Here is a 57,671-nt window from a genome sequence, read left to right as displayed (position 1 = left end):
AAAGTCCAGACTATGCGCAGGAAGGCATAGCACGTTGCAGTCATTGTCGTTACGCGCGTCACGCACGGTGTCTTGGTTCCATCCCACGCATGCACGAATACCCTTAAAACGGTTTGCGGCTATAGCCATACCTTGACCACCGCTGGTAATAAGAACCCCTCGAACATCACTGGACGGGTCAGCGGCCATGGCGTTGACGGCGGCAGCTGCAAACTGGGGGAAATCGTCATCGGGGTGCTTCTCGGTGTCGCCAGCATCGACAACCTCATAACCACCCCTTTTTAGGTAGTCTAGCAGTGTTACTTTTAGGTCAAACCCGTTGTGGTCTGCGCCAACGAATATTTTCATAGCTGTTTGTTAATCCTTTCGAGTTCTCATATACAGTAGCACAACCGGTATCCAACCAACTAGACTATACATTGCTATAAGGTATATTGGGGCAATATAGAGGTACCGTCCTATGCCGGTTGCTTTATCAGCGCCCAAAGCTTGCGTTAACTTATACAGTATAAAAGCGACTGGTATGGCGGCCCTGACCCACACTCACTTTTTTGACACATAACAAAAACGACCCTACAGTTTTGGTTACAAAAGCTAAAACAGAAAGGTCGTTTTCTAATGACTACACTACAAAAGATGGCAACTGCTGTAAAGCGGCTGCGTGCGACATACATCCCAAAAGCTAAGGCTCGTCGCTTCTTCCTCGGAGTTGAACAGTTTTCCCTTCAGGAGTTCTGTTCGCTCAACGCTGCTGGTCGAAAGCTTGGGCTGAATCGCTGGACTGGAGAAAACCGCATTCGTCGGTTAGTTACTGACGAGGAACTGCCAGTGCGCTTGCAGCGATTGTTGGTTAGCGAAGCGTTAGCTTCGCATACTGGTCGGTGGTACTGCTCTCTGGACCACTCTCAATTCGGCCCGTTTTGTATCGCCATCTTGGCGGTGTCGCATCGCAAGGGTCGAGCTATACCCATTTGGTGTCAGGTGAACCTCAGCGAAGCAGCTCTCATTGCGCCACTTCTAGTGGCGCTGGAGGGACTGTTCCATTTCCTTCAAGTTAATGCACCAGATCTGCAACTGGTACTTGTCATGGATCGCTGGTTTGCTAGTGACAAACTGTTCACTTTGTTTGCCCTGTACGATGTGCACTTCATCGCTCGTACCAAGAGCGACAAGCTCGTTCAGCTTCCCTGGGATCCCAGCTGGTGGAAGGAACCCATCCATGACATTAGTCATGAGGAATTACCCATCACGTACCATACACATAAGCTCCGACTTATTCGTTCGGATTACAATCCGAACATGAAGGATCCGGAGCCCTGGTTTTTGTTGACCAACCTACCGAGCGAGGGAACAGAGGCCCTCACCAGAAGACAAGTCCTGAACCGTTACGCAGAAAGGTTCGAAATTGAAGAAGCCTTCAAGGATGTGAAGTGGTTGCAACGATTGGAGTGGCAACGAGTCAGAAAACCACAAGTCATCCGTAACTTGCTGCTGTTTGTCTTCCTCGGTTGGTGGTTACTGTGGCGCTATGCGGTCAAAGTACTACCAAAACAACAGCAGAAGATTCATCCCAAGAAACGACTGAGCTGGTTCAAGCAAGCCTGGGAGTATATGCAACGGCTACTACGTACGCCGCTGCTACCACCGATACCGGTGGCTCATGTACGGGGAGGAGGAAAAAAGTGAGTGTGGGTCAGATGGCGGCCAGCCATAGGGCTATGAGGCGGTATAGCTCTTTTGAGTCAAGCGTTTTCTCATTTATTTTGGCCTGAGAGACGTGCCACTTTTCAGCCTCTATGGCCGCAGCGTCAGCTTCTTCGGCTTTCTTTTTTTGCGCAATATGGCTAGCTATAGCCGCCTCGGGGTCAGGATTAGTTGGCGCAATCACTGGGGTTGCTACGGTCTTCGGGGCTGGTGCCTTTTTCTTTTGCTTCAGAAATTCTCCCAGCGCCGTAAGCTCTTTTTTACTTAGCGGTCCTTCATGCGTTTTCGATGTCGGTGCACTAGCAGTCTGAGTAGCCAACGCAACAGGGTTTTCTGCTTCGGGAGCGACCTTGACTTGTGCTGGGGTGGGCGGGGTGGGCACTGTTTCATTCGGCGGATTTTCTGGAGCGGGTGTTTTGGCTACGGTGGTCGCAGCAGGAACGGGTGTTTGTGGTATAGGCGAAGCGTTTTGAGGTGATGCAGGCGAAGAAATCGGGTGCCGACCTTCAACCTTACCGTCGGCATGAACGACAGCGCCTACCATAGAAACAACTGGGGGCGGGTACTTAATTTTGGCAAACGCAGCTTGCAAGTTGGCAGTTTTTGCGTCTTCTTCAGAACCCGTCTTCGAGGGCGAAGATAACGATTCGTTCGACTTCTTTCGACGCCATGCCATAGGCAGCTCTCCTAGTTTTGTGCGTGCAATAAACGACCAGCGTCAGCAACTACTTCGACAAGACGATTGCTGTAACCCCACTCGTTGTCATACCAGACCATAACTTTCACCAAGTCGCCACCTACAACTTTGGTAAGCAGTAAGTCTACAACACCACTATGGCTGTTGCCAATATAGTCAGAACTCACCAGTGGTTCTTCACTAACACCAAGGATACCTTGATAAAACGGCTCCTGGGCGGCTTTTTTAAAAGCTTCGTTTATTTCCTCTACTGTGACACTGCGCTTGAGCAGTGCCGTCACATCACTCAGGCTAACAACTGGGGTTGGTACGCGAATGCTCAAGCCGTCAAATTTGTCTTTGAGCTTTGGCAACGTGAGCGTGACGGCTATGGCCGCGCCAGTTGTAGTTGGCACAATGTTCTCGGCCGCGTTACGACCTTCACGAAGGTCTTTGGCGGGAGCGTCCTGCACGACTTGGCTGGCGGTATAGCTATGCACGGTTGTCAGCATGGATTTTTCAATCCCAAACTCGGTCTCGAGCACATTCATGACTGCGCCGAGCGAGTTCGTGGTACAGCTGGCGTTGCTAATAACCTCCGTAGAGCCCTGAAGGACGTCATCGTTGGCACCAAGCACTACTGTGTCAACACCGTTACTCTTGGTTGGACCACTAATAACAACTCGCCGAGCGCCAGCTTTGAGGTGCCCGCTGGCTCCTTCTAGGTCAGTAAAACGCCCCGTACTCTCTATGACAACATCAACACCCATGTCTTTCCAGGGCAGCAAGTTCGGGTCCTTTTCGGCGCAAACAAGTATAGGCTGGCCGTCGACTATGATGTTTTTGTCGTCGTATGTAACCTCTCGGTCGTAGGTGCCGTAGTTGGTATCGTGCTTTAGGAGGTAAGCGAGTGTTTTTGTATCGGTGAGGTCATTTACCGCCACCACATCTATGTCTTCGCGGGCATGAGCAATCTTAAAAGCATTGCGCCCAATCCGCCCGAACCCATTGATTGCCACTTTTGTCTTCATACAGCCTCCACCTTTTCTACAGAGTTATTCGCTTACGCTTCTATTGTAGTTAAACAAGTGGTACGTGGCAAGACTTAGGCGTTGTATGTGCGGCCCAAAAACTCCGGTAGGCGCTCTAGCTCTTCAATACTATCGATGTGTTTGAATAAGTCATCAGCCTCAATAAGATAGTCTTCGCCGTCCGCTGCCATACGCTTCACTTCGTCAAAGTCCATAAGGCGTTCGGTAATTTGCTCACCGGCGTCACGGTGCGGCTCGTCTTTCCCCGTTACGCCCCACGCAAGAACCGTATGTATAAACCATTCCATTTTTGCGACTGGCTGCGTCACGTTTAGTACTCGCCACTGCGAAAAACTGTAGCCCGTCTCTTCATGCACTTCGCGCTTTGCGGCATCTAGAATTGATTTGTCGGTAACGTCTACCCGGCCACCGGGAAAATTGCGCCGTGCGCCGCGGTGCGGCTGTACTTCGTCTAGCACGAGCAGCTTCCCCTCAACAATGCATATGACCACAACGGTGTCGAGGCGGCGGAGCATTTCAAATGTTTCGGTCGAGCCGTCAAAAAGAGTTTGCGGCCACTGGTAGACATCGAATATCTCACCCTTAAAAGCGAGTTTAGCGTTCTCCGGTATTAAGATTGCGTTGTCGGGTACAATTTTATTCATTCGTCAAACAATCCTTTACTTGGTCGGGTTTCGGGTATAGGCGATGCGACAGGAACAATCAACCCTTCTGCTGGCGCTGTTTGCACCTCGACAGCGCCAAATGCTATATCTAGTATGAATTGCTCTAGGCGCCGCATGCGAGTTGGGTAACTCGGACAAGCAGTTTCGGGACACCCCACATTTATCCTTTATAGCGGTTAATACACTCTTTGATTATTTTTTTTGCTTCTTCGGCGTCGCCCCAACCCATTACCTTAGTAGAGCCAGGCTTTTTCAGGTCTTTGTAGTGCATAAAGTGGTGCTCGATTTTCTGGCGCCAACGAGCATGTAAATCGTCTAGCGAAGTTATTGCATCGTCAGTGTTGCGGTCGTCGGCTGGTACGCAGATGATTTTGTCGTCCACTTCACCATCGTCTTCAAATTTCAGCACACCGATGACGGTGGCTTCCAGGAACACACCGGTTGGGATGGGCTCGTTGGTGAGTACCAGCGTGTCGAGTTCGTCGCCGTCCTCATCAAGGGTCTGCGGAATAAAGCCGTAGTTGACGGGCTTCGCGAAAATGCTTGGCTCGACCCGGTCCAGCTGAAACGCAGCTACTTTGCGGTTCCACTCTATCTTTAGGGTTGACCACTTCGGAATCTCCACCACTGTGTTGATGACACCGTTTTCCACATCACCTGGGGTAAGTACAACGTTAAAATCTGGCATATTTCCTCCTTTAGCTATAGTCGTTCGTGTGCGAAAATGAAAATTCTTCTCTATGTGTTCCAGAAGATTCGTCGGCTTCGCTCGGAATGACACAGTTTGATAGTATTATAGTAGCATGAAAATAATTGGGCACCGCGGCGCGAGAGGTTTGAGCCCCGAAAACACCCTCGCGAGCTTTGAAAAGGCCATAGAATACGGCGTCGACGCGGTTGAGCTAGATGTCCGCGTTACCCACGACGGTGTTGCGGTCGTTCATCATGACGCAGCCGTAGTAGACCCCGACGGCAGAGAAGTTATCATCGCCCGCACTACCTATGCAGAGCTACTCCGGCACAAACGAGACCTTGCAGCATTAGACCACACCATACGCACCGTCGCCCACCGCTGCAGGATTATGATAGAGATAAAACCGGGTGAGCCGACCAAACAAACTGTTCGCATTATTCGCGATAGGTTAAAACGTGGCTGGCGACTCAAAGAGTTTGCCGTAGCCTCATATGACTTCCGCATTTTACAAGACGTGCGAGAACAGTTGCCTGGCATAGAGCTGGTTGTCATAGAGAAATGGTCGGGCCTGCGGGCAACTCACCGCGCCCGCAAACTCCATACAAAGCGCATTAGCATGAATCAGCGTTGGCTTTGGAGCGGCTTCTTACGTGCCATGAAGCGCGGTGGTTTCCGACTTTCTCCCTATACCATAAACAACCCTCGTCAAGCAAAACGCTGGCGACCATACCTCTACGGCGTTATAACCGACCGACCTGACTTGTTTCGAAAACCATAAATTACTTCAATCTTACTTTGCTTTTTACCGCCCATTCACCCTGGCGGAAAACCGCTAATACCCTGCCGCATTTCGCTTGCTAAGCATCCTCATCTTAAGCTGTACGGCCGTACAGTTTATTTTAATTAATAAAGTGATAGTACGTTTTCTTATGCGCGTATGTATCATACAACATGGTGTTATGTCATTTTTAAATTGTATGGCCGTACGATTTATTTTGTATGAGGGGGTCTGGTAGACTGGTGAAATGGAAGTCAGTTTTTTGGGCAAGCGTGAGGTAGTGCCAAATGTATGGGAGTTTCGGTTTCAGCCTAAAACGGCTGTGGAATATGTGGCGGGGCAGTATGCCCGGTTTACCTTTCCGTTTGGCGTCACCGACCCGCGCGGCAAACAGCACCGCACGTTTACCCTAACATCTCACCCCTCTGAGTCTGAGCTACGGTTTATCACCCGGCTCGAAGAACCATGTAGCACCTATAAACACCACCTGCGCCTACTAAAGCCTGATGACACCATGCTGATAGACGAGCCGCACGGCGACGCCGTCCTTCCGCGTCTTGCTACTACCCCTCTCGTTTTCGTCGCCCAAGGCATTGCCCTCGCCAGCTACATTTCCATGCTTTTGGAGCGTGAAAGGTCGGAGCTTTCACGCTCAATAACGCTCCTGTGGGCTAGACGAAGTGAAGACGACAGATTGGAACACCTCATCCCAGGTGAAATACCAGATTTTGAGCGTTTTGACATACACTATCCCGCAAAACTAACTGCCGCGGAAATCCAAGCAAAAATAACACCCCAAAGTCTCACATACCTTTCGGGCAGCCAAAGCTTCGTCGAAAGCATCGGCGCCGAGCTAGAAGCCACCGGCACCCCTCGCGAACGCCTCATCTACGATTATTACGAGGGGTACAACAATCTATAACGCATATGCTTGCAACACATGGTTTGCTATCGTAACCTACCTATATGACTACAGTAGTACCGAGGGGCACGTACGAAGCACCTGCCAGAAGGCTTGATTTTCCTATCGCCGGTGACGGTGGAGTAATTGTGTTTGCAAACGCATCCCCGTTTTTAGGTCTCGGCAACGAGAACGGGATTCACGCCAGTCTAGGCTTATTCCCGCTCTATAGGGAGACGTGTGAAAGGGGTAGTGTATCTGGCCTAGTGACCCCAGAAAAGACAACGCACATTAACAAGCTCAGAGAAATCTTTGAAGTTTGGTCAACAAGTAAAATGAACTACCCTGAAAACGGCTGGACCAAAATAGACGATCAACATTTGTTTACTGACCTTGTGCCTCAACATAGATCAGGCAGTTTTTCAGGTCAAGACATTATTAACAGCCTGATAGAACGAGTCAATTCGCTGAAAACAGCTCAAACACAGAAAAAGGTGCGCGAGATAGCAAGCTTTGTAATACTACTCCATGAGTTGCCCATAGATGTACAGGTTGCACGTATGGTGATAACCGCACAGTTCCCCTCGACTACGGTGCTTGCGGCACTTCCAACCTTCGTCCAACCATATGATATACATGGACGCGACAAAGGTGTCAGCAGGTGGACTCTTACTCATAATCCTAAGTAAAAATCTCACTAGTACTTCTGGTATGAGCACCCTGTCTCTGACTACATTATAGGGATGATTCATACTTGAGACTGCGCGTCATGCTTAAAAACCATATTTTCTAGCGCAAGATACAGGAAAGCTCTCCAGACTATTAGCTTAATCCATGCCCAGTACGATGCATGGATTGTCATCTGACTCAATGGGGGCTGTATCTATAACGATAGTTTCTTCTTGGCCTGCCCCATGAATGGCAGCACCTCCTAAGCATCCTGTTTGAGGGCTTGCATCCTCGCCCGTAGCTTCTCGGTGGGCAAGACCTGCTAATTCCGGTGAGATGATTCCCCTCTGGGGTCCTTTTTCTGCTGTCATTACACTTCCTCCTGGATGTTTACGTGGCCCTCGAGGTATTCGCGGATTTTTAGGGCTGCGGTGGCGCCTTCACCGACGGCACTGGCGACTTGCATGGTCGCGCCACTGCGGATGTCACCCGCTACAAACACACCCTTCATGCTACTCATAAGGTTCTCGTCTGTCTTAATGAGACCAATTTCGTCAGTTTCGAGTTGGCCGGCCATAAACTCGCTGTTTGGCTTCAGGCCGACGAACACGAACACACCGTCGGTGTCTATCTTAACCTCGTTGCCGCTTTCTGTATCTGTTCCCTTCACCTGGACAACCTTACCCTCGGCATCGCCGATGATTTCGTCGGTGGTGGTAGTAAGGTGCACGGTGATTTTCCCCTGGTCAACGAATTTCTGAAGTTCTTTCTGCAAGACATCGCTAGCTCGTAGCTTGCTGCGAACCATAAGGTCTATGTGCGTCGCAAAACGCGTGAGGAACATTGCCTCTTGCACGGCAGAGTTGCCGCCGCCCACCACAACCAGCCGCTTATCGCGGTAAAATGCACCGTCACAGGTGGCGCAGTAGTGCACGCCGCGGGCGTAGTATTCCGCCTCACCGGGTATGCCGAGCTTTTTATAATCGCTACCAGTTGCCACCAGCACTACCCGAGCGTACAGGTCGCCCAATGTCGTTTCGAGTCGCTTCCAATCGCCTTCGTCGTGCAGGGCCGTAACCTCGCCAAAGTCTATCACCGCCCCAAACCGTTCTGCCTGCTTTTGCAGGTTGCCAGCAAGCTCTAGCCCTGCCAAGCCTTCTGGGAAGCCGGGGTAGTTATCGACCCAGTCGGTCACGGCAGCGAGACCACCAGGCACACCTTTTTCGATAAGCATGGTGTCTATGTCTTCGCGCGTGGTGTATATAGCCGCGCTCAAAGCTGCCGGCCCGGCGCCAACCATAATGACTGTATGTGAGTTTTCTTTCGTCCGTTCCGCCATAGTACCTCCGTTTTCTATTAGTAGTATACATAAAAACACACCTCCCCCACTAGGTTGCAGGGAAGGTGCATAAAAGAAATTGTGAAAAAACTTAGCTAATTGCTGGCGCTAGTTTGGCCAGATTGAAACCGACAACCACTTCTTGTGAATCATCTTGGCGAGTAACGACGGTGACTGGCACAGTTAGGGCGCCCGAAATTGCCAGGGCTTCCTGCTGACGGTGCGGCTCGTCGTCTAGGTTGACTTCGTCATAGGCGAGACCCTTAGCGGCTAAATACTTCTTGACCATCGGGCAGTAGGCGCACGTTTTTGTCGTAAAAATAGTAATATTTTTGACCATGAAATAACCCTCCACTGGTTATGTCGGTTTTTTATTGTAGCAGTTTTTTGTTTGAGAGACACTTCACAAAACTGTAGATACAAGTATATATGGTGCTTACGCTTTCGTCAAGACGCTATATATTGTGTTTTTGTATACAATCCGGCCCGCAAGCGTAGAAAGGGCTCAACAATGACTAACGGTCTACATGCCCTAAGAGAAATTCCAAGCTCCAAATGACAAGCTCCAAATAATTTCGAAATTCGAATTTTCTAAATCCTAAACAACTCCGAATGTTCAAAAAAACTCCAAAATAATACTTCAGTCTCTAAGCGGTGGTGCTGCCCATTTTGAATTTTGAATTTAGACATTAGGATTTATTTGTGATTTGGTGTTTGTTATTTGGAATTTACCCTTCTATAGACACCAGCTCAATATCAAACACAAGGTCAGCATTTGCCGGTATGCCAGAGCCATAGGGAGGGTTACTACCGTAGGCCATGGCGGCCGGAATAAGCAAACGGCGCGTGCCACCTACTTTCATACCAGGAACGCCCTGAGTCCAGCCGGCAATGACGCCGCTGAGCGGGAAGCTGATAGCGCGGCCAAAGTCGTGCGAGCTCTGAAATACTTCACCACTTTTTGCGATTGCACCAGTGTAATGGCACGTTACGGTTGCACCGGGCTGCACAGTGTCTCCGGTACCGAGTACTCGATCTATACTTTGAAGCTCTGCTACGTTTCCCTGAGGTGTAAAATCATCTAGCATTTTCACTCCAAAGCCTAGTTTGTCTTTATACGTTCAAGCTTTACAATAAATACCAAATCAGCATTAGCGGGAATTGCTCCCTGTCCACCTTCCCCATAGCCCATAGCCGCAGGAATAGCAAGTCGGCGAGTCCCGCCTACTTTCATCCCCTCTAAACCTTCATCCCAACCTTTTATTACCTGGCCCTGGCCAAGACTGAACTGTAGTGCCTGTGCTTTATTGTAGTTGCCATCAAACACTGTGCCGTCTGATGCAAGGTTGCCCTGATACTTCATAACCAAGCAGTCGCCTTTCTTTGCCATGGCCCCTTTGCCTTCTACGAGATCAGTCTTCTCAAGATCTTTGACAACACCCTGAGGCTTATAGACCTCTGGAGCGGCTTGTATGGAACTTTTTTCTGGTGTCTGTATGTCACATACTACAGGCTTTTTTTTCATCATATCGATAACTACCCCTATGGTAAATGCTGAAGCAGTTACCAAAAATAATAGCGCACCAAGCCCTGCAAAAATCCTATCACGCAGTCGCGTTGTCGACATAAAAACCCTCCATTACAATGTTCCTAGTTTGACATATTGTTTACCACGAAACAAGCATACTTATGCCTGAATTTCATACTGCTTAAGGCGTTTTGTATCCTGCTTCGTATGGCGCGCTTGCAGTGAAAGCAGCTGTGCGTATATTCCACCACTCTTTGCAAGTTTTTCGGGCGTTCCCTGTTCGTTGACGCGACCGTCCTGCATAGTGATGATTGTATCAACCGACTGGATAGTACTGAGACGGTGAGCGATAATGAGCGTCGTTCGCCCCTGCATCAGCCGTTCGAGCGCTTGGTGTACCAGGTGCTCACTTTTGCCGTCGAGACTACTGGTAGCTTCATCGAGGATAAGTATAGGCGCGTCCTTCAGGAGCGCCCTGGCGATAGCGATGCGCTGTTTTTGGCCGCCGCTGAGCTTCAGGCCGCGCTCTCCTATTTCGGTCTCATACTGTTGCTCAAATTTGGTTATGAACTCATGGGCATTGGCCGCCTTGGCGGCAGCTTCTACTTGACGCTTTGTAGCTCCCGGTTTGCCATAGGCAATGTTTTCATACACGGTGCCGCTAAACAGCGCCGGTTCCTGGAAAACAACTGCCGATGCTGCCCGCAAACTCGCCCGTGTCGACCCAGAAATGTCCTGACCGTCTATAGCAATACTGCCGCTTTGCGGCACATACAGCCCCAGCAGTAGGTTTGTGATGGTCGTTTTACCCTCACCGCTTTCGCCCACGAGTGCGGTTTTAGTGCCAGGTTGCAGCGTAAAACTGAGTCCGTCCAAAACCGGACGTTTCACCTCGTAGCCAAAAATAACATCGGTGAATTTCACCTCGCCAGCCGTAACCTTTAGCTGGACACCCTTGTCTGTAGCAGCTGACTCCGTGGCTTCATCCATGGCGGCAAAGTAATCACGAGTGTTTGCTACCGCTCGTTGTGACTGGTCCACGATAAAGCTAATGCTAAATATTGGCATGCGTATCAGCGCCGCGTACTGGAGCAGCAGCACCATAGTCCCAAGACTATAACGTCCATGAACCGCCTCAAGGCAAATGTAGGCATATACGGCCAGGAATATTATATTCAGCACCAGTCGACGTATAAAATCTTGGCCGTGCCAGAGTTTGCTCTGGGGCCAGGTCGTGTCAACGATACGCTGGTAGCGTGTTTTGAAATGGGTGAGCTCGCGAGCTTCTTGGCCGAAACTCTTGACAACCTTTATCTGACCGATAGCTTCAGCAAACCGGCCAGTGGCGACATCTGACTCACCATTTATAGCTGTCTGGTACTCCCGCCAGCGCCCGCTGGTACGTGTGGTGAGCCAGATGAATATGGGATACAACGCCCCGAGCATGAGAGCAACAGGCCAGGAATAGACGGCAATTATTGCCAGCGACAATACTGTGCTAAAAACGAACTGTAGAAAATTGTTACTGAAGGCCTGGGCAAACGTGGTGATTTGGTCGATACTGCGGTTAAGCTGGTTGAGCACCTTGCCACTTAGCTCTGTGTCGAAGTACCGCTGTGGGAGTTTGAGTAAATGGGCAAAGTACCGCTCGCTGAGCGTCTTACGCAGCCGAGCCTGCAGCTGGTCGCCAATCACTCCACCAATATTGCTAAATAAGTTTTGCCCAAGGTCGGCCAGAAATATACCAAGAACGGCCAGAATAATCACCGTTGTCTGGACATGTTGTTCGCCAACTAGCTTCGTGATTTCGTCCACGATAATCTTCGTAAGTAAAGGTTGTACCTGGGTAGTGGCGGCCACCAGCACAGAAAATAGTGCAACCCCGGCGTAGTATGGCCACAATTCCCGCGTAAAACGCACTATCCGCCACAGACTCTTCATCCGTTTAGTATACTCTAGACAGCTCAAGACTGCTGCTTAACAACACCACCGAGTAGGGAGACTACCAGCTAACCAGGTCGGCGTAGTATTGCCATGAAGCCTTTTCTTGGGTCGTAAGGCTCTTTGCCCACTTGACAGCCGCGCCTACAGCCTCTTTTTTCATTGAAACACGCTGTCCGATTTCTAGGTATGGCATACCTGCTTCTTCACTCAGTTTGGTTTCTGCCGCAACGCGTTCTACAGGAGTCAATTTGGCGTCTAGCTTCGCTACCGCCTGGCGCGCAAGTGCGGTATACGACTCACCAGTTCCGGCAACGTATTCGTACGCAGCGGTCGTTTCGTCCAAGCTCGTTGTTACGTTTTCTCCCTTGGCTACCTTAGCTTGAGCGTCTTGAGTTTTTTGTGCGAGCTGCTTTTCGCGGTCAGTAGCCGGGTCTGCTGTTTTTTTATTGGTCGTTGAGGCTGAGTCGGTCATTTTTGTATTTGTATCACTTCCGCCTAAGGAAGTAAGCCCCCATATGCCAAGCACCGCGACAACACCAGTGGCGGCGAGCGCTTTGATACGTTGTTTATCCATATCTCCCCATTTCTCCCACCAGCTATTTGACAGTTATTATCATACATGACGCTTATGGCAGTTGCCAAGCGTTAGAATTGACAATTTGTAAATTCCGCTACAGTTGTTCCTAGACCTTTTCGGCACCAACTTCTTTTGCAGCCGTTTCAGCTATGCTGTCTATGTAGCTCGCAACCTCCGTGTCTGTGAGTGTCCGCAGTGTGTTAGTGGCTCGTAGTCGCAAGGTTACCGTTTTGGTTTGCCCGGCTTCTGGCTGGTATATACCGAGCGGCGTGAGTTCGAGTAATTGAACCTCGGTGCGAAGCTGGTCTAACGCGGACTCTGCAGACGCCAGAACATCTGCATACGGGGTTGCGATAGAGACTCTTAGTGAGATGTCTTGTGTTACAGACGGAAAACGAGGCAATGGCACATACTGTTTTGGAGCGAGCTTGAGAAGGAACGACTGGAATAGCTCGAAACCGGCTGCACCCTCTGGGAGCTTGAAAGCTCGCCGCGTTGCCGCACTAAACTCGCCCACCACCCCTACAAATTGCTCCCCGTCAAAAACAACGGCTGCGCGTTTTGGTTCAAATGGTTTTGAAAGCTGCTCAAATATTGCATGCGCAGATGAGTCAAATTCACTCAGTGGCACATAGACCAAACTATCTGAAAGCATCTCGACATATTGGCGCGCAGCATAAAACGCTGCATGCGGATATTTTTTGGCTGCATATACAAACGCAAGTCGCTCGTACTCGCGAGGAAGCCCATCTTCGCCAAGGTCACCCTTACGGTGGGCCTTTCCAAACTCAAACAGGGCAAATTCATCATGACCGGCTTTAATATTTACATGTACTTTGTCGAGCAGACTAGGAATAAGGCTCAGTCGGTAGTACTGGAGGTCAGGACTAAGCGCGTTCCCTAAACGAAATGCTTGCGCTGGGTCTTGGCCGGCACCTTTCAGTACTTTTTCGTGTACAAAACTATACGTTAGCACCTCATTTGCACCGGCCCCAGAGAGAATATGGCGGATTTTTCGCTTCATTTCTAGTCGCACGTTTAACGGCGCGGGCTTCATGCTTCGCTGCGGCAACTCCCGCGGCAGTTTATCAAAGCCGTAGAGCCGTCCGACTTCCTCAACAATATCTTCCGGAAGTTCAACATCAGTACGCCAAAACGGCACATTGATGTGTAATTCTTCGTTGTTGTCTTGTTCGTCCTCGGGGTCCCAGCCACAATCTTCGCAAAGCGGAAACTCGACATTTCCAAGCAGCTGCACCATATCGTATTTTTTTATACCAAGGCCAAGTCGGTCACGAATAAATTGTGGCATGATACTCTGGGGCAATACGCCCTCATGTGCTTGTATGCGAGCAGCCAGTTCATCGCCGGACACAAGGTCAGCGACCGCCCCCGCCTGACTACCACCGGCAAGTTCCAGAACCATATTGAGTGCCTGAAATAGACATGCAGGATTTTGAAGTGGTGACTGACCTTTATTGAACCGCGTGACGGCATCGGTAAAAAGTCCGTGGCGCATACTTGTTTTGCGTATGGTGTACATGTCGAACGTGGCACATTCGAGCACAACATTTTTTGTATCAGCCGAAACTTCGCTATTGCCGCCACCCATAACACCACCCATACCGACTGGGCCTTCGGCGTCTACGATAATAATGTCATCTTCTGTAACGTCGTAATTTTTGCCGTTGAGTAGTGTAAGCTTTTCACCCGCCCTGCCCATGCGAGCACCCAGTGTGCATCCACGGAGCTTGTCATAATCATATGCGTGTAAGGGCTGTGCTGTGTGTAGCATGACGTAGTTGGTAATGTCGACAATATTATTTATGGGCTTGCTGCCAAGTCGCACTAATTCGCACTGGAGCCAAAACGGGCTTGGCTTAATCTCCACATTTTTTACCGCAACCGCCATGAAACGTGGCACCTTTTCTTCTGCTTCATTTAAAACAGTCAGTTGCAATCCATCTCCCGCAACGAATTCTGGGATACTCAAATACCACTCAGGGCTTGTAAACTTCTGGCCGTGGATACCAGCAATTTCACGTGCTACACCCAACTGACCGAAACAATCTGGTCGGTGGGTAAACATCTTGTTTTCTATGTCTATGATTGTGTCATTGAGTCCAAATACTTCCGCAAAGTCAATGCCCGGTCTTAAACTGCTGTCATTCCCGACTTGATTGGGAATCCAGGAAGTGTTTTTTAGGCTACTGGATCCCCGCCTTCGCGGGGATGACGCAGGAGGCAAGTCTGCAACGGTGATTTCCAAAATGCCGTCGTGATTATCGCCAATAGCAAGTTCGGCTGGACTGGCCAGCATGCCATTGCTTTTTACCCCGCGTATGGTGCGAGCATCCAGCACGAACGGGTCTTTGTCGTAGCTCGCCGGCACGGTGGCGCCGGGCGGCAGCCACGCAACGAACATATCGGCGTGGACGTTTGGCGCACCGCAGACGACTTGGACAAAATTTGAATCTGGAATCTTGAATTTGGCATATTCAGGGTTATTGCCCACTTCAATCTGGCAAATGTGGAGATGGTCGCTGTCGGGGTGCGGTTCGCACGTTACAATCTTGGCAACTACAATGCCTTTGTATTTTGCACCGAGGTCTATAACTTCCTCGACTCCGCCGAGCTGCTGGTTAATCCGCTCAACCAGCTCTGTCACCGGCGGTAGTTCAAAGTCAACATATTGGCGAATAGTGTTTAAACTTACTTTCATTTGAATTGCTCCAGGAAATCGAGTTTGGCGCTTTCGAAGTGGCGGATGTCTTCCACGCCGTATTTCATCATGACAAGACGCTCGACGCCGCTACCCCAGGCGAAGCCGGTGTACACAGCAGGGTCAACATCGGCCGCACGCAGTACATTTGGGTGTATCATGCCGCAACCCAAAAGTTCTATCCAGCCGGAATGACTGCAAATGTGACAACCAGCCTTTTCGCAAAACGGACAGCTCAGCGCAAACTCAAAACTTGGTTCGGTGAATGGGAAATAAAACGGGTTCACTCGAACTTCAAGTTGTTTGCCATAATATTCTTCGAGAAAGGTCTGTAACGTCGCAATCAGCATACCGGCGTGGACACCCTTGTTCACGTAAACGCCCTCAAACTGGTAGAACGTGTGCTCGTGCCGTGCGTCGAGGTCTTCGTTGCGGAACACACGGTCGGGTACGAGTACTGCAATCGGTTCACCCTTTTCAAGATTGACGGCATATTTTCTGAGGACACGGTTTTGCATAGTACTGGTGTGAGCAGGCGCGATGAACGGGTCACCTTCTTTGTCTGTTTCAACTGTCATGAAGGTGTCATAATCGTCGCGCGCGGGGTGGCCTTTGGGAAAGTTCAGCGTCTCGAACATGTGATACTGGTCGTCCAGTTCACGAGATTCTTCTACGACATAGCCCATGCGGTTGAATATATGTGCTATGCGTTCCATTTCCTGCATAAGAGGATGGACGCTACCCTGCTGGTTTGGCAAAAGGCTAGGTCTAGCTGTATTCACGTCCATGGGTGCAGTTACATCTATAGGCGGTAATTCTACGGCCGAGTCGGCTGCTGCGTCAACAGCCGCTTGCAACTCACTTTTCAGCTCATTTAGCTCGCGACCGAAGGAAGATTTCACTTCATTTGGGAGTGTCCGGATTTGGGCATACAGCGCGCCGAGCTCCGGTGCGCGCATAATTGCGACCTTGTCGTCGAGCGTTTGGAGTCGCGTTCGCAAAAGTTCGGCGGCGCGAGCAATGTCTTCGTGCTGGTAGCTCATTGGTATGTAGTATACAGAGTTCGGACTTAAGAGTTAAGGCTTAGAGTTAAGAAAAAAGAACCGCCAAAGGGCGGTTCTCCTAGGAACAACGTGTCAACTGCACTACAGCATAGCATCTATATCTTGGTCGAGCGCCGATGTATCGAGACTAGCGTCAAGCTCAGTATTTGTGTCACTTAAGGTGGTGTCGGCCTGTTTCAGTTCTGGCACCGCCTCAACTTTTTGCTGGGTAGATACCGTCTTGGCTTTATTATCCTGTGACTTCATTACGGTGTAGCCAGCAAAACCTACGACTGCCAGTACAGCCACGAGCAAAACGGCAACAATATGTCCGGCGCCGCGTTCAGAAAGTGAGTATTTCATTAGTTTGTACCCTCCGTTGTGTCTGAAGTAGAATCGATGCCAGAGTCGCTGGTAGTTTCATCACCATTTTCAGCATCGTCCTTTGACTGGGCTAGCGCGACGACTATGTCCTTGAGGGCTTTTCTATAGTCATGGAGTGCGGTGCGTGTTGCTTTTGCCGCCTCTCTAACCTCACTTAGTTTGACAACCGTCTCTGGGTCGCTACAATCCACCCCTACGGCTAGCTCTTTCAGCGCAGCCACGGCAGCGGTTGCTGCTTCTTGCTTTGCGGTTGCGGCGGCTACAAGATCGTCGTAATTAGCAGGTTGAAGATTCTCGGCGGCTTTATATGCCTGAATGCGTTTATATACATCGTCTAGTTTGGCAAGATGCTTATCTGCAGCTTGATTGAAGGCGGCGAGCTTGTTTTCTATGGCCTTCTGCTTGTTTTTGCACACAAGCTTTCGCTTTTCGTCTGCCATTTCTTTGCGGCCATCACGCTTTTTTTCTAAATCTTTTTTTGCATCTTCACGAAGCTGATTCACCCTGAGCTTAACTTCTTCACGCCGATTGCTATCATCGGCCAAACCTGACTGTGCCTCTGGCCCAGCAGTATCTTCTTGTTCGGTACTCTCTTGTGCAACGGTTGTATCGTCCTCACCCTGACGAGCACTAGCTGGCTGTGTGGCCGCGAGGGCAAATACACCCATAAAGCCAAACGCGGCAAGTGCAAACGAAAACCGCTTCATTAATATTGTTGTTTTTTGCATATTCATTATTCCCCTAAGTTATATTTAGTTAGGTAATTTGTAGTATAGCAAAAAGCTTGTGCTTGCAATAGTTTACCTGACCCACGCGCACTTTTTATTCCATTGTCATCCCGACCCCCGTATCAAGTACGGGGTAAACTCCGTGGAGAGATCTCGTTAGATGCAAATACGATGAGATCTTTCGACGGAGTTTACACTGAATTCATTTCAATGCTCAAGATGACACCCCAAAAGTGCGCGCGGGTCAGATAGTTTATGTTGCGGGACTAAGAGCGTATATGTCTGGCACATCGCGGAAGCGACCATCGTAGTCAAAACAGTGGCCCACCACAAACTCTGGGCCAATATCGAAGCCTACGTACATCTTTTCGCCCAGGTCAGACTCTGGAACGGCCAGTTTTGATGGCTTTCGCAGCAACACCACCACCGCAAGCGAGGCGGGCTTTTGCGCCAATAATTCGGCCACAAGGACGCTGAGTGTTTTCCCGGTGTCGACGATGTCTTCTACAATGAGCACGTGTTTGCCCGTGACCGGATGAGTCAAATCGCTAATTTTCTTCACTTCGCCGCTAGAGCCAGTGCCATGGTAACTTGCAAGGTGGATGGTGTCTGAGGTCATTTCAAAGCCAAGTTCTGGGTTTGCCTTAGAAATCGCAAATCGCAGTTGCGAAGCAAAGTGCAACGCACCATTCAGCACTGTCACCGTGTGCAGTCCACCGCGCGAAGCGTAATCTGCCGCGATTTCCTGAGCCAGTGACGCAACCCGCTCGGTAATTTGCGCCTCTTTGAACAACACGTTCGCCTGCATTTTGGTTTCTCCCACCATTACGCCATCATCAAATCCGCTCATACCGCCTCCTCTTAACACTTAACTCTTAACTCTTAACTCTTAACTCTTAACTCTTAACTCTTAACTCTTAACTCTTAACTCTTAACTCTTAACTCTTAACTCTTAACTCTTAAAGAAGTATAATACGATTCATGGGAAACTTCAGCTTCGACATCGTGAGTGAATCCGACAAAGCAGAAATGAATAACGTCTTTGACCAGGCGCTGCGCGAAATGGCCAGCCGCTATGACTTTAAAGGCACGCCAGCCGAGCTGGATTGGCTCGATGACAAAAAAGGCCTAAAAGTCACCGGTAACGGCGAGTGGCAAATTGAAGCCATTCTGGAAATAGTCCGCAAAAAACTGGCCGCCCGTGGCCAAAGCCAAAAAGTGCTCGACACCTCGCGCGAGTTAGTCGAATCCAACCTTAAAACAACCAAAGAGGTACCGTTCAAAGCCGGGCTCGACCAAGACAAAGCCAAAACACTTACCAAACTCATACGCGACGCGTTCCCCAAGGTAAAAACCCAAATCCAGGGCGAAGCCGTTCGCGTCATGAGCAGCAGCAAAGACGACCTCCAGGCCGTCATGACCTTGCTTCGCTCCCGCGAAGACCTCGACTTCCCTCTGAGTTTTACGAACTACAGATAATACTTTCAGTCTGATATTATTAGAACCATGAGCGAAAACGAGCAGGATACCATGCGTGCTGAAGATGTTCTGAGTGAAACGGAAATTGCTGATGTTGAGGAGCGAGCGGCGCTGCCACTCGACGAACAGGCAAAACAAATCCTGGGTGCAAACGACAGAGGTAATTACACCATCCCAGCCGAAAACCTCTACCCGCACCAGTGGCTATGGGATAGTTGTTTCGTAGCAATTGGCCTCAGGCACATAGATGTTGACCGCGCCCAAACCGAACTACTCAATCTTGTAAAAGGCCAGTGGAGCAACGGTATGTTGCCAAACATGATTTTTAGTAATGAGCCAGAGTATCGTCGTGATAGAGAGTTTTGGCGAAGCTGGATAAGCCCCTATTCACCTGACGGTATCGCCACCAGCGGCATCACCCAGCCACCCATGCTCGCAGAAGCTGTCTGGCAAGTCGGTCAAAAGCTGACACTGGCAGAGCGGCGCAGGTGGTACCGTCTGATGCTACCGCACATTGTTTCCTACCACGAATGGCTATACCGCGAGCGTGACCCCCACGGCGAGGGATTGGCTTTACTCCTCCACCCATGGGAATGCGGGCTGGATAACACGCCACCGTGGACTACCGAGCTCCGTGACCACCTCATGCCAGCTTGGATTCGGTTTATTCGCTGGGCACGGCTGGAAGGCATCATCGGCTTTTTCAGACGCGACCGACATTACATACCTCCCGGACAGCGGCTAAGCACTCTTGAAACACTCAGCTACTTCGATGCACAGCGTCGTCTGCGCCGGAAAGCCTACGACAGCCTCAAAATTCTCGACCACGGGCTGTTCAGTATAGAAGACCTTACCTTCAACTGCATATTCATACGCGCAAATGAGCGGCTTCGTGACATTGCCCGCACTCTTCACCATGAATTGCCCGATGAACTCCAGCAGCGTATGGAAAAAAGCGAACGGGCGCTTCACGAGCTCTACGACCCTTACAGTAAAATGTATTGGTCGCGCGACTTCATTACCCACCGCCTACTAAAACAACCGAGCATCGCAGCGCTCATGCCGCTGTACGCCGGCGTACTTACAAAAGAGCAGGCGGAACACATGGTAAAACAGCTTGAAAACGAGCATGTTTTCGGCCCAGGGTTCCCAGTGCCCTCTGTACCACTTGATAGCCCGCAGTTTAACCCAGACCTCTACTGGCAGGGACCGACGTGGATTAATACTAACTGGCTTATCGTTGATGGCCTGAGACGCGCAGGCTACAAAGACCACGCTGATGCGCTCACCGAAACAATGCTTGAAATGGTCCGCCGCAGCGGCTTTGCTGAGTATTTCGACCCGGTAACTGGCGAGCCGCTCGGAGCCCACAACTTTTCGTGGACCGCCGCGTTGGTGCTGGACTTACTTCAGGACAAAGCTGCTCGAGCAAAATAATATTTTGAGCGTTAATTGACAACATATTAAAATTTCGTATATGCTTACATTTGTTCGATATATAACAATTGAAAAAGGCTCGTTGAGGGCAGAAAAACAGTAAAGGAGGCTCTGATGGCTGATGTAGATGACACACAGGGTGGTGGAGGAACAGGAAGCATTATATGTTAGAAAACCTCGCGTTGTTTAACTTTTCCAGCTTCCTTCATAGGCCGCTCGTACTGGTAAAAGTACCACATAGTCGCTCGAGCGGCGTCGCCTTGTCAATGCCTTTGTGTGGGCGTACACAGTTGTAGTAATTCACAAACCTGGTAAGGGCTTTGGCTCGCTCCTCACGACTGTTAAATACCTCGGCGTTATGCCAGCTCTCCATTAGTGTTCGGATGGCTCGTTCGGCTTTGCCATTCGTCTGCGGACACTTCACTTTGGTGAACTTCTGGGTGATGCCAGCCTCGCCACAGGCTTTCATGAAAGCATGTTCACCGTAACGGCCTTTGTACTCGGTGCCATTGTCGGTTAAGATTCGTTCAATACCATAGGGGCATTGAGCCAGTACAGTACTGAGGAAATCCGCGCTACTGAACATGCTCTTGTCGGGGTAGATACCAACGTACAGCTCTCTTGAGTAGTCATCAATAGCCACAAACAGATATTCATGGCCGTCCAGCTTCGTTTCGCCCGTAAGTAGTGGTAGACGTTTAGTATCCATATGCAACATCTCGCCTGGATAGTCTTTCTCGTAACGTTTGGCAGTCCGGGCTAGTTTATCTTGGATTGATCGCTCAATTTTGCCCAGCCGCTTTAAGCCGTACTCCAGGCATTGGTAGCGTTTGTTAGTACTGACGTGCAGGCTGTAGTCATCCCGCCGAGCCCGAGTGAGGATCTTTTGTATAGTGGGGTAGGACACCCCATATTTGGCAATGAGATCTTTCTTACGTAAGTTGAGGACAAAATAATCCTCTGCCAATGCTTTACGTTGAAACGGCATGAGCCGTGTTCGTTTATGTACTACCATAGTGGTAGCCTCCTCTCGTTGGGTTAGTTAGTTGGTTGTACTCTAACTTTTACCATGGAGGAGGCTACTTTGGTTGTCTAGAAAGTTAAATAACGCTCGGGGATTTTACACATTATATTAAATCCGAATGTAGTTATTGCCAGTTCAGGATATTCTACTCAGAATCAGACGCAAAATGCATACAATCAGACCGCTCTTAATGACTTGACAACTATGCAATCTAACCAGGTGTCGTTAGCAGAGGCCACAGCGTCCCATGATGCGATCGGTGCAGCTGCAACGGCTACGTATCAAAGCGCACCTACACCGACTGGTGGTTCTGGTGGTTCTGGTGGTTCTGGTGGTTCTGGTGGTTCTGGTGGTACGTACACCATTCAGTCGGGAGACACGCTGAGTGCTATTGCGAAGCGGTATGGAACCACAGTGGATGTTCTGGCTGATTTAAATGGCATAACAGACCCAAACAGAATTTACGCCGGCAAAACCCTTAAGCTGCCTGGCGGCTCAACAACACCGGCCGAAACGCCTGCCGTCGCTGCTCCCGTGCCCGCCCAGGTTGTAACTGACCCTGCAGGAACAAACCCAATTGTAGTCGACGACCCTGTGGCATCCTCAGATGACGCAACCGGGGCAGCGCCAGTAAATACTGCTGGCGTGGAAACCAATACGGACAGCACAAACAGCACGGGTCAAACTGATACCGACCAAGACCCAGACGCCGGTACAGCTCCAGGTGCTGGCACTGCTGCGCCCGGCAGTCAAACCGGCGAAGATAATCGGGACGATGCAGCAAATGATGCGCTAGCCAATGGTGGTAATGAAGACCAAGAAAATAATGCCGGTGGAGCTGAAGGAGTTGATGACGGCCTGCCAGGCAGCAGTGTCGGTGAAGATCATCGAAGCGACCAAGCAAATGCTGCATTGGCCGATGCCGAGCTCAACCATCCTGCCATGCCAAACGACATCACCACGCCTGATGACCCAGTGGCGGGTAACGCCGCCGGAGGAGCCGAGCCAACCGCTGGTACAGGTATGCATATTGTTATGCCTGGTGACACCCTAAGCGACATTGCTCAGTACTACGGCACAGATGTAGATACGCTCGTTCGTCTAAACAATGTTGAAAACCGTAACCTCATTCATCCGGGTCAAGTACTACAACTCCCTGACGGCGCAGCCGCAGGATCGGTTGGTACGGGCACGGACGAAAGCGCCGGAACCTACACTGTTGTCGTAGGCGATACACTCAGTGCCATTGCAGAGAAGCATGGGTACGGCGGAGACTACATGTCTCTGGCAAAAGAGAACAACCTTGCTAACCCAGATCTAATACTCCCTGGCCAAAAGCTAGCCTTTGGAGGAGCAAGCGCTAACGGATTACCTGGCAATACGCTGCCAGAGCCTACCAGTATTGTTGGCTATACAGAGCAAAGCTGAACTACTCAGAAGCGCCATACCATGGTTCAATGCGCTTGTACTTATAAAACCTTTTCAGAAATACAATCTAACTCACTCCATACAAAAATCTGTTGCAAATAAGCAGCCGTCACAAGCTAACCTAGTACCGTTGAGCTTGCTCGATTGCTCACGTATCGATGTGACCAGAGTATCCATTTACTGTTTGGTAAAGGATACCATGCTAATCGGATTAGCTGCTTGCGCATTTTCTGACGTTCCAGCCGGGGACGCAGATGCCATCGACGCGCCAGTCGCGGATATCGATGGCTGGGTGTTCATTTTTTCTTGTGTTGTTGAACCGCCAGATGCAGCTGGATACGTGTAGGCCAAGGCTGAATTTGATTGCATATTATTGCTGAGGTTTGTGGCATCAGTTACGACGGCACTGTTTGAAGACGCCATATATTCTTCATGAAGTTTTGCTATAACACCGGCATCGTTTGACCGAAGTGCTCTCGCAGCATACTCATCTGCTTGAGACTGTCCTGCCAACCCATCATATGGCCTATAAAAACTTCCCGTAATTCGTTCACTCGCCAACCTTGATCGATATGCCTCAATTTCGCGGGCTTCATTCGGGGAATAGCCGTAGCTCCTTGACCCTCCTTCAGGTTGGCTCCCTGCGGTGTTATACGGATTCATAAATCTGTCGTCGAACATATAAGGTCGACGATTGTACATTCCAGACGGCATTTCTTGAGAAAACTCACCGATTCTCCCCCCTCGGTTCGCCAAATCTAAACTGTACTGCCTGCGGAGAGAATCTGCCACATAGTTCCGTTGCATTATCTCAGGCTGCTGTTCTAGCATATCTACCGTTTGAAAATGTCCGCCCTGCAATTTCCCTCCGGTATAGATAGCTTGCATTTCACTTTTTGCGGTCAGATACCGTTTTAGGAGATCGGCATCCATATTTGGGTTTTTGTAGTCAGTAATATCGCCTTTTTCGCCTAGCGTTGCGACAAACAATTTATCTGGATTAACCAACGCTGCCCGAGCCTCCACATTCTTCTCTCCTGGGCCGTAGGCAAATTGGTCAAGTGTGAGTGGATTTGTGCTGGTGTCGCTGACGCTGGAAATGTCCCGACCGCCATTCTCAAGAAATTTAGTGTAGTTGCCCTTTATTTCATCCCACTCGCCGTGGGTTGCCTTGAACTCCGCTACGGACTGCTCGCGTCTTGCGTCATCAGTAATATTCTGCCACTGACCCTCAAAAAATTCTTGGCCATTGGCAATATGGTAACCAGCAGGGTCGATTTGCGATTGCGCGTAGGTAGTCAAACGTTTATTAATGCCTTTGGCGAGAAATTCGGGATCCAGTTTATAGCTCGGATCCTCAAGTATCGGGGAGCCGTCGGAATTCTCGGCAAAGGCTTCGTGTATCATATCGCCTTCATAGTTTCGAACCTCCTTGCCGGCAAGGTCTGGACCGAAAGTGGGATCGTTGCTGTACGTGTGTGTTCGATAAGGAGCGTTAAAGATTGCAGCACGTTGAGCGGCAACACGATATTCTATGACGCTTTGCGCGAAGGGAGTGGAAACAACAGTCGGCTTTTCTTGAATCGCTTCACTCGAAGGGTTAAGCGTGTATGAAGTGAACCCTTTCTGACGTAATTCAGCATTCACCTCCAGCCAGTCATTCTTAATTGTTGAGATAGTTGGTATGCTACTCCCGCTGTAAAAGCCATTGCGTTCTACTTCAATCGAACCTCCTGCCATGTACGCCTTATGAAGAGCATTAAGCGTATCTACGTCGCCGGAGGCAATGGCTTGGGCGCGGATTACATCTGCAGGGCTCTGTTGGCTCATCTGGCCCGACCATCGCCCCTCTTGTCGCAATGACTGGTTACTGAATATACCATGTGGATAATCATTGATTCGAGCGGAAGATTGAGCAGAACCTGTGGCAAACCCGCCATAAACCTCGTCTCGTCTACTAGAATAAAGCTGTTGTCGACTAGCTGACTCAGTGCTGCCATCGGCAAACGCCGTTAGCTTATCCCTGAAACTTGCAATAATTCGCTCAGAAAAATGCCCGCCGCCATCAAGGGTTGAGGCCGTGTTTAACGTACTGGCTCGTGCATCATTTAACAATCTCTTAATCGCATCAGACTCTGTGCCGTTTTTGTCAGCGAGCATGCTATTTGCTTCTGGTGTCGTCACGGCGATTAATTGTGTCCGAGCCATTAAGAAACGGCGCACGAGATCACTATCATAGTTTGGGTTGGTTGGATCCGTTACCTCACCCTTTGCCCCGACGGCCTCTTGAAGGCGTTTCGTAGGATCATACGACGTCGTATTGAAGGCCGCCTCCACATTCTTCTCTCCTGGGCCGTAGGCAAATTGGTCAAGTGTGAGTGGATTTGTGCTGGTGTCGCTGACGCTGGAAATGTCCCGACCGCCATTCTCAAGAAATTTAGTGTAGTTGCCCTTTATTTCATCCCACTCGCCGTGGGTTGCCTTGAACTCCGCTATGGACTGCTCGCGTCTTGCGTCATCAGTAATATTCTGCCACTGACCCTCAAAAAATTCTTGGCCATTGGCAATATGGTAACCAGCAGGGTCGATTTGCGATTGCGCGTAGGTAGTCAAACGTTTATTAATGCCTTTGGCGAGAAATTCGGGATCCAGTTTATAGCTCGGATCCTCAAGTATCGGGGAGCCGTCGGAATTCTCGGCAAAGGCTTCGTGTATCATATCGCCTTCATAGTTTCGAACCTCCTTGCCGGCAAGGTCTGGACCGAAAGTGGGATCGTTGCTGTACGTGTGTGTTCGATAAGGAGCGTTAAAGATTGCAGCACGTTGAGCGGCAACACGATATTCTATGACGCTTTGCGCGAAGGGAGTGGAAATTTGGTCTGGTGCGTTGTGCCGGATACCGGTCGTAGCCCGAGCAAGCCCGGTATCGCTCAAGTCAAAGCTGAAAGACGTATACCCTTTACTTGAAAGTTCTTTATTTATCGCCTCCCAAGCAGATACTATCTCTTTTAGAGATGATGGCATGGGAGTGGACGCTAAAACGTTTGAGTGGCTGCTTGTCGCGCCCCCTCCCACTTGCATATTTCTAGCCTGCTGAAAAAAATCACTCATTCCATGTCCTCCATGCTATCTAAAATTAAGGAATATTAACCTTGCCTTATCCTAGCATTAGCATTATTAACAATCAATACATAACCTGTAAAATCCCCGAGCGTTATTTAACTTTCTAGACAACCAAAGTAGCCTCCTCCATGGTAAAAGTTAGAGTACAACCAACTAACTAACCCAACGAGAGGAGGCTACCACTATGGTAGTACATAAACGAACACGGCTCATGCCGTTTCAACGTAAAGCATTGGCAGAGGATTATTTTGTCCTCAACTTACGTAAGAAAGATCTCATTGCCAAATATGGGGTGTCCTACCCCACTATACAAAAGATCCTCACTCGGGCTCGGCGGGATGACTACAGCCTGCACGTCAGTACTAACAAACGCTACCAATGCCTGGAGTACGGCTTAAAGCGGCTGGGCAAAATTGAGCGATCAATCCAAGATAAACTAGCCCGGACTGCCAAACGTTACGAGAAAGACTATCCAGGCGAGATGTTGCATATGGATACTAAACGTCTACCACTACTTACGGGCGAAACGAAGCTGGACGGCCATGAATATCTGTTTGTGGCTATTGATGACTACTCAAGAGAGCTGTACGTTGGTATCTACCCCGACAAGAGCATGTTCAGTAGCGCGGATTTCCTCAGTACTGTACTGGCTCAATGCCCCTATGGTATTGAACGAATCTTAACCGACAATGGCACCGAGTACAAAGGCCGTTACGGTGAACATGCTTTCATGAAAGCCTGTGGCGAGGCTGGCATCACCCAGAAGTTCACCAAAGTGAAGTGTCCGCAGACGAATGGCAAAGCCGAACGAGCCATCCGAACACTAATGGAGAGCTGGCATAACGCCGAGGTATTTAACAGTCGTGAGGAGCGAGCCAAAGCCCTTACCAGGTTTGTGAATTACTACAACTGTGTACGCCCACACAAAGGCATTGACAAGGCGACGCCGCTCGAGCGACTATGTGGTACTTTTACCAGTACGAGCGGCCTATGAAGGAAGCTGGAAAAGTTAAACAACGCGAGGTTTTCTAACACATAACCCCCTGAAACTCAAAGTTATTATATATCTGGCTTGTCACTCCTCTGAAGGCGGGCTGACACACACTCACTTGTTGAATGTCATCTAGAGCGAAACCGAAAGATCCTGTCTGATGTACGCCTAACGAGATCCCTCCACGGAGTTTACCCCGTACTTGATACGGGGGTCGGGATGACACAGGAGTAAGAAGTGAGTGTGGGTCAGGAAGGCGGGCATTAGGAATAAACTTCCCACGGCCTGACGGCCGGGGTATTGTGGCCTGGAATATAATTAGTAAACCCAGTGCTGGCCGGTGTTATACTTGGAAGTATGATTGAATTTTTACAGGCGTTACTGCTGGGCGTTATCGAAGGCATAACAGAATTCTTACCTATTTCTAGCACCGGACATTTGATATTAACTCAGGAGCTCATAGGCTTCAAAGATACACACGAACTATTCACGGTGGTTATCCAGCTAGGTGCCATTGCTGCGGTGGTGTGGTACTACCGGCGCGATTTATGGCAGAAGTCAGTAGGGCTACTGCGACGTGAAAGTGCAGCACTCAACTTCTGGAAGATTCTAGCCCTCGGTACCATACCGGCTGGCGTTATTGGTTTGGCGTTTGACAAGATTTCGACAGCTATATCCATACCTGTGGTCATAGCATTTGCTCTCATTATCGGCGGCATCATTTTATGGCTGGTCGATAACAAGCCCGTGCACCGCACAGAAAAACTTGTTCCACTCGATACCATAACTCCAAAGCAAGCGCTCCTGGTTGGGCTCGGCCAATGCGTTGCCATGGTGCCCGGCGTGTCGCGAAGCGGCGCAACCATCGTCAGCGGACTCGCCGTGAAGCTGAACCGCCCAACGGCCACGGCATTTTCGTTTTACCTGAGCATACCGGTGCTAGTGCTGGCCAGTGCTTACAAGCTCGCAAAATACTCTGCAGATATTCCAAGTATATCTGGGGGCTGGGCAGGCATAGTTATTGGACTCGTAGCAGCATTTTTCACGGCGCTCCTGGCCGTCAGCTGGCTGCTACGTTACATCGCTCACCACAATTTCAAACCATTCGCTATTTACCGCATAGTACTTGGCATATTGCTGCTTCTGGCGGTGTCGGTCGGCTGGCTGTAATCCCAAGTAAAATGCCCCTCTGTTATTAGAACATCCCAGACGAATTAGACAATGGTATATGCCTTAAGCTGCTCGCGCATGGCCAGGGCTAGGCCGACCAAACGGGGCGGTATGGTGCGACCTTTTAGTGTTACTACGTGAAGACGACGCTGTATTTCAAACGGCTCTGCTTTGTAACCTAGTACAGAGAGCGTTCCAGCTTCTATCTTGTCTTTAACGAGCAGCCGAGGCAATACCGCCGCACCCTTGCCACGTCCTACCATTCCGAGCATTACATCTGGGCTGCTTGAGTACAGTACGGCTTGGGTTTCGATTCTCGAGCGCCGTAACTCAGTATCAATTATTTTGAACGTCGTAGAAGAGCGTACGTACGACAAAAATGGCAATGGTTCTCGATTATCAATCCGAGTCTGGAAAACTTCCTGCATTTCGGGAGAACAGACGAGCACAAGCTTATCGGCAGTAACAGCGGCAATTTCGAGTCGGTTATCGGCTTGGTCGTCGGCGACGATAATGGCGACATCGAGCTCACTTTGCAGCACACCCCGACGCAAAGAGGCCGAGTTTGCCACATACAGACCGAGTTCGGTTGTCGACTCTAGCAGCTTGAGTTGCTGCGGCAAGTTCGCCAGTAACACCGCCACGCTGTCGATAAGCCCCAGCCTGAGCGGCACTTTCTGACTTCCCAGTGAAATAAGTTCGAGCTTGAGATTTTGCGCTACCTTGCGGTGCTCTAACGCAGCCGCATAGACAAGTTTACCTGCTTCGGTAAGAACAACCCCATGTCGGCCATTACTCTCTAGAAGTTTTTCGCCAATGTTTTTTTCGAGCTTGGCGACTGCCACACTCAGCGCAGGTTGGGAAATATGGAGCAACTCAGCTGCCCGCGTGAACGTACCGGCCTCCACCACTGCCACAAACTTCCGTAGACTATCATCCATAAATATTTATTATACCTGATGTAATAACTATGTATTGGTTTTATATGTTCATGTACCAGTACAATGCAGTACCATAAGGAGCATTACTATGAAAAAAGAGGTTATCAAAGTTGCTGTGGTGGGTGTTGGAAACTGTTTTTCTTCACTCTACCAAGGGCTTGAATATTACCGAGAGCACAAGGGCGAGAACATTCCGGGCGTCATGTTCGCCGACATTGGCGGCTACCGCACCAGTGACATAGACGTCGTAGCGACATTTGACGTTGACCCGCGCAAGGTGGGCAAAACCACCGGCGAAGCCATCTTTGCTCAGCCAAACTGCGCCCGAGTGTTTCAAGAAAAGGTTTCGGCCGGACCCGTCGTGCAAATGGGTCACCCACTCGACGGCGTCAGCGACTACATGCTCGAACAGCCAGAAGAATTCGGCTTCCGTGTTGCAAAGATTAAACCGGTAGATGTCGTAAAAGCACTCAAAGACGGTAAGGCAGATATACTCATAAACTACCTGCCGGTTGGTTCCCAGGAAGCGACAGAGTTCTACGCCCAGTGCGCTATAGATGCGGGTGTAGCGTTCCTAAACTGCATACCAGTTTTCATTGCCAGCGACCCCAAGTGGGAGCAAAAGTTTATCGATGCCGGCCTGCCGCTTATAGGCGACGACATGCGCTCGCAGATTGGTGCGAGTGTGGTCAGCCAGGTCCTGCAAGAGCTTGCCTTCGACCGCGGTGCAGAGGTGGAGTTTCACCAGCAGCTCAACATTGGCGGTAACACCGACTTCAACAACATGATGGTGCAGTCGCGGCTGGCCAGTAAAAAGAAAAGTAAAGAAAACGTCATTCGCGCCCAAAACGACATACGCGGCATACCGGTACCAGAACACAGCCTGTTCGCCGGGCCGAGCACCTTCCTCCCCTACCTAAAAGACAATAAAGTTGCCTACTTCAATATCCGCCTTAAAGGCTTTGGCGGTGCACCGATTACCATGGACCTCAAGCTTTCGGTGCAAGACAGCGAAAACAGCGCGGGGGTTGTGATAGATGCCATTCGCTACCTGAAAGTTGCCCGAGAGCTCGGTGTGGTCGGTGCCCTGCGCGGTCCCAGCGCCTGGACACAAAAAACCCCGCCAGAACAAATGATGTACACCGACGCAAAATCCGAATGCGCCGCCCTTGCCGCCCGCAAACTAACTGCAAGCGTCCGCAAACAAGTTAAGAAATAGGTCTCTCAGTATGGCATAGAAACCCGCGGGCATAATTCTGCCCATCATGGTTTGGTACAATAAATCCTAATGAATTTTACCTTGGATACTGCCCTAGCCCTTTCCTTCTTCGTGGTTATAGTTGGTGTGGACAGATATAAGGCATGGCGGCGTCGGGCTCGAATATCGGAGTTAGCATCGTTACCACGACGAAGCCCTATTGAAGATGAACAATTAGAAGCGCTGCGTTTTGCGATTAGTATGCGAGCCAATCGAAGCGAGGTCTACAAAGTTGTCTGCACCGCAGTCTTAATTGTTGTACCGATCTTTTTCTTTTTTATCTACGTAGTATTGAAATAAAGATTACGCTCTAATAGTGATAAGACCTAGTCGTTTAGTCGTTGGCTTGCGGTTTGTCGAGCAAGAGCGGTTCGACGCTGGCGGTCGTGTCGGCTATCTTCACAACATCGCGGTCCATACGGCCGAGGCTTTTGTGTGCGGCATTGAAGTGATTCACCGTAGTCCCAAGCGCATTGCCAAGTTTTTGCATAAAGCTGTCGTGCGCCGCAATGTGCTTGCCCAGCTCGCCCACCCGTTTTTGAATATCTTTGGCTTGCTCTTCTATTTGCAAACTTTTGAGCCCTTGCATAACCGTTTGCAGGTACGCTAGCAGCGTTGTGGGGCTGACGATGATGACTTTCTTATCTATAAAGGCGTATTCTATGAGGTCACGCGCATTGGTGCCAGTTGCCCCCACGTTATTAACCAGCAGGTCGTAGTAAATGGCCTCGCTGGGTATGAACATAAAGGCGTAGTCGAGCGTGTTTTCACTGGGGCGAATGTATTTACTGGTTTCGTCTATACGTAGTTTAAGGTCGGACTTGAATGTTTTTACTATGATTTCACGCTGTGTTTTGTCTTTTTCCTCAATGAGCCGGTTGTAGTTTTCTAAGCTAAACTTGCTATCTATCGGCAGTAGACGACCCTTGTCTAGTTTTATGACGGCATCCACAATCTCGCCGTCTTTGAACTTGTACTGCGTTTCGTACACATGCGGTGGCAGCACGTTCCCCAGCACCGTGTCGAGGTAGTATTCGCCCAACCCTCCGCGCTGCTTTGGGTTTTGCAGTACGTTTTGGAGTGTCTTGAGCTCATCGGCCACATCTACCACCCGCTTGTTCGATTCCTTTAGCTCGGTGAGGTTCCGGGTAATCTCGGTGATAATTTTGTTGCTCTCAGTCGATTGTTTTTGGAGCGCGCCAAACATAGCAGACTGAGATTTATCGAGCCGGTCGCTAATTTGCGTCTGCACGCCCTCTTTGAGCTTGGTGATGTCCTCGCTGAGATTGCGTAAATCTTCTTTTAGCAGCAGGGCGCTCTGGCCATTATCTGTGCTCGCGTGAGTCAATACATATACAAGCGCTCCGCCCAAAGCTGCCGCTAAAACCCCCAGGACAATAATTGCCACCATTTCCATATATTTCAGTATACAGGCAAGAGCCTGCCCTGAACATCATGACTTTATAGCTACATTACTCGTGAGCCGCATGCTCATGGTCAGCGTCGTGATGTGACTCGACCGCCGCATGTTCCGATGTGTGCTCGTGCTCGTGTCCAGCATCTATGTACTGGTGCGCGATTTGCACGGCCAATATCACCGTAACTATACCGAGTATGAGCATAAGCGGCTGCCAATCAACAAATTTGCGGCCTTTATCGTGTTTGTGTAGCTCAGGGATGATGTCGCTCATGGCTATGTACAGCAGAAACCCTGCGCTCAATCCAATGAGCACACCCATAGGGAGTTTTTCCGCACTTCCAACTGCAAACGTGAGGATTGCCATAATTGTTGTAGCCAATGCGCTGAGCGCATTTACGAGTAGTGCTTTTTTACGCGACAAGCCTTTGTGAAGCATGAGCCCAAAATCACCAATTTCTTGCGGGATTTCATGTGCTGCCACGGCAATAGTAGTGACGATGCCCGTGGGCACGCTAATAAGAAACGAAGCCGCTATAGCCACGCCGTCCAAGGCATTGTGAATTGTATCGCCTGCAATAATAAGCGGCAACGTACTATCATGGTGCTCTGAGACAAACTTCCCTTCATCTGCGCGATGATGGTGATGAAACCAGTGAATAAACCGTTCCATCAGATAGAACAGCACCACGCCAATGACTGTAGATAGCAACAGCGTTTTCGCATGAGCTTCTTCAAGCCCATCGAGCAGCAAATCCATAAATACTGCGGCAACAAGCGCTCCGGCCGCAAACGGCGTCGCGTACTTGGCCAGTGCAAGCGCCGTTTTTTCACGGCTGAGCAGCAACGCCCCGCCTATGAGCGAAAACAGTCCGCCTACCAACGAAAAAAATATTACGTGTCCATATGTAGCCATACTTGCTCTTACTCCCTGTATATTTACTTTGTATCATTTAATCGTTTCCGTCCGCTCTCTGCAAATCTGTCGCAAAACAGCTACTTCTTGCGACACGCCCGGCCCGCTTTGCAGTCGGCGCAGGTTTTTGCGTCATGTGAATCATTTTCGCGGTCGTGATTGTGCCCATCATCTTTCCCATGCGATGAAAATGCGTCGTCAAACATACTGCCAACTTCGTTCGCCAGCCCCTGCATGTGGTTGTGAGTACAGGCCATAGCCCCGAGCGTCATCGCCATCTGCATCGCCTGCTCAACGTAGCCACGGGCTTTAACCTCTACCAGCAATGAGCGTACGGCGGCAACTGCTTCTTCATCGGAAGGTCCTTCTGCAACACGCGCGGCCAAGTCGTCAAACGTTGCACCCAGTTGTGCCACGACCTCTCCTTCCGACAATGCAACTGCACCCGCAAAGAATGCGTCCCAATCATTGACCTGCTCTGCAATCGGTGCGTCCGGCAACGTGTCAGAAAAAGTGTCTGGTTGATACAGCTCAGTTTGCATAGCTTACATCGTCATTGCTGCTAAATTACGTGCAAAGTTCAGTCTGCCATGGGTCTCAGGGTTTGATATGGCAGCGGCGGCCGTCCAGGCGACATTGGCAGCCTCACCGGTTAGACCACTGCCAAGCATGTCGGAGGTGTGAGGCTGGTAATGGCCAGCTACTTCTAGCCCTACCTGACTGAGAGTAAATGCTCCTTGTCTTAGCGGGATGACTTGGTTGCGACCTACATGAATATCCTGCAACCCCTGCCGGGTAAGCTCGGCTCCAAATGTTTTGGGTGTGAAGTCATGTAGTGCCTGATGTGGGTTCCCGCGCAATGCCAGGGCAGATGCCCCCACTACAGCATGGCCCCCATAGCCTGCTCGCGGCTGACCGCCTGGGTGTTCAAGCACAGAGCGCCGATTGTTTAGGTAGAGGGTATCGAGTTGCGATTGCACTAACGGCGAGAACACCTCATGGCCCCCAAGGACGCCTATTCTTTCTTCATCCTCGAGAACTATGCCCGCTACTCTATTAGGCTGTTGATTACGCCTGGGGATAAGTACTATCGCCCTTAGGCCGGCAAATCCTGGCAATTTGGCGCGGGGTCTTATTTTTATATAGCCATCAGGCTCTATTGCCACCCTTTCACGAATCGCCCATAGCACTAACTCCTGAAATGACGGACGAGGTACCTCTGCTTGCACGAGGCCACCGTACGGCGATGCCGCATCGCTAAAGGCGCTAAATGCATCAGTGAGTTGGTTTGGTGATACCTGCTTCATACAAATTAGTACATCATAAACACATAATTTTTTGCAAAAATGTCGCAATTTATGATACCATTGCAACATGAGTAGTCAGGCAATATTTGAAAAATCGCTAAAGCAGGCCGGTGTCAGTCTGACGAAGCCACGTCAGGCGGTGTTCAAGGGGTTGCAGCACCACAAAAGTCTGACCATGGCCGAGCTAGTAGCAGCCTGCACGGGCGTTGACCGCGCTAGCGTATACCGCACGACTGAGTTGTTTGAAAGGCTAGGCATCATCATACGTATACCAAATGGGTGGAAATACCGTCTGGAACTCGGCGAAGCCTTTCACGAACACCACCACCACGCCACCTGCAGCTCATGCGGTGCCAGCATTGCACTCCCCGAAGACCCCGCACTCGAGAAGCGCCTGCAAGCACTGGCGAAACGCCGCAATTTCACCCTTACCACCCACCAAATAGAACTCACCGGCACCTGCGAGAGCTGCCAAGCGTAATCAGATTCCGTCTGTTTCGTATTTAAAAAGGCCGGTACTTTCGGCCTTTTTCGCGGAAAATCAATTTCCATGCATAACTGTAACCTAGCGGAACGCAAAAGTATGTGATGAAAGTTACTGACAGCATAGAAAAGCAGATTTTACATCGTTTGTATTCCACGATATGCTTGAGTGATGTTTGATTACCTCTGGCATGGCATTTTTGGCCGCCCCTACCGCCTGCATGTTGCTCGCAGCGGCGATGCATCCAAGCCGGTTATTGTGTTGTTACACGGCATCGCTGCCAGTGGCGACGATTGGCGCAAAGTCCTGCCTTACCTCGAGCCACACTACCACTGTATTACCATAGACTTACTCGGTTTTGGAGAATCTCCCAAGCCACAATGGCTGGGCTACACCATGGACGACCACATGCGCGCCCTCTACCGTACCATGAACAAACTTCACCTGGGAAGCTCATTTCTACTAATCGGCCATTCACTTGGTTCGCTACTGGCCGCTCGCTACGCCACCGAACACGAAGCGAATATTAGCCGGCTAATCCTACTAAGCCCACCTGTGTACCCACCCTTATCACACATAAAAAGCAAAGCTGCTCGAAAACTAACTGGCTTGCTTCTCAATATATACAAATTCCTGCGCGACGACCCGCGCATAAACCCCGAATCGTTTCGTAAGCTCATGTACCTCGCGCCATTGCCGCGCGGTGTTATAAAACAACCAGAAACATGGGTACCGTTTATGCGCACTCTGAAGGAATGTGTCGAAAAACAAACCATCATAAATGACGTCAGACGGCTCAGCTTACCCATAGATGTCTGTTATGGCAGCCTAGACCAAGTGGTAGTAAGCAGCAATGTAGAGCTACTAGCTCGCAACAAAAACGTCCGTCTCCACACCTTCCTGAACACCCATGACCTCACCACCCGCTACGGCAAGCTCGTCGCAAAAATCCTAAAGAAATAGACCCATCTAATATCAATCTTGGCGGCGAATTTCTTCGGCAATAACGGCGTTTATGACCCCAAGAAGCGCAAGACTAAACAAAAAACCAGGTAAAGCGGCGAACTCAACCCTGCTAAATTCAAAAAACTGCGTAAGCAAAAGGTTTATGAGCGTAGCACGACGAAACCACTCAAAGGCGTGAAGCCTTGAGCCATTCAGCCAAGCCAGCCCAAAAACCACACATACAGCGGAGACTGCCGTTGTGGCAGCTTGGCCAACTACAAGGCTGTGCCCGTAACTTGCCTTCCCTGCAAAAAATTCCTGAACATCGCTGACATTTGCATAAATCGCACCGACCACGGCAGCCACAAACACAAGGGTCTCTAGCACAAAAAACCATCGAATTAGTCCAGAAGAAGTGCGCTGCTGCCAAAGTTTTGTGTAACCGAACGCAAAACGACGGCGCATTCGCTGGTATAATCCCCGTTTTCGGCGGTCCGTAACAGGCAGGCTTTTCAAAAGCTGTAATAGTTTTTTCGTCAGCACCGACTGTTGGTTTGCGCGCAGGAGCAACTGCCTCGTGTTAGCTCGCTCGTGAATATCCATATCCTGATGCACCGCTTCTTCGAGCTGCCGCAGGGCATTTAGCTGGTATTCTTCACTGGTTAGTTTTTGCTCACGTGTTAAGAAGGAGATAGCAAGGTAAAGCGCAACAAAAATTGCGTATATTATGCCGACAGCAGGGCGGAAAAAGTAGTTGTTGTCGCGCGTAATGAGTTTGCCTATTTCATCTATGAATACACCAAACCCAACACCGCCCACAACCGCTACAACACGCTGGACCGCCTTACCTAGAAACGCAAAGTTGAGTACAAAAGCAATTAGCATAAGTACGCCACCCCACAACATATGCGCCACATGATACTTTGTGCCCCCAACGGAAGGATATCCCATGACGTGCAAATAAAATCGGAGCAGGAGTATACTGCTGACAGCCGAAACCAGAAACAATTCAAAGAGGCCGCGGGAATCGCTGTTCCGTATAAAAATTCTTGCCTGCGTCATACACGTAGTATACCGAACAATCTCAGTTGCGCGATGCATCAGCGTCATGACACAATATACATAATGGAATCATCGATATTTTTGCAACTTGCAGCCGTGCTCGCCGTGGCAGCTGGCGTTTCGATTGTGATGCGCTTGCTACGGCAGCCCCTTATTATTGGCTACATACTCTCGGGCATTGTTTGCGGGCCAGCCGCACTCGACCTCATTCAAAACCGCGAGGCATTTGATTCGTTTAGTCAAATTGGTATTGCCCTGCTGCTTTTCATTGTCGGTCTGGGCCTGAACGTTGGGGTCATAAAAAATACCGGCAAGCCTGTGTTTTTGGTTTTTCTACTAAACACACTGCTGGTTGGCGGCCTCACTTACGGCGTCGGTAATCTGCTCGATTTGCCACGGTCTGAGTCGGTGGTGTTGGCCGTTGCCATGCTGTTTAGTAGCACCATTGTGGTCGTAAAAAATCTGGTAGACAAACGGGAACAGCACCGTTTGTATGGACAAGTTGCCATAGGTATACTGCTCGTCGAAGACTTAGCCGCCACCATTGCACTCGTGTTTCTGGCAACCGCAAAAGACGGCGGTGGCACCGACCAGCTCTACGGGCTCGTGGGCAAAGGCTTGCTCCTCGGTGGCACACTCACATTCATAGGCTGGTTTGTCATGGATAAACTGGCAAAGTTTTTTGCAGCAAACCAAGAGTTCCTTTTTACCTTTGCGTTGGCCTGGGCATTTAGTGTTGCCGCGGTGTTTGATGTAAGTGGTTTCTCACTGGAAGTCGGTGCTTTGTTTGCGGGCGTGTCTCTGGCTTCACTGCCGTATGCACAAGAGATTAGTACCCGGCTAAAGCCGCTACGAGACTTCTTTTTGGTGCTCTTTTTCATAAGCCTGGGCAGCACCATGACGCCCGGCGGTATGTCTGATGCGTTTGTGCCCGCGCTGCTGCTTTCGGCCATAGCACTGTTTGTAAAGCCCTTTAGCGTGTCTACCGGTATGGGGCTGCTTGGGTTCACCAAACAAACCGGGTTTAAGACTGCGGCGCACCTTTCGCAAGTGAGCGAATTTTCCATCATTGTCCTTACGCTGGCTGTGAGCGAACAAATGGCAAGCGCTCGCATGCTCAATGCCCTCACTCTTACGGCGCTTATAACCATTGCCGCCTCGAGCTATCTTATGAAGTATAACGACCAACTTTACCGCATTTTTGCAAAATGGCTCACGCCATTTGAACGGCCAAACGCCTACGCCGACCACGGCAAAGCACCCGACTATAAGCTATTCCTTTTCGGCTACCGCAAAGGCGGGCACGAGTTCGTGAACACCTTTCGTGATATGAAGAAAAAGTACATTGTGGTGGACTACAACCCCGATGTTATAGAAACACTCGAACGGCAGCACATTCACCATGTGTACGGCGACGCAACCGATTACGAACTACTAGAAGAAATTGGTCTTGCCAAAGCAGAGATGGTAGTGAGCATACTACCAGGACACACTACCAACCGCGAGCTCCTAAAATACTACCTCAGCAAAAACGAAAACGGCATATTCATTTGCCATGCCACCAGCTATGACCGGGCGGCAGAGTTATACGAACATGGCGCTTCGTACGTCATGCTACCTCACTACATAGGTAGCGAGAAAATGAGTGCCTTCATCCGCCAGCACGGCAACGACAAAACTGCCTTCGACACCTACCGTAAAAAACACATCATCACCCTCGGCAAAGCCGCAATTACCTAGGAATTACTCCCAATAGTCCACAGCGTCTGTCATGATAATTGCGTTGCGTACAACGGCAAGTCTACCAGCCCATCTTTCAACAACAAAATGCCGCGCATCGCCTCCTTTTATTTCAGCGACTGCCTTAGGTACCACGACGTCGATAAATCCATTTGCAAGTGCGAGCGTACCGTCTGTCAGACGCACGCCTTTTGATAATGCATAGGCACGCATAAAGCCACCCGTTGCCCTATCAAATCTTACCCCGATATCATCACCGGGCGCATCTGCATCTACGGGATTCAAGCTTGCTATAACACTTTCCGCCAAATTATGAATTGACTGAGCTTGGCCATCATCGTCTGCTGGTACTGTCGCTTCTAAATCAAGAGCGTTATAATCATCCCAAGCCAAGTTCCAATCCCCCAAATCCATTCCGCCCCTGCTGGAGAGTGTCCGAGCAGTAAACTCCTCAAGTTGGCTAAGATGTGCTTCTACAGAATAAGGCATATTATCTCCTTGTGATTATTCTAGATTATTATACAATGTTTAATATATTTGTGAAGACTTTATTTATGGGTTATTTACAACTATACTTCCCCTAAATACGAAAGCTCGTGGGGCTAATTAACCGGCCGAGCGGGGATGTGGCACTCAGTATAGAACAATAATCCACTAGAAGGAGTTTTTGCTGCATGCCCAAAACGAAAAATTACCGGTACTACGACCTCGCAGTCGCCGCGAGCGTGGCAACACTCATTATTTCCAACCTCGGCGCTATGAAGCTGATTGCCGTAGGACCAATTATTGCCGACGGTGGCGCACTACTATTCCCACTCGCCTACATATTGGGTGATGTTATGACCGAAGTGTACGGCTACAAACACACCCGCCGCGCAATATGGGTTAGTTTTTTCTGGCTAGTCCTTATGATAGCCGTCTTAACGGCCGTACAAGCCCTACCCTCCGTTGCAGGCGCGCCAAATGTAGCCGAGTTCAACACGGTCTTTGGGTTTGTGCCCCGTATAGTGGCCGCCAGTCTGGTCGCGTACCTGGTGGGCGAATTTGTAAATTCATTCGTTTTAGCAAAAATGAAAGTTCGTAGTGGTGGCAAAAAACTCTGGCAACGCCTTGTGGCATCGACGCTACTGGGTGAAGCTATAGACACAACCATTTTCTGTATGGTGGCATTTTACGGACTTATTACCAGCAGCCAGATGGTCAACTACATTCTGGTGGGAATTGTGTTCAAGGTAACCGTAGAAACGCTAATGCTCCCCGTAACCTACCGTGTAATAGCCTGGCTAAAAAGCCGTGAACACGAAGACCACTACGACAAAAAGACTAACTTCACCCCCCTCAGCGTTAGCCTCGACGATTAGCGTTCGCAACAACCAACGTTCAACAACCGAGTTATCAACAAACTATCAATAATCAACACCCAACAAAAGCGGCCGCAGGCCTCTATAAAGTCGTCGCGTGAGCGACATAAATTGTACTGGCCATGCGGAAGGTCCTGGCTCAGGTGTTGTCGTGTTTGACAACTTCCGACAGGTGGCGCGACTTGTTTGAGGAAGTGTACTATTGCCGGTGGCAATAGTACACTGACGAGTTGTTGCGTCAGTTGTCAAAACGAGCAACAGCTGACCAAGAACGGGAGCTTTGGCCGAGGTTTCTCGCTTCCTCTTTTACGGCAAAAGAGGAAGTCGGCTGGCAGGCCGAGAACTGCCATGCATGAGTTAAGGTTTAGCGAGGCTATAAGTATAAGACATAGTGGACACAGAGGGTATTGAAAGTGCATGGATCCTGAAACGAGTTCAGGATGACGGAGGGTGTGGGTGGTAGTACCGGGCGAGCCAAGCGTCACGAAACTCGTAAAACGTGCCGCCCTCTATGCTGGCACGCATCTGGTCGACTAACCCAACAATAAAATATTCGTTGTGTATAGACATGAGTGTATTTGCCAGTAGTTCTTTGGCTCGAAACAGATGCTGCACATACGCCCGGGTGAAATTCTGGCAGGGGTAACAGAGGCAGCCCTCTAGCAACGGGGTGAAATCGCGCTGATATTTGGCGCCGCGAATGTTCTTGCGACCCTCTTGGGTATAAAACGCGCCGTTACGTCCAACGCGCGTGGGCGACACGCAGTCAAACGTGTCTATGCCGTGCTCCACCGCCGCAAACATATCGTCTGGTTCGCTTATGCCGAGCATGTGTTTTGGCCGGTCTTCGGGCAAAATTTCGTTGCACCACTGCACAATATCACCCAGACGCTGTTTTTCAATTGCGCCACCTATGCCATAGCCGTCAAACTCGCGCTCGGCCATCCACTGCGCCGTTTCACGCCGTAAATCTTCGTAGTTTGCCCCCTGCAACACACCAAATACTGCCTGATATGGACGGTCTGGGTGTAACTTTCGAAGGCGCTGCATTTCTTTCAAGCTCCGTGCTGCCCATGGTTGGGTACGTGTGCGCATAGATTCTTCCTGATACTCACGCGTGTCCATTAGTGACGTTAGTTCGTCAAACGCAAAGCACATATCCGCCCCTATGCCGTGCTGTATTTGCATAGAATGTTCGGGTGTAAAACGGTGCATAGAACCGTCGAGGTATGACTTAAAGTTCACGCCGTCATCATCTACCCACGCCTGTCGTTCTTTACGCGGCGCAATTACGTCATCGGCCGAAACACCCTCAACTTCCATGCTAAGGGTTTTTTTGAAACCACTACCAAGTGATAGTACTTGAAACCCGCCGCTATCGGTGAATGTGGGACCGTCCCAGTGCGTAAACTTTGCCAGCCCGCCGGCTTGCTCAATCAGCTCCGGGCCGGGTTGTAGGTACAAATGATAGGCGTTTGCTAGCATTGCTTGGGCGCCAGTACCGCGCACCTGTTCTGGCGTCATGGACTTTACACTGGCCTTGGTACCAACAACTACAAACGCTGGGGTCTTTATGTCTCCATGCGGCGTATGGATAATGCCGCTCCGAGCCAAAGTGCCATGAAGACGCTGCCTAACTTCGAAGTAGAATGGACGCTTCACACTCATGGGAGCTATCCGCGAACTCGTGCCGGTTTGTTGACCGCCTCACCCGTTTCTAGTTTTTTGCGTACCCGTATAGAAGCAGCTATGGAAGCACCTATAATGCCTATGCCGGCCAGCCCCGGTATGAGTTCCGGTATATGAAACAGCGCGCTAAAAAGCATAATAAGCGCCAGTACAAACACCGTATAGTGTGCGCCGTGCTCAAGATAAATAAAGTTCTTAAGCGTGCCGCGTCGTACCATAAACACCGTCATAGAACGTACCCATATAGCGCCTATGCCAAGTCCGGCCGCAATAAGCACCACATTGCTTGTAATGGCAAATGCTCCAATAACGCCATCAAAGCTAAAGCTCGCGTCGAGAATCTCAAGATATATAAAGCTCATAAACGCTGCAAGACCAACCTGTTTTGTGGCCGATTTTTTGGCATCAACGCCCTGATATTTTTCTATCCAGCGAATAGCACCATGTATAAGCAGGTATGTGAGCGTACCGAACCCACCAGCCATAAATGTCGTCTTGGCATGAGAGTTAATGGGTAGCGAGGCAACTGAAAATAGCATTATGGTTGTAACTACAGACGGCCACGCCCAGTGAGACAGTTTTTTAAGGTGCTTTTCGATATGCTTAATCCACATGGTGTGCCGCTCATCACTAAAGAAGAAATGAAACGCAAGCATAAGCAGGAACGCTCCACCAAAGGCCGATATAGTTGGGTGCGCCTCTTCAAGATGATGTGCATACTCTTTGGGGTTATTGAGGGCTAGGTCAAGCACTGTCTTCCAGCCAAGGTCTGCGGTAATGGACACAATGAGTATAGGGAACACTACGCGCATACCAAATATGGCAATAAATATACCGACGGTTAGGAAGATGAGCTGCCAGAAATTACTCATACGCTCAAGTACCTTGGCATTGATGATAGCGTTGTCGAAGCTGAAGGTAAGCTCAACTATCATAAGGATGATGGTGACAAACAACGCACTCCAGCCAAGGCCGATGGTTACGCCAATGAGTGTTGCCAGCGTAGCAAATATAGAAAATCCAAATATACGAAAAACAGACTGCGGGTGAAAAAGATGTTTCATGCTCGGTCTAGTATAGCAAACGACTTCCGCGTGCACTAGCCGAGAACTACAGCCATTTGTTTTTGCGAAATAGCAGCACGGCCAGTGCCGACAGGCCGAGCACTATCGCAAGCACAAACGCAAACGCATACTGGTTGTCGGCAAACGGCACTGCCACATTCATCCCCCACAGTCCACCTACTATAGTCGGAATGGTTAGAAATATGGCAATAGAGGTAAGTCGCTTAAACGTCGCGTTCAGGTTTGTCGTAGCAATCGCATCGTAGGCCTGGCGCATGTTCACGAGCGTGCGCAGTCTCCCCTGTACCTGACCAATCAGCTCGCCAGTGCTGCGTTCTATGTCTTCTATCATATCGCGGTCATCTTCGTACAGCCGCAGATACTTGCCCCCCAGCAGCGAATTGAATAGAAGCGACTGGGGCTGTAGGGCCGAAAGAAACTCGTTGAGGTCTTCTTCAAGCTCAATAATACGCACGAATTCCTTTGCGCTCAAACGCGACTGTCGAAGTTCGGCCCGTAGTTGCAACACCCGACGCGCCACTTTCGTAAGGTGCTTTTCATACGATTTGTTTATTTCGTCGAGCATCCAAAGCACGGTTTTTGTCTTTTGTGTCGTCACAAACTCTAGTTGGTCATGCACCAACCGGTCGAGCAGTGTCGTTTCTATACGTGAAACGGTGAAAATATAGTCATTGGTATAAACAATCAGCAGTGGCTCAGTTGCAATTTCTGCTCCCTCGGGGTGGCAATAGCGCGTAAAGAGGTAGACAGCCCCTTGGTATGTCTCAATACGCGGCGCTTCATATATATCTATGGCGTCCTCAAGCGTGTCCCGATCCAATCCGTACGTTTCACTCAGCATGTCGAGGTCTTTTTCTGACGGACTCGTCACAGCAATCCAAGACCCAGCACGAGGCGTGTCGAGTTTTTGCAGTGCTCTTTCGCGTGCGCGGCTGTAGTAAATCTGTACCATGCAGAACATTCCCTGAGCTTTTTCGCTCGTTTAGCGTCTATTACCGTAAGTGTAACACACTGGTTTCATAAATGAAACCATAATATTGCTTTTTTTGTGTTTTTTTGCTATAATATACTTTACTCGCGGATTGACCACGGGTAAAGGAGTTTTTGGGAGTGATTTTGAGAGGTAAAAAACGCGTTTCAGACGCGTCCTATATAGGTACGAAGCCAGCGTTCCAGAAACGCTACTCCGGTGTCGCCTACTTATTCTGCCTCTTTATGCTCGTATACGGCAACCTCTTCCGAGTGACCGGGCAGCTTTTTCCGAACGCTAGCGTAACGCCAATAGCCTACGCTACAAACGAATCCGCGCCCTCGACACCCCAGCCCCCTACATCCCCTCAAACCCTTAGCACCCAAGTGGCCGCTGGCGCACCCAACCAGCCAACGGTGGTTGCGACCATGGAAAAGCCAAAAAGCTGCACGAGTGCTGGCTACACCCTGCCGAATGCACTCAGCCTCACGTCGACCGCCACAGGCCTAACCAATGTCATTGACCCGCCCACGCACTATGAAGTATATGGTAGTAGCCTTTCCGCACTCCGCACCGCTGTGCTGAACTGCCCTGCGCGGCGTGCCGCCGGGTCGTATCACGCCCTCACCGCTTACCAGCTTAATTGGGCATACACGCCTGTGGCTACAAATGGCGTTTGCCGTCTAGAAAATGTCCGGGTCGGCCTACATGTTAATCAGTTTATGCCAATGTTTTCACCCGGGAGCACTACGCCACCATCGGTGACTTCCACTTGGGATGCGTATAGCCATGCACTCAAAACCCACGAAGACGGTCACACCGCTCTGGATATAGAGTACGCCACCAGGCTCGCTACAGCGCTCCAAAACACAGGCAACATGGACTGCGCCACACTAACACGCCAAACTCAAAGCATTATAGACAGCCACGTTACCATGCTCAACACGGCAAATGAACTCTACGACTCACAAACTAACCACGGCGCCACCCAGGGCGCGGTATTGTAAATGCGATTAACATCAATACGTGAGTCTTTACACATGTCAGCCGATGGAGAAAATCCATGGAATCAATACGGTGTAAGCGACTTTGGAGATAATGGCGGGCTGTTAGCCATAAACCCAGTTTACGAAGAACAGTTGTTAGGCAGTATTGATATATTGCTGGCAGACCCAAAGGAGACAGCGGATTCATCTTGTCGGGTCGGAAGCGGTTATGCCGGGGTGGTCAGCCGAATTAACCTAGATGGCTTTGAGATTGCGCAAAAAAGGGCTATTCGCGCTACCGACATGGATGGGCTCGTAGGAATTTCTGCGACGAGAGCACTGGTCTCACTTTCACACGGACTAAATGAATTGTGCAGGCAGGGTACGAATGCATTTACAACAGATGTTCCAAGAGAGAAAAAATACATTTTTCTACCCCCAAAACCCCTATTAGTATTCAAGCCTAGCCGCCCCGAATATGAGATATACATAAGAACCACTATGCTGAGTGCCTACATTGATAAACCAAGTCTTAAGGATGACCAGATGCCACCCCCTAATGAAACAGAAGCATTGATGGTTCGTGCGTTGCGTGCAAGTGGGCTTATCGATACAAGTGAAATCGAACCGGACATCTTCTACGTTGATAAGTTTTCGGGCAAAGTGAGATTACGTCCAGGCAATCTCCTAGTCAGCGAAGAAGATTCGTCTTCGATAGCCTTGGTTCCCATAGACCCGATTGCGATGGGACCACTAAATTTTGATAGATAATCAATATTTATTATTTCGTTTGCGTTTGTTGGGGTCGAGTTCGCGTTTGCGGAGACGCAAGTTCTCAGGGGTCACTTCCAGCAGCTCGTCATTTTCGATGAAGTCAAGGCACTGCTCTAGGCTATAGATAGTTGGTGGCGTTAGCTGTACTACGCCGTCACTGCTTTTACTGCGCATGTTGGTAAGGTGTTTGGCTTTGCAGATGTTTATTTCCATATCTTCGCGTTTGTTAGCAAGGCCGATGATTTGCCCGGCGTACACCTGAGCAGCCGGACCAACGAATAACGCGCCGCGCGCTTCGGCCGTCTCGAGGCTATACGGCATAGTCGTACCCGTTTCGAAGGCAATGAGCACGCCATTTCGCAGCTGTTCGAGTGCCTGACCAACCGGCGCATAGCCGGTGACTAGCGTGTTCATAACTATAGTGCCCTTGGTATTTGTGAGCAGAATGTTGCGCATACCGAGCAGCGCGCGAGTCGGCATTTCGTATATAAGCTTAGTAACGCCCTTGGGGCTCGCAAATTGTTCTTTTAGCGTCGCGCGGCGCTGGCCAAGCTCCATTTGCACAGTGCCGACATGCTCAGCTGGCACTTCGATGATAACTTCCTCCACCGGTTCAACTTCTACGCCGTTTTCGACGTGCGTTACAACCTGTGGACGTCCAACCTCAAACTCGTACCCTTCACGGCGCATGGTTTCTATAAGCACACCCAGGTGCAGTTCGCCGCGCCCAGCCACCGTAAAGCCAATTCCATCATCGCTCACCTGCAAACCAACGTTTGTTTCTAGTTCTTTTTGCAAGCGTTCGCTAATTTGGCGCGATGTGTTGAACTCGCCTTCTTTGCCCTTAAACGGACTGGTGTTCGGACCAAGGTATATACGGAGTGTCGGCGCCTCAACTTCTATGGTTGGCAGCGCTTCGGGCTGCAGTGCGTCGGCAATGGTCTCGCCTATTTGCGCACCGGCAATGCCGGTAAGCTGCACAATGTCTCCGGCCACACCCTCGGGCACTTCGTATTTGCTGATACCCTGGCTCATAAAAACCAGCTCAACTTTAGCTTTCGTAGTCGTGCCATCTTTTTTGCAGAGCGCCACTTGGTCACCAGCCTTCACTCTGCCGCGCGTAATCCGGCCTATGGCGTACTTTCCCTTAAAGTTGTCCCACGCCAGTGCCGTCACCAGCATTTGGAACGGCTTGTCGACTTCAACTGTTGGTGCCGGGATTTTCTCAATAACCGCGTCGAACAATGGGGTTAAATCGGCCTCTGTCGTCGCGTCATCCGGGACGGAAACCCAAGCTTTGCCCTCTCGGCCAATGGCGTAGTACACCGGGTAGTGAAGCTGGTCTTCATGAACGGCGAGCTCTAAAAACAAATCAGCTAGCTCATCCTCTACCTCAGCAATGCGCGAACCGGGTTTATCAATTTTGTTAATCACCACAATAGGCTTAAGTTCCGCCTCAAGTGCCCGTTCCAGAACAAATTTGGTCTGCGGCATAGGACCTTCCTGTGCATCGACAATCAGCAGGCAGCCATCGGCCATGTTCAGCGTGCGCTCCACCTCGCCCGAAAAGTCGGCGTGACCAGGCGTATCGACAATGTTTATACGGTAGTCACCGTGCTGCACCGCCGTCACTTTTGCCGTAATGGTAATGCCCCGCTCGCGCTCTTGATCCCCGCTGTCCATGATGAGCTCTTGGCTCATTTCGGCTTGGTTTTCACGAAAGGTATGGCTCTGTTTCAGCAGCCCATCAACTAACGTCGTTTTCCCATGGTCAACGTGCGCAATAATCGCGATATTCCTAATTTTTGATGGGTCCTGAGTGCTCATGTTGTGCTCCGAACGGGAAGAGCAGCCCGACAAAAAGTTACGTCTTTTTGACGGCGCGATGAGAAACCTGCCTGCAGGTGTCTCATACACTCAACGTGCGCAATGATAGCAATATTTCGGATTTTACTCGGGTCTTGTTTCATAAAATAAAGCGCCCCTGAGGACGCCTCCTTGTTGTCCACTATCATACCATAGTGTCGTTTATGAAGCTATAGTCTCGGGGTCTCGACTTCACTGAGTTCCCATATTTTGTTCATACGTTTTCCGAATTGTCGAGGCGTCATTTTCATTCCGCAGACAAGCTTTGGCTGGGTGATACCCAACCACTCTAAGAATCTGGGGCGCCTCTTGTAGGTTGGCCCTTGACACCCAAGCTTTCCCAGCTCGCCCAATGCCTTCAAAGCTCTATAACGTACACCTGCCATAGTGATTTGTTGATTGGATGTTCCAATGTTGCCGTTCAGTAATTCTATTGCGGCAGATTCGGCTGCGAGGAGATGATTAGCACCTGCATCTAATGGATCGGTGGCATCAGTATTGTTTAATACATATGTGAATGTATCTTCCTCTAAAGTCTCCATACCATTCCTGACTGCGTCCGCGTACCATTGCTTCGGGCAGGGAGATAACGGACAATCCGCACAACTGATAGTCAGATTAACCGGTGCCTGTTGCGCTGGTTGTATTTCTTTGCTATTGCTCATTCTTCGTTTGATTGTACGACTATGTTATTAATAATCCAATAGTATTGTCGGTACTATACTACTGCATGAAGGGTAGGTCAGCTATCTTCAATATTCAATAGGTATACATAGAGACTATCGAGGTACTCTACTAAAAACAAGTATAGTAGAAGATGGTGGTCCGCGTATACGTCAACTCCTGCCTTTGCTGCATCAGACCATGTCTGCTTCCACGAGATCCAATTCTCCCTAATGACCCAAGCTAAAATGTATGCTGCTTATTTCCTAGTTTCGTCGCGAATGGTGCCGATGAGCTCCTCTAGCACGTCTTCGAGCATGGCCGCTCCCGTTACAACCCCGTGGCCGTTGACCACCTGTGCTACGTGTGACCCAGACTGCTGCATACTAAGCAGCGCGCTGCGCAAGCTTGTGCCGGGGCGAATCATGCCGAGTGGCCGTATGTGGTTCGGAGCCAGCGGTTCATGGGCTTTTTCGTCTGCAAACTGCAGCACATCTTTTATGTGCAAATACCCGCGCAGTGAGCCCTTTTTGCCCGGAACCAGAAATCGTGAAAAACCGGTACTAGCGCAGAGATTTTCTATTTCTGCTGGAGTCGGATGCGCAGAAGTAACAATGAGCTGGTTGAGTGGTATGATAACCCGCTTCACGCTATGGTCTTCAAGATCAAGGGTGTTCGATAGCAGGGACTCTTCCTCACGGCTAAGCAGCCCTTCGCGGTGAGATTCTTTGACAAACCCAGCCACTTCGTCACGACTAAAGCTGCTCCGGATTTCATCACTTGGGTGGATGCCCATTGCGCGCACGATAGCATTTGCCAAGGCGTTTAGTGTCACCACCACCGGACGAGTCATCTTCACAAATAAGTGTAGGGGCGGAACCAAAATGAGTGCTGCTTTCGTGGATGTAGCAAGCGATATATTTTTCGGTATCATCTCGCCAATAACAACGTGTAAATACACCATTAGCGATAGCGCAACCGCAAATGCTATAGGGTGATTCCATGCCGCCGACACTCCCAAAGCATGGAGAGGCTCATCTAGCAGATGCGCAATAAGCGGTTCGCCGGCAGCACCGAGCACCAGGCTACAAACAGTTACGCCTAACTGAGCACCTGCAAGCATAAGCGACACACGCTCCATGGCGTGCAGCGTAACTTTTGCGGTACGCGAACCGGCCAACGCTGCAAGCTCAATATTGCTCCGACGGGCAGAAACAAGTGCAAACTCTGCTCCCACAAAAAAAGCATTGCCCAGTAACATCATGATGGTAATAAAAAGCCCCATTTCTACGCTCATACCGCCCCCTCACTTGTTTCACCAGGGGTACTGAGCAGTAACCGTATACGGTCTATCCGTCGCCCGTCCATACGTTCAACTGTGAGCAGCGCAATCATTTCGTTGCCTTCTCGGTCGACACAGCGCAGTTCCGCCCACTCGCCAACCGCGGGGATTTTCTCTAGATGATGCAGCATCAGCCCACCAATGGTCTCAACTTCTTCTTCCTCGGGCAGAAAAATCCCCAGCTCTTCTCCGACTTCGTCAGGACGCAGCAGCCCCGAAAGCAACCATGTTCCATCGCTCATAAGCCGGATATCGGAGCGTATGCGGTCATGTTCATCGTGCACCTCTCCCACAATTTCTTCGAGCAAATCTTCTATGGTCACAAGGCCGTCCATACCACCAAACTCATCTATAACAATCGCCATCTGGAATCCCCCTGCTCGCAGATTCTCGAGTAACGGCTCAAGCTCTATAGTGGATGGCACCAAAATGGGCGGCCGCATAATAGTACTGAGCGCGGTCTTACGGCGCTCTGCTCTCGCCACCGCCAACGCGTGCTTTATGTGTACAAAACCAACCACATCATCGAGGCTCTGCCCGTATACCGGAAATCGGGATAGCCCTGTGTGCTTGGCAAGCTCAAACACATCACTGACATATGCGTCTTTTGGCAGAGCCTTTACACGAACTCGTGGGGTCATCACATCAAGCGCCGTGAGGTCACCAAAGTTAAGCGAGCGCTCGAGCATAATGGCCGTTTCGCGGGGAATGGTTCCTTTTTCGGCCGAACGGCGTACAAGGGATATTAGTTCGTCGGCCGAGCGAGCAGACGCCAGTTCCTCCTGCGGCTCTATCCCGATTTTACGCAAAAACGCGTTAGCACTACCATTCAGCACACGAATTGGCCACTGCATAACAGAGGTAAAAAACAGCAGTGGCCCCTGCACTCGCTTAGCAGTTGCGACAGGCTTTGCGATAGCGAGATTTTTGGGTACCAGCTCACCAAATATCATGGTGAGTGCAGTGGCAAGCAGTAAACCAAGTAGCACCGCAAGTGTTGTGACCAGCTTTCCTGAAATACCCAGAGCTTCTAGCCATGGACGAATCAGCTCCGATATGGCAGGCTCTGCCAAAAACCCTATCAGGAGGTTTGTAATAGTTATACCCACCTGCGCGCTCGAAAGCTGTGTCGAAAGCGTGGTTAGTGCCCGAAGCACTCCCTTAGCCCTTCCGTCGCTTCTAGCGGCCAACCTTTCTACCGTTGTGCGGTTCACCGCTATAAGTGAAAACTCCGCTGCGACAAAGACACCGCACGCGAGTATTAGCAGCAGAGAGGTAAAAAGCAAAACAAATTCTATCATCTCTTGTGTAGCCACAGTATACCACAAACCGCTTTTGCTGTTTACTCTTTGTTTTCATGTTTCTTAGAAACCTTCAAAATATTTAAAAATATATTAGCTATTTGTGTTTATTCATGGTAATTTGTTGTGATAAATATCACACTGTGTTGTAAATAAAGTAACATGTTTTTGGCCTCTGGAAATATTGCATAATAACACTCGTTTTGCTTGACTCCAAAATGCTTATGAACTAGCCTTACTGCCACGTGCCCAAAACTTTTTGGTGGAGTTTTTGACGCGAGCGGTCCTCCCTGGCTCTCAATACTATTCGCCGGGATTGTACTTGGACTGCGCTTAAGGAGGGTATTTATGCGTAACACCGTACGAACAGCGGTCGCACTGGCGACCGTACTCTGTGGTATCACCATGCCACATGCATCAGCTCAAACGCTGGGCTTTCAACAAGATAAAGATTTTGTCAGCACAGTCATGCTGGCCAGGACTGACGACGCAAACGAAGTGAAGCAAACAGAGGAGAAAAAGGCAAATGAAGTGAAGCCTGCTCCCTCCGCCGAACCATCAGCTCCAGCGCCAGTCATGGTAACGGTACAGCCGGGTGATAGCCTCAGCAAGATTGCCGAAGCTCATGGCACCACCTGGACGCGCCTGTTTTTCGCCAACACGGCCATTGCAAATCCAAACGTCATTAATCCCGGCGACCAAGTTCGCGTGCCTAGGGCAGATGAAGTCCTAGCCGAGCGGCCATTGCCTCAACCCGTTGTGGTTGCCACGCCCGTAACAACAAGCTACCGCGCAGCAGCCCCCCGGTCGGCAGCACCAGCTACGAGCTACCCCATTAGCGCCAACGCTGCAAAAGCTTACATATACTCACGTGAAAGCGGCAACAACCCAAATGCTACCAACCCTACAGGCTGCTACGGCCTTGGTCAGGACTGCAACGGTGTGCTTAGAACTTCCTGCGGTGCCGACTATGCCTGTCAAGATGCATACTTCGACGGCTACGCGACACGCCGCTACGGCAGCTGGGAAGCCGCCTACGCATTCTGGCAAGCAAACCACTGGTGGTAAATGACAAAGGAGGGGCTCGCCCCTCCGCTTCATATCCGAAATAAATTCGAATATTCGCTCCACCCCCTAAAGCTCGCCTACCGGCTCGTTAGCTTCCGCTCACTGCTCTTTTCAACACTATTGTAAAAATATTCCCGGAATAAATCCGGGAATATTTTTGATATATCGGCATGCGGCCGGAACGGCCGAAGCAATCGTCGCGGAAGCGATACAACTAGAAATGGCCATGCGTAGCCTCCTGGCTCAGCTGTTGTCAGGTTCTACAACTTCCGACAGGCGGCACGAGTTGTTTGATGCCAGTCAAGCCCTTACGGCTTGACCAAGTAGCGATGTGTTATTCAAACACATCGCGTTCGGAAGACATGTATTGCCGGTGGCAATACATGTCTGACGAGTTCTCATGTCGGTTGTAGAACTGACAGCTGCTGACCGAGAGGTGAAGCCTGTGGCCGAGACTTTTTGCTTACTTTTTCTTCGGCAGAAAAAGTAGGTCGCCCTGTAGGGCGAAACCTGTGTGTTATTTTGACTGAGCAAAGTTGGTCGGTATGGCAGTCCAAGAGCCGCCTTGCGTGAGTTAAGATTTAGTGAGACTGTAGAGCAAGATAGACCCACGGACGTCAGGGAGACGTATGGATGCTGAAATGAATTCAGCATGACAAAATACCAAAAAACATGGATTACCGCCTGCGCGGGAATGACAGGAGCAGGGGGAATGATGGAGAGATTGGCTTAACACTGTGAACTAAGCGCTATGGCCACAGAAAAGAAGTATACTTATATATATGGATGCGAGGCCGTTGGCGGAGAGGATGAGACCGAGTAAGCTCGACGATGTCGTGGGGCAAACTCACTTAGTGGGCGCACAAAAAATCATCCGGCAGATTGTACAGAACAAAGAACCGACCAGCCTCATCCTGTGGGGACCGCCCGGCACGGGTAAAACCACACTCGCGCGGATTATTGCGACCGAAACGGGTGCCGAGTTTGTAGAAATTAGCGCGGTGACGAGTGGCAAGGCAGATGTGGTGAAAGTTATCGACCGCGCGGAGCAAAACCAGCGGCTTGGCATGCAAACAATCTTGTTTGTGGACGAAATACACCGGTTTAACAAAGCGCAACAAGACGCTTTTTTGCCGCACGTAGAGGCCGGAACTATTACGCTCATAGGCGCAACCACCGAAAACCCGAGCTTTGAAGTTATAAACCCCCTGCTTTCCCGTGCCCGCGTACTTGTACTAGAGCCACTGAAACGAAGTGAAATTATGGCCATTTTACAGAGAAGCGCGAAACAAATGAAGTTAAGCGCGAAAGTTTTGCCCAAGAAATCGCTGGAGTTACTAGCCGACTTGAGCGGCGGTGATGCCCGTGTGGCGCTCGGCAACCTAGAGCTTGCTCAGCGGCTTGCGCTCGGCAAAACCATTACGCCAGAACTGGTCGAAACGGCCGCCCAGACAAAATTACCTGGCTACGACAAAAAGGGCGAACAGCACTACAACATCATTAGTGCGTTCATAAAGAGTATGCGCGGCAGCGACCCAACAGCGGCGCTCTACTACATGGCGCGGATGCTTCAGGCAGGCGAAGACCCAAAGTTTATTGCCCGCCGGATGGTGGTCTTTGCCAGCGAAGATATTGGCTTAGCCGCACCTGCCGCGCTCAATTTAGCCGTCTCAACATTCCTAGCAGTTGAACGAATCGGCCTACCCGAAGCCGAAATTAACCTCAGCCACTGCGCCGTGGTACTGGCTAAGTCACCAAAAAGCCGTGAAAGCTACGACGCGTGGGGCAAAGCAAAAGCCGCCGCCACACAGTACCCCGACCTGCCCGTCCCGCTCGGCCTCCGTAACGCCCCAACCAGCCTCATGAAAGACCTCGGTTATGGCCGTAGCGCCAAATGGGAAGCTGGCTACCAGCACCCCGACGGCTTCCTCCCACCGGAGCTCGCCAGCACCGACTTTTTCAAATAGCACATTTTCCCAAATGAAAAAGGATATGCCTTTTATTACTTTTTGAAAAATTATAAAAAGTTCTTGTTAAAGATGTCTTTTAGTAGTGCTGTCGGAAGGCCAAGAATGGTGTCTTCGGAACCTTCGATATGGTCGAGCAGGTCACCAATGTGCTGAATGGCGTAGGCGCCAGCTTTGTCGGTGTAGTCACCGGTGGCAAGATACGCCTCCACGGCCGCTTCATTAAAGGGTTTTAAATACACCCATGCGTTGTCGTAGGTGACATGCTCAACGTTTTCGCTCTTACAAATAACCGCCAGTGACGAAGTAACCTTGTTTGGCGCGCTTGTGATGAGCCGCCACATTCGACGTGCGTCGTTGATGTCTGCAGCCTTGCCAAGTTGCGTTTCGCCCACGGTGACAATGGTATCGCTGCCAATGACGATTGCGTCTGGGAAGCGTTCTGCAACGGAGAGCGCTTTTCCCCGGCCAAGTTCCATAGCAATTTCTTCAACTAGCCGTGTTTCATCAAGGTATTCCTGAAACTCACTCGACACTACCGTAAAATCCCAGCCCATTGCGTTAAGCAATTCCTTCCTTCGTGGCGAGGTACTTGCCAAAATAATCTGTCGCATAGAACGTAGTATACTAAACATAATGAGCGATAGTATTGACATTCAGGAGTTGACCAAGCTATATCAAGGCACAACATCCCCAGCGCTCGATAACCTAACCTTACGGGTTAGTCCAGGTGAAGTGTACGGGTTTCTCGGGGCAAATGGCGCGGGCAAATCCACAACCATTCGGCTGCTGCTGAATTTTATCCAACCCACCAGTGGCACGGCGAGCATAATGGGCTTGGATATAGTGAAAGACACTGTGGCGGTTAAAAAACACGTTGGGTACCTGTCGGGTGAAATTGCGCTATGGCCGCGAGTAACCGGCAATGAGATGTTTTCGTATCTGGGAAAACTGCAATTCCCCGATCAAGCCGGGGACAGGCTCCGGTTAAAAACGGAGTATCTGGCCGAGCTTATTCAGCGGTTTGAAGCCGAGCCAGAAAAGCCAATTGGCGAACTCAGCAAAGGCAACCGCCAAAAAATAGGCATCATTCAAGCGCTTATGCACCAGCCCGACGTCCTCATACTCGACGAACCGACAAGCGGTCTCGACCCACTTATGCAAGAGGTGTTTTACGCGACCATTCGCGAAGCCAGCGCACGCGGAGCGGCCGTATTTGTCAGCAGCCACAACCTAGCTGAAGCCCAGCGGATGTGCGACCGCGTCGGCATAATCAAACATGGTCGGCTCATACATGAGCAATCAGTGAAAAACGATGAAAACCTGGCAACTACAACGTTTCGGGTTGTTCTGGCGCACCCCAAAGATGCCGATAAACTCCGCGCCAACCGGGCGCTCAAATTTATTTCGCACGAGGGTCACACGGTGGTAGTGCAGCCAAAGAAAACCATTGCCGAGGCACTCGCAGTGCTCAGCACCTGCAGCATCACAGCGCTGACGACCGAGCAGCTGAACCTAGAAGACGAATTTTTGGAATACTACGGAGACGGCGCATGAAAAAACGAGAGTTAAGATATAAGAGTTATGAGTTAAGAATGCGTCATGCTGAACTTGTTTCTGCAACAATGCGTCGAGTAAAGCTGCTACTTTCTGCATGGCATGGATCCCGAAACGAGTTCGGGATGACGGGAGCGATTACCGTATGAAAGATGTCATTGTTTGGGAGCTACGCAGGCGTCGAAAAGCTATACTCTGGTGGACTATTGGCAGCGTAGTAATGACTTTTGTCATTTTGGCGCTGTTTCCGTCTATCCGTGATAAGGCTGCGGATATGAATGCCGTGATAAACCAAATGCCAAAGGAGCTGCGTGGCCTGAAAACCGGCGGAGCTGCCCAGATAGACGTGGGCAACCCAGCCCAGTTTCTCAATTCCCAACTATTTTACATAACACTCCCTATGATATGGATTATTCTTGCCATTACTCGAGGCGCGGGTATTCTGGGGCGCGAAGAACAAGAACACACCCTAGAGCTTTTGCTGGCGCGGCCAATTGCCCGCGGCAAGTTACTACTTGGTAAGGCACTTGCACTATGTACCGAACTCGCCATTGTCACCTCAGTCACCTGGTTGGTACTTATTCTATTTGCACCAGTTTTTGAGCTGCACATCGGCATTTGGGCGCTTACGCTCGCCACGTTCTACAATGGAGTATTTTCGCTAAGCTACGGTTTTATAGCGTTTGCCTTGCAAGCCGCAAGCAAACTCACAAAGCGTGCAGCCACGACCATTGCCGTCACGCTTGGGTTTGGCGGCTACATTCTTGCCAGTCTCAGCAGCTTAACCGACTGGCTTAAATGGCCCGTTAAATTCTTGCCGTATCACTACTTTACACCGCTCGATATATTACACGGCAAAACACCACGAGGCTTAGTAATGTATTTATTATTGGTTTTTATGCTGGGCACTATTGTAGCTATGCTTGGTTTCCGCTACCGCGATATTGAATAAAAAGGTTGAAGCATAGAACGTCCTAAGGATATAATGAAGTGTATGGGAAAATCAGATTCAATACTTACAGAGTCATCAAAAAATAAAAAAGCGCCTTTTTCTTGGGTTAATCTGCAGCCAGGTACATGGGGTCTGGGTCGCGCCTTCGTCGGCTTCATTATCGCTATAGTTGGTGCAGTTGTGCCTGGATTTATACTGCAAGCATTTGCTGGCAATAATATGCAAAGTGCCGAGAGTCTCACAAAATTCGTAAACGACAACGCTTATATTGCCTTACCCATGCAATATCTATTTCTATTTGTACTCGGTATTACTGCTATGCGGCTTTGGAGTGGCAAAAAATATCAGCAAACCGAGCTTGGGCTGGTGCGACCAAAACATCGTACAGATTATTTATGGGCGATTGGCGGCGGTATATTGTTTGTATTGATAGCCCAACTCATCGCGCCCCTTTTCCCCGAGGTAAAAGCAGCCAGTCAAAAGGTTGCAGACCAACTTGTTATGGGCGATAACTTCTTGCGTGATTTTATGCTCATGTTTGCAATGGCAGTCGGTGCACCACTTGGCGAAGATATTGTGTACAGAGGTATTATTATGCGAGGGCTCTACGACAAATTTTCACGATTTCGTAGTCTAGCCGGCCGCGTCTTGATGATAGTCATGCCAATTGCCATCTCCGCGGTAGTATTTGCCATGTCTCATGGTGGCGAAGGCCAGAACAAACAAGTGGTTTTCTTAACCATCTTTGGCATAATTGCAAGCCTACTGTATTTTAAAACTGGCTCGTTCTATGTCCCTGTTCTCGCACATAGTGTCTGCAATATGATAAATATCTTTCTTGTTATTGCAGCCGGTTCGCGACCAGCTCCCATACTGTACGTCTTTGCAATCTTAACTCCGTTTATTTCACTCGCCTTACTTGACCTCACACGAAAACTAATTGAACCAAAACTCAAAATAATAGTCGACTCAAAATCATAGTTGAAGGTGTGCCTATCGTATACTGCTTGTAGAGGAATCTACCTGTCGCAAACAATAGTCTACTTACGCCACATTGTGATTTGTTCCCATGGCAAATCTGCTTTGCCAAAATGCCCGTAAGCGCTTGTGGTGCTATGGATCCCCACGGCGAAAGCCGTGGGGATCCATAGCGACCGGTTTGCCTTCTTCGTCGTAATGAATCGTTATTTGGGCTTTCCTACTCTTTATCAGGTGCGATTCGGTCAGCTGTGTCTCCGGCCGATTGGTACAAATGGCTGAGACTATTGAGCTGTGGCAAAACAAGACTATCAAACGCCCAGACGGGCAGATACGCAAATACACCGACAATAACAGCCGTTAGAATAAACCTCATAGCGTTTGATGGTATCACATCGTAGGTTCTAAGAAAATTGCTCATGCTCAATTACACTCCAACCTTGAGCCAAACCTAAAGATTTGCTATACTTTCCCCTGTTCGTTAGGAATTGGCCAAGTGTGAGAGTCGCCTGTGGCGAATCGCAAGGCCGGAAGCCCGGACGAACGAAAGTAAGCCGAGCTGAGGCGGGTGAGATGAGCCTGTGGCTCATTGCAAGGTCGCTCGACAGGTTACAACTCAGTTGTAGCATGTCGACGACGGGACCGCAGAATATGTGGTCACGATAATCCCTCAGCCGACGGATTATCGTGACAAGGCACTGCTCCAGTGCATGTATAAGACCGGAAATTCTGCACTCACGTATAGCCAATAATGTAATGGGGATTGGCCAAGTGGTAAGGCACTGGGTTCTGGTCCCAGGATCGGGGTGAAAGCCGCCTGTGGCGGGTTGCAAGGGAGTCCACTCTTGCAAACTGGTTTGCAAAGATGTGGCGACGGGGTCGCCGAAGGTGACTCGATTCAAACCCCCTCGTACGTTATAATAGTGAACGCCAATCATTGGGGATTGGCCAAGTGGTAAGGCACTGGGTTCTGGTCCCAGGATCGG

General features: G+C 50.0%; 58 protein-coding genes (1 of these 58 running past the window's edge). 22 read left to right on the top strand and 36 right to left on the bottom strand.

Features of this window, described 5'->3' with window-relative positions; translation table 11 throughout:
* Positions 1-348 carry the 5' portion of an RpiB/LacA/LacB family sugar-phosphate isomerase gene (locus tag IPP75_00290; protein QQS69578.1) on the bottom strand. Its footprint begins 102 nt before the window's first position, so 348 of the gene's 450 nt are visible here — the first part of the coding sequence; its start codon is at positions 346-348; its stop codon lies off the left edge, out of view.
* Between the two features lie 270 nt (positions 349-618).
* Between IPP75_00290 and IPP75_00285 the strand changes: the two genes are divergently transcribed.
* Positions 619-1,686: a transposase gene (locus tag IPP75_00285; GenBank protein ID QQS69577.1), complete on the top strand. Its 1,068-nt coding sequence runs from the start codon at positions 619-621 to the stop codon at positions 1,684-1,686.
* 7 nt (positions 1,687-1,693) lie between these two features.
* On the opposite strand, the gene IPP75_00280 is transcribed toward IPP75_00285, so the two are convergent.
* The 5 genes from IPP75_00280 to IPP75_00260 form a co-directional block, all read right to left on the bottom strand.
* The gene (locus IPP75_00280) at positions 1,694-2,380 is read right to left on the bottom strand and encodes a hypothetical protein (GenBank protein QQS69576.1); all 687 of its coding nucleotides are present in this window, start codon (positions 2,378-2,380) and stop codon (positions 1,694-1,696) included.
* Between the two features lie 11 nt (positions 2,381-2,391).
* Positions 2,392-3,411: a type I glyceraldehyde-3-phosphate dehydrogenase gene (gene gap, locus IPP75_00275; protein ID QQS69575.1), complete on the bottom strand. Its 1,020-nt coding sequence runs from the start codon at positions 3,409-3,411 to the stop codon at positions 2,392-2,394.
* Positions 3,412-3,485: 74 nt separating this feature from the next.
* Complete coding sequence (locus IPP75_00270) at positions 3,486-4,076, bottom strand: NUDIX domain-containing protein (GenBank protein ID QQS69574.1); 591 nt, start codon at positions 4,074-4,076, stop codon at positions 3,486-3,488.
* Entirely contained in the window at positions 4,073-4,255 is a 183-nt protein-coding gene (locus tag IPP75_00265; GenBank protein QQS69573.1) for a hypothetical protein, read from the bottom strand. Before IPP75_00265 ends, IPP75_00270 begins: the two co-directional genes overlap by 4 nt.
* Before the next feature lie 2 nt (positions 4,256-4,257).
* Positions 4,258-4,785 (bottom strand): inorganic diphosphatase, encoded by a 528-nt coding sequence (locus tag IPP75_00260; GenBank protein QQS69572.1) that lies wholly within the window; start codon positions 4,783-4,785, stop codon positions 4,258-4,260.
* A 115-nt stretch (positions 4,786-4,900) separates the two neighbouring features.
* On the opposite strand from IPP75_00260, the gene IPP75_00255 reads away from it, so the two are divergent.
* The 3 genes from IPP75_00255 to IPP75_00245 all read left to right on the top strand — a co-directional run bounded on the left by IPP75_00255 (position 4,901) and on the right by IPP75_00245 (position 7,159).
* Positions 4,901-5,569: a glycerophosphodiester phosphodiesterase gene (locus IPP75_00255; protein ID QQS69571.1), complete on the top strand. Its 669-nt coding sequence runs from the start codon at positions 4,901-4,903 to the stop codon at positions 5,567-5,569.
* A gap of 247 nt (positions 5,570-5,816) precedes the next feature.
* Positions 5,817-6,491 carry an FAD-dependent oxidoreductase gene (locus tag IPP75_00250; GenBank protein ID QQS69570.1) on the top strand — a complete coding sequence of 225 codons (675 nt, stop codon included), beginning with the start codon at positions 5,817-5,819 and terminating at the stop codon, positions 6,489-6,491.
* Between the two features lie 44 nt (positions 6,492-6,535).
* Complete coding sequence (locus IPP75_00245) at positions 6,536-7,159, top strand: hypothetical protein (protein ID QQS69569.1); 624 nt, start codon at positions 6,536-6,538, stop codon at positions 7,157-7,159.
* A 138-nt stretch (positions 7,160-7,297) separates the two neighbouring features.
* On the opposite strand, the gene IPP75_00240 is transcribed toward IPP75_00245, so the two are convergent.
* From IPP75_00240 to IPP75_00185, 12 genes are all read right to left on the bottom strand, one after another.
* Positions 7,298-7,510 carry a hypothetical protein gene (locus tag IPP75_00240; protein QQS69568.1) on the bottom strand — a complete coding sequence of 71 codons (213 nt, stop codon included), beginning with the start codon at positions 7,508-7,510 and terminating at the stop codon, positions 7,298-7,300.
* Positions 7,510-8,478 carry an FAD-dependent oxidoreductase gene (locus IPP75_00235; GenBank protein ID QQS69567.1) on the bottom strand — a complete coding sequence of 323 codons (969 nt, stop codon included), beginning with the start codon at positions 8,476-8,478 and terminating at the stop codon, positions 7,510-7,512. The genes IPP75_00240 and IPP75_00235 overlap by 1 nt, the downstream gene beginning before the upstream one ends.
* A gap of 91 nt (positions 8,479-8,569) precedes the next feature.
* Positions 8,570-8,818 (bottom strand): glutaredoxin family protein, encoded by a 249-nt coding sequence (locus IPP75_00230; GenBank protein QQS69566.1) that lies wholly within the window; start codon positions 8,816-8,818, stop codon positions 8,570-8,572.
* Between the two features lie 388 nt (positions 8,819-9,206).
* Positions 9,207-9,566 (bottom strand): FKBP-type peptidyl-prolyl cis-trans isomerase, encoded by a 360-nt coding sequence (locus tag IPP75_00225; GenBank protein ID QQS69565.1) that lies wholly within the window; start codon positions 9,564-9,566, stop codon positions 9,207-9,209.
* Between the two features lie 14 nt (positions 9,567-9,580).
* Entirely contained in the window at positions 9,581-10,003 is a 423-nt protein-coding gene (locus IPP75_00220; protein ID QQS70128.1) for an FKBP-type peptidyl-prolyl cis-trans isomerase, read from the bottom strand.
* A gap of 162 nt (positions 10,004-10,165) precedes the next feature.
* Positions 10,166-11,947: an ABC transporter ATP-binding protein gene (locus IPP75_00215; protein QQS69564.1), complete on the bottom strand. Its 1,782-nt coding sequence runs from the start codon at positions 11,945-11,947 to the stop codon at positions 10,166-10,168.
* 61 nt (positions 11,948-12,008) lie between these two features.
* Entirely contained in the window at positions 12,009-12,524 is a 516-nt protein-coding gene (locus IPP75_00210; protein QQS69563.1) for a hypothetical protein, read from the bottom strand.
* A 109-nt stretch (positions 12,525-12,633) separates the two neighbouring features.
* Complete coding sequence (gene pheT / locus IPP75_00205; protein ID QQS69562.1) at positions 12,634-15,249, bottom strand: phenylalanine--tRNA ligase subunit beta; 2,616 nt, start codon at positions 15,247-15,249, stop codon at positions 12,634-12,636.
* Positions 15,246-16,292 (bottom strand): phenylalanine--tRNA ligase subunit alpha, encoded by a 1,047-nt coding sequence (pheS, locus tag IPP75_00200; protein QQS69561.1) that lies wholly within the window; start codon positions 16,290-16,292, stop codon positions 15,246-15,248. Before pheS ends, pheT begins: the two co-directional genes overlap by 4 nt.
* 102 nt (positions 16,293-16,394) lie before the next feature.
* Positions 16,395-16,655, bottom strand: a complete 261-nt coding sequence (locus IPP75_00195) for a hypothetical protein (protein QQS69560.1) — start codon at positions 16,653-16,655, stop codon at positions 16,395-16,397.
* On the bottom strand, positions 16,655-17,404 hold the full coding sequence (locus IPP75_00190) for a hypothetical protein (protein QQS69559.1): 750 nt from the start codon (positions 17,402-17,404) through the stop codon (positions 16,655-16,657). Before IPP75_00190 ends, IPP75_00195 begins: the two co-directional genes overlap by 1 nt.
* Positions 17,405-17,657: 253 nt before the next feature.
* The gene (locus tag IPP75_00185) at positions 17,658-18,212 is read right to left on the bottom strand and encodes a hypoxanthine phosphoribosyltransferase (GenBank protein QQS70127.1); all 555 of its coding nucleotides are present in this window, start codon (positions 18,210-18,212) and stop codon (positions 17,658-17,660) included.
* 173 nt (positions 18,213-18,385) lie between these two features.
* Here IPP75_00185 and IPP75_00180 point away from each other — a divergent pair, with 173 nt between their 5' ends.
* Both IPP75_00180 and IPP75_00175 read left to right on the top strand, forming a co-directional pair.
* Positions 18,386-18,883 carry a YajQ family cyclic di-GMP-binding protein gene (locus tag IPP75_00180; GenBank protein QQS69558.1) on the top strand — a complete coding sequence of 166 codons (498 nt, stop codon included), beginning with the start codon at positions 18,386-18,388 and terminating at the stop codon, positions 18,881-18,883.
* A gap of 27 nt (positions 18,884-18,910) precedes the next feature.
* On the top strand, positions 18,911-20,320 hold the full coding sequence (locus tag IPP75_00175) for a glycoside hydrolase (GenBank protein ID QQS69557.1): 1,410 nt from the start codon (positions 18,911-18,913) through the stop codon (positions 20,318-20,320).
* A 205-nt stretch (positions 20,321-20,525) separates the two neighbouring features.
* On the opposite strand, the gene IPP75_00170 is transcribed toward IPP75_00175, so the two are convergent.
* Positions 20,526-21,335 (bottom strand): transposase family protein, encoded by an 810-nt coding sequence (locus IPP75_00170; GenBank protein QQS69556.1) that lies wholly within the window; start codon positions 21,333-21,335, stop codon positions 20,526-20,528.
* A gap of 213 nt (positions 21,336-21,548) precedes the next feature.
* Here IPP75_00170 and IPP75_00165 point away from each other — a divergent pair, with 213 nt between their 5' ends.
* On the top strand, positions 21,549-22,772 hold the full coding sequence (locus IPP75_00165) for a LysM peptidoglycan-binding domain-containing protein (GenBank protein ID QQS69555.1): 1,224 nt from the start codon (positions 21,549-21,551) through the stop codon (positions 22,770-22,772).
* 177 nt (positions 22,773-22,949) lie between these two features.
* Here the strand turns inward: IPP75_00165 and IPP75_00160 are convergent, their stop codons facing one another.
* The gene (locus tag IPP75_00160; GenBank protein QQS69554.1) at positions 22,950-25,883 is read right to left on the bottom strand and encodes a hypothetical protein; all 2,934 of its coding nucleotides are present in this window, start codon (positions 25,881-25,883) and stop codon (positions 22,950-22,952) included.
* Between the two features lie 196 nt (positions 25,884-26,079).
* Between IPP75_00160 and IPP75_00155 the strand changes: the two genes are divergently transcribed.
* Positions 26,080-26,889, top strand: a complete 810-nt coding sequence (locus IPP75_00155) for a transposase family protein (protein QQS69553.1) — start codon at positions 26,080-26,082, stop codon at positions 26,887-26,889.
* A gap of 354 nt (positions 26,890-27,243) precedes the next feature.
* Positions 27,244-28,056 (top strand): undecaprenyl-diphosphate phosphatase, encoded by an 813-nt coding sequence (locus IPP75_00150; GenBank protein QQS69552.1) that lies wholly within the window; start codon positions 27,244-27,246, stop codon positions 28,054-28,056.
* A gap of 44 nt (positions 28,057-28,100) precedes the next feature.
* On the opposite strand, the gene IPP75_00145 is transcribed toward IPP75_00150, so the two are convergent.
* Positions 28,101-28,997, bottom strand: coding sequence for a LysR family transcriptional regulator (locus IPP75_00145; GenBank protein QQS69551.1), 897 nt, complete (start codon positions 28,995-28,997; stop codon positions 28,101-28,103).
* 88 nt (positions 28,998-29,085) lie between these two features.
* On the opposite strand from IPP75_00145, the gene IPP75_00140 reads away from it, so the two are divergent.
* Positions 29,086-30,216: an inositol-3-phosphate synthase gene (locus IPP75_00140; GenBank protein ID QQS69550.1), complete on the top strand. Its 1,131-nt coding sequence runs from the start codon at positions 29,086-29,088 to the stop codon at positions 30,214-30,216.
* A 373-nt stretch (positions 30,217-30,589) separates the two neighbouring features.
* Here IPP75_00140 and IPP75_00135 read toward each other — a convergent pair whose 3' ends face one another.
* The 4 genes from IPP75_00135 to IPP75_00120 all read right to left on the bottom strand — a co-directional run bounded on the left by IPP75_00135 (position 30,590) and on the right by IPP75_00120 (position 33,895).
* Positions 30,590-31,672 (bottom strand): DNA recombination protein RmuC, encoded by a 1,083-nt coding sequence (locus IPP75_00135; protein QQS69549.1) that lies wholly within the window; start codon positions 31,670-31,672, stop codon positions 30,590-30,592.
* A gap of 55 nt (positions 31,673-31,727) precedes the next feature.
* Entirely contained in the window at positions 31,728-32,588 is an 861-nt protein-coding gene (locus IPP75_00130) for a ZIP family metal transporter (protein ID QQS69548.1), read from the bottom strand.
* An 80-nt stretch (positions 32,589-32,668) separates the two neighbouring features.
* Positions 32,669-33,130, bottom strand: coding sequence for a hypothetical protein (locus IPP75_00125; protein ID QQS69547.1), 462 nt, complete (start codon positions 33,128-33,130; stop codon positions 32,669-32,671).
* Between the two features lie 3 nt (positions 33,131-33,133).
* The gene (locus tag IPP75_00120; protein ID QQS69546.1) at positions 33,134-33,895 is read right to left on the bottom strand and encodes a hypothetical protein; all 762 of its coding nucleotides are present in this window, start codon (positions 33,893-33,895) and stop codon (positions 33,134-33,136) included.
* 67 nt (positions 33,896-33,962) lie between these two features.
* Between IPP75_00120 and IPP75_00115 the strand changes: the two genes are divergently transcribed.
* Both IPP75_00115 and IPP75_00110 read left to right on the top strand, forming a co-directional pair.
* A complete protein-coding gene (locus tag IPP75_00115) occupies positions 33,963-34,376 on the top strand; it encodes a transcriptional repressor (GenBank protein QQS69545.1) in 414 nt (137 codons plus the stop codon).
* Between the two features lie 174 nt (positions 34,377-34,550).
* Entirely contained in the window at positions 34,551-35,342 is a 792-nt protein-coding gene (locus IPP75_00110; protein QQS69544.1) for an alpha/beta fold hydrolase, read from the top strand.
* Between the two features lie 12 nt (positions 35,343-35,354).
* Here IPP75_00110 and IPP75_00105 read toward each other — a convergent pair whose 3' ends face one another.
* Entirely contained in the window at positions 35,355-36,386 is a 1,032-nt protein-coding gene (locus tag IPP75_00105; GenBank protein QQS69543.1) for a hypothetical protein, read from the bottom strand.
* A 63-nt stretch (positions 36,387-36,449) separates the two neighbouring features.
* Between IPP75_00105 and IPP75_00100 the strand changes: the two genes are divergently transcribed.
* Positions 36,450-38,126: a cation:proton antiporter gene (locus IPP75_00100; GenBank protein ID QQS69542.1), complete on the top strand. Its 1,677-nt coding sequence runs from the start codon at positions 36,450-36,452 to the stop codon at positions 38,124-38,126.
* Positions 38,127-38,129: 3 nt separating this feature from the next.
* Here IPP75_00100 and IPP75_00095 read toward each other — a convergent pair whose 3' ends face one another.
* Complete coding sequence (locus tag IPP75_00095; protein QQS69541.1) at positions 38,130-38,615, bottom strand: hypothetical protein; 486 nt, start codon at positions 38,613-38,615, stop codon at positions 38,130-38,132.
* Positions 38,616-38,800: 185 nt separating this feature from the next.
* On the opposite strand from IPP75_00095, the gene IPP75_00090 reads away from it, so the two are divergent.
* Positions 38,801-39,487, top strand: a complete 687-nt coding sequence (locus IPP75_00090; protein QQS69540.1) for a queuosine precursor transporter — start codon at positions 38,801-38,803, stop codon at positions 39,485-39,487.
* A gap of 435 nt (positions 39,488-39,922) precedes the next feature.
* On the opposite strand, the gene tgt is transcribed toward IPP75_00090, so the two are convergent.
* From tgt to IPP75_00075, 3 genes are read right to left on the bottom strand one after another with little or no spacing between them, the layout of a single operon-like run.
* A complete protein-coding gene (gene tgt, locus IPP75_00085) occupies positions 39,923-41,155 on the bottom strand; it encodes a tRNA guanosine(34) transglycosylase Tgt (GenBank protein QQS69539.1) in 1,233 nt (410 codons plus the stop codon).
* 5 nt (positions 41,156-41,160) lie between these two features.
* Positions 41,161-42,240, bottom strand: coding sequence for a DUF475 domain-containing protein (locus IPP75_00080; GenBank protein ID QQS69538.1), 1,080 nt, complete (start codon positions 42,238-42,240; stop codon positions 41,161-41,163).
* A 46-nt stretch (positions 42,241-42,286) separates the two neighbouring features.
* Complete coding sequence (locus IPP75_00075) at positions 42,287-43,213, bottom strand: magnesium transporter CorA family protein (protein QQS69537.1); 927 nt, start codon at positions 43,211-43,213, stop codon at positions 42,287-42,289.
* 158 nt (positions 43,214-43,371) lie between these two features.
* Here IPP75_00075 and IPP75_00070 point away from each other — a divergent pair, with 158 nt between their 5' ends.
* Positions 43,372-44,238, top strand: coding sequence for a DUF922 domain-containing protein (locus IPP75_00070; GenBank protein ID QQS69536.1), 867 nt, complete (start codon positions 43,372-43,374; stop codon positions 44,236-44,238).
* Positions 44,239-44,271: 33 nt separating this feature from the next.
* Positions 44,272-44,988: a hypothetical protein gene (locus IPP75_00065; protein ID QQS69535.1), complete on the top strand. Its 717-nt coding sequence runs from the start codon at positions 44,272-44,274 to the stop codon at positions 44,986-44,988.
* On the opposite strand, the gene typA is transcribed toward IPP75_00065, so the two are convergent.
* The 4 genes from typA to IPP75_00045 all read right to left on the bottom strand — a co-directional run bounded on the left by typA (position 44,989) and on the right by IPP75_00045 (position 50,163).
* Positions 44,989-46,818 (bottom strand): translational GTPase TypA, encoded by a 1,830-nt coding sequence (gene typA, locus IPP75_00060; protein ID QQS69534.1) that lies wholly within the window; start codon positions 46,816-46,818, stop codon positions 44,989-44,991.
* A gap of 209 nt (positions 46,819-47,027) precedes the next feature.
* Positions 47,028-47,522, bottom strand: coding sequence for a hypothetical protein (locus tag IPP75_00055; protein QQS69533.1), 495 nt, complete (start codon positions 47,520-47,522; stop codon positions 47,028-47,030).
* Positions 47,523-47,779: 257 nt separating this feature from the next.
* On the bottom strand, positions 47,780-48,817 hold the full coding sequence (locus IPP75_00050) for an HlyC/CorC family transporter (protein ID QQS69532.1): 1,038 nt from the start codon (positions 48,815-48,817) through the stop codon (positions 47,780-47,782).
* Positions 48,814-50,163 (bottom strand): HlyC/CorC family transporter, encoded by a 1,350-nt coding sequence (locus IPP75_00045; protein QQS70126.1) that lies wholly within the window; start codon positions 50,161-50,163, stop codon positions 48,814-48,816. Before IPP75_00045 ends, IPP75_00050 begins: the two co-directional genes overlap by 4 nt.
* Before the next feature lie 348 nt (positions 50,164-50,511).
* Between IPP75_00045 and IPP75_00040 the strand changes: the two genes are divergently transcribed.
* From IPP75_00040 to IPP75_00030, 3 genes are all read left to right on the top strand, one after another.
* The gene (locus IPP75_00040) at positions 50,512-51,231 is read left to right on the top strand and encodes a LysM peptidoglycan-binding domain-containing protein (protein ID QQS69531.1); all 720 of its coding nucleotides are present in this window, start codon (positions 50,512-50,514) and stop codon (positions 51,229-51,231) included.
* 157 nt (positions 51,232-51,388) lie between these two features.
* Positions 51,389-51,550, top strand: coding sequence for a hypothetical protein (locus tag IPP75_00035; protein QQS69530.1), 162 nt, complete (start codon positions 51,389-51,391; stop codon positions 51,548-51,550).
* 463 nt (positions 51,551-52,013) lie between these two features.
* A complete protein-coding gene (locus tag IPP75_00030; protein ID QQS69529.1) occupies positions 52,014-53,198 on the top strand; it encodes a replication-associated recombination protein A in 1,185 nt (394 codons plus the stop codon).
* Between the two features lie 50 nt (positions 53,199-53,248).
* Here the strand turns inward: IPP75_00030 and maf are convergent, their stop codons facing one another.
* A complete protein-coding gene (gene maf, locus IPP75_00025; protein QQS69528.1) occupies positions 53,249-53,812 on the bottom strand; it encodes a septum formation protein Maf in 564 nt (187 codons plus the stop codon).
* 22 nt (positions 53,813-53,834) lie between these two features.
* Here maf and IPP75_00020 point away from each other — a divergent pair, with 22 nt between their 5' ends.
* The 3 genes from IPP75_00020 (at position 53,835) to IPP75_00010 (ending at position 56,688) form a co-directional block, all read left to right on the top strand.
* Positions 53,835-54,755 (top strand): ABC transporter ATP-binding protein, encoded by a 921-nt coding sequence (locus IPP75_00020; protein QQS69527.1) that lies wholly within the window; start codon positions 53,835-53,837, stop codon positions 54,753-54,755.
* A 145-nt stretch (positions 54,756-54,900) separates the two neighbouring features.
* Positions 54,901-55,707: an ABC transporter permease subunit gene (locus tag IPP75_00015; protein QQS69526.1), complete on the top strand. Its 807-nt coding sequence runs from the start codon at positions 54,901-54,903 to the stop codon at positions 55,705-55,707.
* Between the two features lie 42 nt (positions 55,708-55,749).
* The gene (locus IPP75_00010; protein ID QQS69525.1) at positions 55,750-56,688 is read left to right on the top strand and encodes a CPBP family intramembrane metalloprotease; all 939 of its coding nucleotides are present in this window, start codon (positions 55,750-55,752) and stop codon (positions 56,686-56,688) included.
* 217 nt (positions 56,689-56,905) lie between these two features.
* Here IPP75_00010 and IPP75_00005 read toward each other — a convergent pair whose 3' ends face one another.
* The gene (locus IPP75_00005; protein QQS69524.1) at positions 56,906-57,061 is read right to left on the bottom strand and encodes a hypothetical protein; all 156 of its coding nucleotides are present in this window, start codon (positions 57,059-57,061) and stop codon (positions 56,906-56,908) included.
* Positions 57,062-57,671: the final 610 nt, after the last annotated feature.

Source organism: Candidatus Saccharibacteria bacterium (assembly GCA_016700375.1).
Lineage (GTDB): Bacteria > Patescibacteriota > Saccharimonadia > Saccharimonadales > UBA4665 > JAGXIT01.
This window is presented reverse-complemented; position numbering and strand designations above follow the sequence as displayed.

Coding starts and splice junctions, on each gene's coding strand:
- IPP75_00285 (QQS69577.1), top strand. CDS start 619: ATGACTACACTACAAAAGATGGCAACTGCTGTAAAGCGGCTGCGTGCG.
- IPP75_00280 (QQS69576.1), bottom strand. CDS start 2,380: ATGGCATGGCGTCGAAAGAAGTCGAACGAATCGTTATCTTCGCCCTCG.
- gap (QQS69575.1), bottom strand. CDS start 3,411: ATGAAGACAAAAGTGGCAATCAATGGGTTCGGGCGGATTGGGCGCAAT.
- IPP75_00270 (QQS69574.1), bottom strand. CDS start 4,076: ATGAATAAAATTGTACCCGACAACGCAATCTTAATACCGGAGAACGCT.
- IPP75_00260 (QQS69572.1), bottom strand. CDS start 4,785: ATGCCAGATTTTAACGTTGTACTTACCCCAGGTGATGTGGAAAACGGT.
- IPP75_00255 (QQS69571.1), top strand. CDS start 4,901: ATGAAAATAATTGGGCACCGCGGCGCGAGAGGTTTGAGCCCCGAAAAC.
- IPP75_00250 (QQS69570.1), top strand. CDS start 5,817: ATGGAAGTCAGTTTTTTGGGCAAGCGTGAGGTAGTGCCAAATGTATGG.
- IPP75_00245 (QQS69569.1), top strand. CDS start 6,536: ATGACTACAGTAGTACCGAGGGGCACGTACGAAGCACCTGCCAGAAGG.
- IPP75_00240 (QQS69568.1), bottom strand. CDS start 7,510: ATGACAGCAGAAAAAGGACCCCAGAGGGGAATCATCTCACCGGAATTA.
- IPP75_00235 (QQS69567.1), bottom strand. CDS start 8,478: ATGGCGGAACGGACGAAAGAAAACTCACATACAGTCATTATGGTTGGC.
- IPP75_00230 (QQS69566.1), bottom strand. CDS start 8,818: ATGGTCAAAAATATTACTATTTTTACGACAAAAACGTGCGCCTACTGC.
- IPP75_00225 (QQS69565.1), bottom strand. CDS start 9,566: ATGCTAGATGATTTTACACCTCAGGGAAACGTAGCAGAGCTTCAAAGT.
- IPP75_00220 (QQS70128.1), bottom strand. CDS start 10,003: ATGAAAAAAAAGCCTGTAGTATGTGACATACAGACACCAGAAAAAAGT.
- IPP75_00215 (QQS69564.1), bottom strand. CDS start 11,947: ATGAAGAGTCTGTGGCGGATAGTGCGTTTTACGCGGGAATTGTGGCCA.
- IPP75_00210 (QQS69563.1), bottom strand. CDS start 12,524: ATGGATAAACAACGTATCAAAGCGCTCGCCGCCACTGGTGTTGTCGCG.
- pheT (QQS69562.1), bottom strand. CDS start 15,249: ATGAAAGTAAGTTTAAACACTATTCGCCAATATGTTGACTTTGAACTA.
- pheS (QQS69561.1), bottom strand. CDS start 16,292: ATGAGCTACCAGCACGAAGACATTGCTCGCGCCGCCGAACTTTTGCGA.
- IPP75_00195 (QQS69560.1), bottom strand. CDS start 16,655: ATGAAATACTCACTTTCTGAACGCGGCGCCGGACATATTGTTGCCGTT.
- IPP75_00190 (QQS69559.1), bottom strand. CDS start 17,404: ATGCAAAAAACAACAATATTAATGAAGCGGTTTTCGTTTGCACTTGCC.
- IPP75_00185 (QQS70127.1), bottom strand. CDS start 18,212: ATGCAGGCGAACGTGTTGTTCAAAGAGGCGCAAATTACCGAGCGGGTT.
- IPP75_00180 (QQS69558.1), top strand. CDS start 18,386: ATGGGAAACTTCAGCTTCGACATCGTGAGTGAATCCGACAAAGCAGAA.
- IPP75_00175 (QQS69557.1), top strand. CDS start 18,911: ATGAGCGAAAACGAGCAGGATACCATGCGTGCTGAAGATGTTCTGAGT.
- IPP75_00170 (QQS69556.1), bottom strand. CDS start 21,335: ATGGTAGTACATAAACGAACACGGCTCATGCCGTTTCAACGTAAAGCA.
- IPP75_00165 (QQS69555.1), top strand. CDS start 21,549: ATGCAATCTAACCAGGTGTCGTTAGCAGAGGCCACAGCGTCCCATGAT.
- IPP75_00160 (QQS69554.1), bottom strand. CDS start 25,883: ATGAGTGATTTTTTTCAGCAGGCTAGAAATATGCAAGTGGGAGGGGGC.
- IPP75_00155 (QQS69553.1), top strand. CDS start 26,080: ATGGTAGTACATAAACGAACACGGCTCATGCCGTTTCAACGTAAAGCA.
- IPP75_00150 (QQS69552.1), top strand. CDS start 27,244: ATGATTGAATTTTTACAGGCGTTACTGCTGGGCGTTATCGAAGGCATA.
- IPP75_00145 (QQS69551.1), bottom strand. CDS start 28,997: ATGGATGATAGTCTACGGAAGTTTGTGGCAGTGGTGGAGGCCGGTACG.
- IPP75_00140 (QQS69550.1), top strand. CDS start 29,086: ATGAAAAAAGAGGTTATCAAAGTTGCTGTGGTGGGTGTTGGAAACTGT.
- IPP75_00135 (QQS69549.1), bottom strand. CDS start 31,672: ATGGAAATGGTGGCAATTATTGTCCTGGGGGTTTTAGCGGCAGCTTTG.
- IPP75_00130 (QQS69548.1), bottom strand. CDS start 32,588: ATGGCTACATATGGACACGTAATATTTTTTTCGTTGGTAGGCGGACTG.
- IPP75_00125 (QQS69547.1), bottom strand. CDS start 33,130: ATGCAAACTGAGCTGTATCAACCAGACACTTTTTCTGACACGTTGCCG.
- IPP75_00120 (QQS69546.1), bottom strand. CDS start 33,895: ATGAAGCAGGTATCACCAAACCAACTCACTGATGCATTTAGCGCCTTT.
- IPP75_00115 (QQS69545.1), top strand. CDS start 33,963: ATGAGTAGTCAGGCAATATTTGAAAAATCGCTAAAGCAGGCCGGTGTC.
- IPP75_00110 (QQS69544.1), top strand. CDS start 34,551: ATGTTTGATTACCTCTGGCATGGCATTTTTGGCCGCCCCTACCGCCTG.
- IPP75_00105 (QQS69543.1), bottom strand. CDS start 36,386: ATGACGCAGGCAAGAATTTTTATACGGAACAGCGATTCCCGCGGCCTC.
- IPP75_00100 (QQS69542.1), top strand. CDS start 36,450: ATGGAATCATCGATATTTTTGCAACTTGCAGCCGTGCTCGCCGTGGCA.
- IPP75_00095 (QQS69541.1), bottom strand. CDS start 38,615: ATGCCTTATTCTGTAGAAGCACATCTTAGCCAACTTGAGGAGTTTACT.
- IPP75_00090 (QQS69540.1), top strand. CDS start 38,801: ATGCCCAAAACGAAAAATTACCGGTACTACGACCTCGCAGTCGCCGCG.
- tgt (QQS69539.1), bottom strand. CDS start 41,155: ATGAGTGTGAAGCGTCCATTCTACTTCGAAGTTAGGCAGCGTCTTCAT.
- IPP75_00080 (QQS69538.1), bottom strand. CDS start 42,240: ATGAAACATCTTTTTCACCCGCAGTCTGTTTTTCGTATATTTGGATTT.
- IPP75_00075 (QQS69537.1), bottom strand. CDS start 43,213: ATGGTACAGATTTACTACAGCCGCGCACGCGAAAGAGCACTGCAAAAA.
- IPP75_00065 (QQS69535.1), top strand. CDS start 44,272: ATGTCAGCCGATGGAGAAAATCCATGGAATCAATACGGTGTAAGCGAC.
- typA (QQS69534.1), bottom strand. CDS start 46,818: ATGAGCACTCAGGACCCATCAAAAATTAGGAATATCGCGATTATTGCG.
- IPP75_00055 (QQS69533.1), bottom strand. CDS start 47,522: ATGAGCAATAGCAAAGAAATACAACCAGCGCAACAGGCACCGGTTAAT.
- IPP75_00050 (QQS69532.1), bottom strand. CDS start 48,817: ATGAGCGTAGAAATGGGGCTTTTTATTACCATCATGATGTTACTGGGC.
- IPP75_00045 (QQS70126.1), bottom strand. CDS start 50,163: ATGATAGAATTTGTTTTGCTTTTTACCTCTCTGCTGCTAATACTCGCG.
- IPP75_00040 (QQS69531.1), top strand. CDS start 50,512: ATGCGTAACACCGTACGAACAGCGGTCGCACTGGCGACCGTACTCTGT.
- IPP75_00030 (QQS69529.1), top strand. CDS start 52,014: ATGGATGCGAGGCCGTTGGCGGAGAGGATGAGACCGAGTAAGCTCGAC.
- maf (QQS69528.1), bottom strand. CDS start 53,812: ATGCGACAGATTATTTTGGCAAGTACCTCGCCACGAAGGAAGGAATTG.
- IPP75_00020 (QQS69527.1), top strand. CDS start 53,835: ATGAGCGATAGTATTGACATTCAGGAGTTGACCAAGCTATATCAAGGC.
- IPP75_00015 (QQS69526.1), top strand. CDS start 54,901: ATGAAAGATGTCATTGTTTGGGAGCTACGCAGGCGTCGAAAAGCTATA.
- IPP75_00010 (QQS69525.1), top strand. CDS start 55,750: ATGGGAAAATCAGATTCAATACTTACAGAGTCATCAAAAAATAAAAAA.
- IPP75_00005 (QQS69524.1), bottom strand. CDS start 57,061: ATGAGGTTTATTCTAACGGCTGTTATTGTCGGTGTATTTGCGTATCTG.